This is a genomic window from Massilia luteola (assembly GCF_034420155.1).
GTDB lineage: Bacteria > Pseudomonadota > Gammaproteobacteria > Burkholderiales > Burkholderiaceae_D > Telluria > Telluria luteola.
This window is the reverse complement of sequence record NZ_JAXOFN010000036.1, coordinates 1-57,671: the sequence shown is the minus strand read 5'-3', so window position 1 is coordinate 57,671 and position 57,671 is coordinate 1. Positions and strand designations below refer to the sequence as shown.

Here is a 57,671-nt window from a genome sequence, read left to right as displayed (position 1 = left end):
TCCTCAGCGATAAACCGAAGTTCCACGAGATCGCCCACGAGCTGCGCGAATTCGTGCAGGGCGCCGAGATCATCATCCACAACGCGCCGTTCGACCTCGCGTTCCTGAACCACGAGTTCGAACGCATGGGCCTGCCGCCATTCGTCGAGCATTGCGCCAGCGTGATCGACACCTTGGTGCACGCCAAGGAACTGCATCCCGGCAAACGCAACTCGCTGGACGCACTGTGCGACCGCTACGGCATCTCGAACGCGCACCGCAAGCTGCACGGCGCATTGCTGGACTCGGAGCTGCTGGCCGACGTCTACCTGGCGATGACGCGCGGCCAGAACACCTTGTCGATGGATGTCGAGGTCGAAACGGGCAGCGACGGTCTCGTGCTGGAAGCCGGTCCGCTGGGCGACATCCTCGTGGTCCCGGCCAGCGCCGAGGATCTCGCCGAACACGACAACATCCTCGCCGCGCTCGACAAAGGCGTGAAAGGCGAATGTGTTTGGAGAAAATATTCTCCGCAGGGGTGACAAAACGCAAAACGCCCCCTATAATGCTCGTCATTGCAGCGATGCAATCGCAGCAAAGCAGTAGAAAGTAGGGCGGTTAGCTCAGGGGTAGAGCACAGCATTCACACTGCTGGGGTCGCAAGTTCGAAACTTGCACCGCCCACCAGAATATAAGGTTTCGATTTATAGGCCTCGATCCCGTTAGCGAGTTGGGAATTTGGGGAATCGGAACAAAAGAAAGCCAGCGACAAGCTGGCTTTTTTTTTTGGTTTCACGAATCAGATCGCATCGACGCTCGGCAACCTGGTATTCACCACGCCGCATCCGTCGACTGTGCCGTCAGGTACACGGCATGGCGCCGATCGTCGCCCCGAGGGTGCCTGCCGGGACGATCGTCTCGGCTGACGGCAGCTTCATGCCGGAGAGATCGAAGAATGGGAACACCATCTGGTACGGCAGGGTGTCGCAGTTGCCGTCGCCATCCATCGACGCGCACACCCGCGCACGCACGAAGCGGATACAGTTGTCGGCATTCGGGTCGGTCATGCAGTTCAACCGGTTGCCTGCAGGGCATGTCGGAAGAGTACTCATGTGATTCAAGTCCCAGGTCGCCTTCGAGACCGACAGATAGTCGATCTTGACGTTATCGGAAGTGACGGGCGCACCGAGCGCGAGCGGGCCGGATGAATTACGGAAGACGGCATCCGCCTGGACCTTCTGCAGCGCGGTCGTGTCCCTGTAGTCGACGTTTGCCGCCGCGGAGGCGGCGCGGCGCGTTACCTCTTCCAGTGTGTTCAGCAGGAACTCCATGCGTGCCAGCTCGAGTGTGCCGAACACGATCGTAAAAAAGATAATCGCGACCAGCGCGAATTCGACCGCCACGGAGCCTGCCTCTTGTGTTTGCCCTTTGAATTCTCTTCGTTTCATGTCAATTCCCCACGTAGCGCGCCGGCGCATAAGGTGAAATCAACAGACCGGTGTCGCTGCCCGTGAGCGGGTTGATATAAGTGAAACCGATCGACACGTCGAATTGATAAAGCGTGTGATTGACATCCTTGGTGTACGTGACCGTGCATGGTTTCGTCATCGGACTTCCCCCCACCAGGTAGATGCAGAAAATGGCCGGATCCACGGGGACGCCGTCCGGGACGATGCCGGCCATTTCTTTCTCGACGATCTTCCTTGCCAGGGTGAGGGCGGCGAAGTTGCCGTCCGGCCCCGATGTGATGACTTCGACCCTTGGCGCCGTCGACAGGTAGAGCGTCGCGTCGTGCACGGCTTTCTGCGCCGCCGAGTATTGACGAAAATAAAAGGCCAGGACGACCGATGGGAATGTCAGGAACAGCACCAGGAGAGGAAGCACGATCGCCATCTCGATGGCGACCGACCCGTGTTCGTACTGCCGCCCGGTTGACTCGCGTGTTCGTCTCATCGGTAGAGCCTCGCATTGCCGCCCAGTGCGGCCTCGGTGTTCATCCCGGCGAACTCCGCATACAGTGCGGTCGAACTTGCGGGGACCGTCATGAAGAACTTCGCGATCCCGACCACAGTTGCCGTCGAGCTGGTGCCTGCGGGAACAGGGCAGTGCAGCAGCGGAACGTTAAGCACCCGGGTATTGCGGTAGGGTTTGTAAGTTGCACTTCCGCCAGTCGATTGATAGGGCGTCGTGCCCGGATAGGATTGCGCCGCGGGCGATCCTGGGTTGTAGAGCACGCTCCAATCCGCCGTGCCGAAGGTGAGGTAGCCACCCGCCGGTTCGACGCCGCCATTCGCGACATAGGATGTGTACTTGGCCGCTTTTGCATAGGTCCACAGCGGCCCATAGGCGGTCTTCGTCGCGCCCGCGGGCTTTTCCGCGACCGTCAACAGCGGATCCGGGGCCGTCAATGGATTGGCGGAGAGGCCGTCCGGCTTGTATTTCATCCACGTCGCGCTGTTGAGATCGAAGATCCTGACGTTTGGATCGGCCGGTGCCGTCGATGACTGGCACGGCGTGACATAGGTACCGAACCGGGAATTCAGATGCACGTAGAGCGAGCCGATGGGGAAGCCTCGCTCGACCGCGATGTCGCCGCCTCCCAACGTGGGAATCGCCAACCTTCCCGTGCAGACGAACGGCGCGACGACGTCCATCCGGTTCATCATTGTCGTGCCAACCGTGCCGGGCGGTGCGATCGGATTCACCAGGAAGTTTTCGGGCGCGCTTCCGCCGGGGTTCAGGTTCATCAGGTCGTAGCTGACGCCGCGCCTGAAGCCGAATTCCACGAGTTCGCCCGATGGGAGAGAAGCCGCATTCGTATCCGAGTTGGCGCAGATCGCGAGCGGCACTACGTTCAATGAATCGCGGCCAGCCACCGCCACGGCCGCCACATGCGTCTTCGTAAGCACAGGTGACAGGACGGTGATCAGGAAATTGTCGACTTCCCCGTGCCTGGCGTCGAGGGCCGAGGTGTCGACCCGGGCAAAAAACGTCCTGGAGGCGCTGGCCTTTGCCGTTGCGCCGTCCACCCAGCCGCCCGTACTGCCATCGACGCCGGTGCCGAACGTAAGCGCGGCGCTGGACCACGAAACACTGTCGCTGCTGTACGAAAAGGTATAACCGACCACGGCTTGTCCGGCCGCCGCGATGGCCCTGTCGATACCGTCCGGCGTACCGTCCAGGGTCGAGGCCGCGGCCAGGGCGACGGCATCGGCGACACTTTGCAGTTCCGCTTTCCTGTTGTAACTACGGCTGAGGTCAAGAGCCATCCCGAACATCGCGATCATGAGGATGATGACAAAGGGCGTCATGATGGCGATGGCGCCATTCTCGGATCGCCGTCGGCGCAATCGGGTGTGTCGCCGTGCGGAAGGCGGCACCTGCCTTGGTGTTTCGATGGGCACGGATCGATCCTCCTGGTAGCCTGGACAGCTGCCGAAGCAGCTCGCCAGATAAGAATCGTAGAGGCTGGTAGCGCCGGTACGTTGAGGAGTCGCAACGCGGGGTCCGGCGCCAGGGCAATTGCTCGAGCTACACGGCGAATTGAGCGCGGCCAAACCATTCATGCCTGGAGGTTGCTGTCTAGATATAACTGCTTCAGAGTCGACGTCGCGCCGGACCAGGCGACCGACCAGCGAAGGAGGCGATATGTCGATCATCGAAGAGAACGTCAGGCGATTTGCCGCAAACAGCATTTTCCCGTCGTTCTTCCTTGCGGTACTTGGTCTGGTGCTCGCCCAGGCGGGCGCCGCGCAGATGCACGGATCCTGGGGCCTCCATATCTTCGTCGGCGTCCCGGGTGTCGCCCTGGCCGGGCTCGCATTATTTCGGGCGCGATTGCATTGGCCGGCCGCCGGCACGGACGTGCGGCTTGCGCCCGCGCGCGCCCTGGGCTCGTATATTCTGCTGCTTGCGGCAGGTGCCGTCATCGGCGCCGTGGCGTGTTCGGGCCCGGTACTGGCGCTCGGGATCGGAGCCGCCTTCACGTATCTGCTGCCCTGGACGAAGATCCCGGCGTGCCGCGTCCGGTTTGTCGTGTCGGCGGCGGCTGTTCTCGCCGGCGCCGGCGCCGTCGCATTTGTCGCCAACCAGGGAAGCCGTGCGCAATCGCTGTACTTCATGACCGCCGCGTGGCTACTGTATTTTCCCGCGATGGCCATGCATCTTGTCGTACTGCTGTCGCTCGATCGCGGCTACCGTCTCCGCGCGTCGCGCACCACGGCGATGTCGGACCTCGACATGCACGCGCCGCTCCCGCGGTGACAAAGACCGATGCGTCAACGACGTGCCGCCGGCGGCATAGTCATGTGATCGTTACCATAGGTTGGGTTACAATCGCGTTGCGGATCCGGGAAACGTGATCCTTCGCAGATATCGACAACATATGGAGACCCTATGCACACGCGCTTGACCCGCTTACTGATGACGGCACTGGGCGGATTGTCCGTGATGATGGCGGCGCGCGCGGCCGAGCCGGCGCGCGCCATCCAGGTCGTGCAACTCAAGGGCGATGCGGGGGGCAAGCGGTTCGAAGGATTCGGCGTCGTCGACGGCGGCGGCGGCACGTCCGTGCTGCTGAAGGACTATCCGGAGCCGCAACGCAGCCAGATCCTCGACCTGATCTACAAGCCGGACTTCGGCGCCTCCGTGAGCGCGCTGTACGTGGAAATACCCGGCGACGGCAACTCGACCCAGGGCTCGATGCCGAGCCACATGCACACGCGCGACGACTTGAACTACGACCGCGGCTACACCTGGTGGGTGATGACCGAGGCGCACAAGCGCAACCCGCTGCTGGCGCTGGACGGCACCATCTGGAGCGCCCCGGGCTGGATCGGCGACCGCGGCGGCCTGTTCGCCGGCGGCAGTGGCGATGCGCGCTTCTTCTCGCAGGACACGGCCGACTATTACGTGGCGTGGCTGCGCGGGCTGCGCGATGTCTACGGGCTCCGGATGGACGCGCTGGGCGTGCGCAACGAGAAGGGGGTCAGCTACGGGCTGGTCAAGGCGATGCGCAAGACCCTCGATGGCAGCGGTTTCGGCAAGGTCAGGCTGCACGCATTCGACAACTGGCCCGATGAATGGAAGTTCGACTTCGTCAAGGACCTCGACGCCGATCCCGAGCTGGCCGCGGCGATCGGCGCGATTGGCGCACACGTCAACACGGACACCTCGACCGTCCCGGCCGGCGTGCGCGCCACGGCGGCGCGGCTGGGCAAGCCGCTCTGGAACACGGAGGCGCATGTCTACAAGGCCGGCTACGATGGCCTGATCGGGAACGTCGAATCGTTCAACGAGAACTACATCCGCAGCGGCATGACGCGCTTCGTCAACTGGTACGGCATCGCGGGCCTGTACACGATGGAGCCTTATTCCGGCGCGAAGGAAGCGGCGCTGCGCGCCAACTGGCCGTGGAGCGGCCATTACGAACCGAACCCCAGCCTGTGGGGCTATGCGCATTATGGCCAGTTCACGCGGGTCGGCTGGACCTACCTGGATGGTGCCAGCGGCGACCTCGCCGCGGGCGGCACCTACGTCACGCTGAAATCGCCCGGCAAGGATTACAGCGTCATCATCGAGACCCACAAGGCCACGGCGCCGCAGCAGGTGCGCTTCGTGATCGGGCGCGGCCTGTCGCACGCCGGTCTCGCGGTCTGGCGCAGCAATGCGCATGACTATTTCACGCGCCAGGCGGACCTCGTGCCCGTGCGCGGGACGGTCGCGCTGACGCTCGAGCCGAATGCGGTGTATTCGCTCACGACGACGCGTGGCCAGCGCAAGGGCAGCTTCGCCGACGTGCCGCCGCTGCGGCCGTTCCCGTTCCCGTACCGTGAAACGTTCGACGGGTATGCGCACCCGCGCCAATGGGGCTACCTGCCGCGCTATTTCGCCGACATCGCCGGCGCGTTCGAACTGGGCGCATGTCCGGCACGGCCAGGAACCTGCCTGCACCAGGCCGTGCCCGTGCCGACGATTTCCTGGGCGCCGGACTGGAAGCCTTATACGATCATCGGCGACGATGCATGGACCGATTACGAGGCCGGCGCCGACGTGCACGTCGGCCCCGGCGAATCCGCGGCCGTGATGGGCCGGGTGAACCAGGTGGGCACCGGTTACGGCATCATCCCCAAGGGTTACTACCTGCAGCTGGAAGACGGCGGCCGCGTGAGCCTCGTCGTCGTGCGCGGCAAGGCCGACAAGAAGGCGCTCGTCGGCGACGGCGAGCAGCAGGCGCTGATCAAGGCACAGAACGAGGCCGGCGAGGGTGGCGAGAAGGTATTGGCCACGGGCGCGGTGGCCGGTGCCGACGGCTGGCACACGCTCAAGTTGCGCTTCGCGGGGTCGACCATCGGCGGCTTCGTCGACGGCAAACTGGTCGTGCAGGCCGACGATGCGCTGTACGGACACGGCATGGCCGGCCTGATGGCGGGACCGACGTCCCGGGGATTCAGCATGCCGTATTTCGACAACGTCGTCGTCAACCGGATCGACGGCCCGCCGCCGCCCGCCACCGAGGCGCTGCCCGGACAGGCGCCGCTTTATCCGGGCAAGGACTGAGCGCCGCCGGCCATCGCACGGGGCGTCCGGTTCAACCCGCGGCCGGCGCGACCGACGCGCCCTCGATGCCGTGGCGGACCAGGGCGTCGGCCACGAACCCGCTCGCCTTCATCTCTTCGACGAACTGCGCGAGGAACGCGGCCGCTTGCTCGCCGCGGCTCTTCGGCGTGCCCATCGCCTGCTGGATGACCATGAAGCGGCCGTCCAGCAGTCGCAGGCCGCTGGAGCGCCGCGCATCCGCTTCCAGCTGCTGTTTGACGCCGGCCGCCACGTCCGCGCCCGATTCCAGGAAGGTGTCGACGACGGTGGGCGACGTCGGCGCGCGCACGATCTGCGCTTGCCGCAGCGTGCGCGTCAGGTACAGGTCGTAGGCGCTGCCCTTGCCGACCACGACGCGGTTGTGCGCCCGGTCGACGTCCTCGTTGGCGCGGATGGGCGACGCGTCTTTCACGAGATAGCAGCCTTCGATCAGCACATAGGCCGCGCTGAACGCGATGTTCGCGCCGCGCACCGGGTCGATGGCGAAGAAGCCGATATCCGCGGCCCCGGATGCGACGACGTCCACCGATTTGCCGGCCGCGTCCACGACGACGCGTTCCAGGTCCACGCCCAGCAGGCGCGCGAATTCGCCGGCCAGGTCGACCGACACGCCGCGCGCGCCGCCGTCCGCGTCCCGGTAGGCGAGGATCGGATTGCCGAGATTGATGGAAGCGCGCAGCTTGCCGGTCGGGGTGAAGGCGGAGCGGATCGAAGGCGAAAGTAGCATGGTCGTTGTCGGATGGAGGTTCAGGGTTGCAGGATGTGTTCGATTTTCGCCAGCGACCGCAGCGTGTGTTCCAGGTGCTCGCGCATGAAGGCGGATGCTTCGTCATTGCGGTCGCGTTCGAGCAGGTCGAGGATGTGCAGGTGCTGGCGGCAGTGTTCGGGGTAGCGGTCGCGCTTCGTCATCGAGCGGTAGGACAGCAGGCGCCGCACGCGGTTGGCGCGCTTGATCGTATCGATGAAGAACGGGTTGCCGGACGCTTCGACGAGGCTTTCGTGGAAGCGCACGCCGCGGTCGTGCAGCTCGTCCGCGGTGGCCGTCTCGATGCCGCCGTCCAGCAGGCGCAGCTCCGTCTCGCGGCACTGCTGGAGGATCTTGCGGTCCAGCCTGTAGCCCGGTTCGAGCAGCGCGGCCGGCTCCAGCGCCAGGCGCAGGCGGTACGATTGCAGCAGGCTGTCCGGCGTCGTCAGCATCGTCGAGAAGGTCCAGCCGTAGCCGGGCTTGCGCTCGGCCCAGCCTTCCTTCGCGATCCGCCCCAGCACGGCGTTCAGCTGCGCGGCCGTCAGGCCGTAGCGGGTTCTTATGAGCTGCTCGGAGAATTCTTGCGGCAGCTCGTTCGTCAACAGGTCGTCGGCGATCCGGAAATACACGCTCGTGACGACGTCCGGCTCGTCCAGGCCCAGGCGCGCGACGATGTTCGCGACCGGCTCGTCGAGCGACGTGGCGACGAAATAGCCGCGGTTGCGTTCGCGCGTGACGATGCCCCTGTCGTGCAGCAGGGCGAGCGCGCTGTTGACCGGCTGGCGCGACACGCGCAGCCGGTCCGCCAGCATCTGGGCCGGCAGGTGGCTGCCTGCTTCCCAGGCTTCGGTCTTGATCAGTTCGATGATCTGTTTCGGGATCGTTGTTTCGGCGTTCATGGTATTCGTGGATGACGGCGCGCGGGCCTCGTCCGAATATTATGACGCACGCTGATCGGCGATGGTCTTTTGCAGGATGTACGGAATCACGCCGCCCTGGCGCAGCAGGTCGACTTCGAGCCGGGTCTCGACGGCCGCCGTGGCGGCGTACGATTCGACGCCGCCGTCCGCGCGCAGCACGCGCACCGTGATCGTTGCGCGCGGCCCGATCGCATCCGCCGGGGCATCGATCCCGATCCGGTCGCCGGGTGCGATGCGCAGGCGATCCGGCGCGCATTCGGGCGGTACGCGCAGCGGCAGGATGCCCATGCCGATCAGGTTCGACCGGTGGATGCGTTCGAAGCTTTGCGCCAGCACGGCGCGGATGCCGAGCAGGCGCTGGCCCTTCGCGGCCCAGTCGCGCGACGAGCCCGTGCCGTAGCGTTCGCCCGCCAGCAGCACGACCGCGGCGCCGTCGTCGCGGTAGCGCTGCGCCACGTCGAAGATCGGCGCCACGGTGCCGCTCGGGACGTGCAGCGTCTGCCCGACGGGCGACCCTGGCCACAGCAGGTTGCGCAGCGACTTGCTGTAGAACGCGGCGCGCATCATGACTTCCCAGTTGCCGCGGCGCGAGGCGAACACGTTCAGGTCGGCGCGCTCGTCGCCCCGTTCGACGAGGAAATCGGCGACGAAGCTGTCCTGCGGGATCGCGCTGGCCGGCGAGATGTGGTCGGTCGTGACATCGTCGCCCACGACCAGCAGCGGGTACGCCGTGTAGCGCCCCAGCTGGCTGCCTTCGGACAGCGACGCGAACGGCGGCCGGCGCAGCGCCGTCGATGCCGGATTCCACGGGAACAGCGGCGTGTCCGGCACCGCCAGGCCGTGCCAGGCCGGGTTCAGGCTCGCGCGCGCGAAGGCCGTCGGGAAGTCGTCGGGACGCAGCGCGCTCGCCAGCACGGCGTCGACTTCCTCCGCGGCGGGCCACAGGTCGCGCAGGTAGACGGGGTTGCCGTCGGCGCCCGTCTGCACGGGATCGCGGCCCAGGTCCAGCTCGGCGTTGCCGGCCAGCGCGAACGCGATGACGAGCGGCGGCGACATCAGGAAGCCGAGGTCGAGATCGGGATGGACGCGTCCCGGGAAGTTGCGGTTCCCCGACAGCACGGCGACCGGTTTGATGCGGCCGTGCGCCAGCGCGTCCTGCACGGGCGCCGGCAGCGCGCCGGAATTGCCGATGCAGGTCGTGCAGCCGTAGCCCACGATGTCGAAGCCGACGGCGGACAGGTCGTCGATCAGGCCGGCCCGTTCGAGATACGCGGCGGCGGCCGGCGAGCCGGGGCCCAGCGAGGTCTTGACCCATGCCGGCACCTTGAGGCCGCGTGCGCGCGCACGCCGCGCGACGAGGCCGGCCGCCACCAGCAGGCGCGGGTCGGACGTGTTCGTGCAGCTCGTGATGGCGGCAATGACGACGGGATGGCGCGGCATGCCGCCCGCACCGGGTGCCGGCTCGAAGGCCAGGCCGGCCAGCACGCGCGCCGTTTCCGTATAGGCCAGCAGGTCCTGCGGGCGCTTTGGGCCGGCCACGTGGATCGCGACCTGGTCGAGATCGATGTCGATCGTGCGGGTGTAGACGGGGCGCGCGTCCGGATCGAACCACAGGCCGTTGCGGCGCGCATACGCCTCGACCAGCGTCGCGCGCGCGGCCGGGCGGCCGGTCTGCGCGAGGTAGTCCAGGGTGTGCCGGTCGATGGGGAAAAAGCCGGTGGTGGCGCCGTACTCCGGCGCCATGTTGGCGACCACGGCGCGCTCGCCCGCGCTCAGCGTCGCGACGCCGGGGCCGAAGAACTCGACGAATTCACCCGCGACGCCGATCCGGCGCAGGCGCTGGGTGACCGTCAGCGCGAGGTCGGTGGCAACGGCGCCCGCCCGCAGGCGGCCCGTCAGGCGCACGCCGATCACGTCCGGCACGCGCAGCATCGTCGGCATCCCGAACATCACTGTCTGCGCTTCCAGCCCGCCCACGCCCCAGCCGAGGACGCCGATGCCGTTGATCATCGGCGTATGGCTGTCGGTGCCGATCATCATGTCCGGCACGACCCACGTCGCGCCGTCCCGTTCCTCCGTCGTGACGACGGTTGCCAGCTGTTCCAGGTTGATCGTGTGCATGATGCCTGTGCCGGGCGGATGGATGCGCACGCCCCGCATGACTTTCGACGCCCAGCGCAGGAAGGTGTAGCGCTCGGCGTTGCGGCGCATTTCCAGTTGCAGGTTGCGGTCGACGGCGTCGCGTTGCGCGAAGAATTCCACGGCCAGCGAGTGGTCGATCGAGATGTCGACGGGCAGGCCGGGATTCAGCACGGCAGGGTCCCGGCCCGCGTCGTGGAGCGCGTCGCGCATGCCCGCGATGTCGACCAGCGCTGGCGTGCTCGTCGTGTCGTGCATCAGCACGCGGCCCGGCTGGAAGGCGATCTCCGCCTCGCTCGTGCCGTGATCCAGCCAGCCGAGGACGGCGGCGATGCCGGCGTCGCGCTCGTCGCCCGCCGTGTTGCGCATGAGGTTTTCCAACAACAGGCGCAGGACCACGGGCAGGCGGACGAGATCGTCGCCGAAAGCGGCGGGCAGGTCGACCATGCGGTAGCGGTTGCCGGCGTGGTCGAGGTAGGCCGGCGATGGGGGGCAAAAATTTTTCATGAGCCATTGTTGCATATTCTCGATAAAAAATGCAATATACAAAAACAGAACATCAGAAATACACAGGAGACATCATGAAAACCCCCATCCCACCCGGGACGAGGACGCGGCGGCGCCGGGTCCTCCAGGCCATTCTCTCGAGCGCAGGACTCGGCATGGCCGGTGCGTCCCCGGCGCACGCAGTTCAATCCCATCCATCCCAAGGAGTCCCGATGTTTGCCTATGCAGGCTCACGCACGACGCGCGAACGCAACGCCCGTGGCGAAGGTATCAGCGTATTCAAGGTCGACCAGGACCGCGGCCGCCTCGAGCTCGTGCAGATCGTGCGCGACCTCGTCAATCCCTCGTTCCTGGCACTGGACAAGACCGGCACCCATCTGTATGCGGTGCACGGCGACATGAGCGACATCAGCGCCTTCCGTGTCGATCGCGCCACGGGCACGCTGGCATTCGTGAACCGCCAGGGCACGGGCGGCAAGAACCCGGTGCACCTGGCGATCGATCCGGACGGCCGTTACGTCGTCGTCTCGAACCACCTCGGCTCCAGCCTGGCCGTGCTGCCGATCCGGGCGGACGGCAGCCTGGGCGCGCTGGCGCAGTTGGTCACGCTGGAAGGGCCGCTCGGTCCGCACCGCGTGGAACAGAAGCTCTCCAAGCCGCATTTCAATCCGTTCGACCCCAGCGGCCGCTTCGTCATCGTGCAGGACAAGGGCCTGGACCGCATATTTTCGTTCCGCTTCGCCGATGGCAGGCTGGCGCCGGCGGACCCGCCGTTCGTCGCGGCGCGCGAGGGCGCCGGGCCGCGCCACATGGCGTTCGCGCCGCGCCGGGGCATGGCCTATGTGCTGAACGAACTGGATTCGACCGTCACGGCCTATGCCTATTCGGAGCGCAACGGCGCGCTGGCGCCGCGCCAGGTCCTGGGCACGCTGCCGGACACGTTCACGGGCAACAGCCGCGCCGCGGAGATCCAGGTCGACGCCGGCCAGAACTTCCTGTACGCGTCGAACCGTGGCCATGACAGCATCGCAGTGTTTCGCATCGACCCGGCCACGGGGCTGCTGACGTTCCTGGGCGCGGACCCGGCGCAGGGCAGGACGCCGCGCTTCTTCTCCTTGAGCCCTAACGGCCGCTTCCTGTTCGCGCTGAACGAGGACAGCGACAGCATCGTCGCGTTCGCCGTCGACGCGCGCGACGGGCGCCTGACGCCGACCGGCTTTGCGCTGCAGTCGGGCAGCCCGGTATGCATGATCTTCTCCGCACCGGCCCAACCGTCCAATCCCTGACCGAAGGAGACACAACACATGTCCGCCACCCCAATGCCGCAACCGATCGACGAGCGTGCGCTCGTCAGCAAGATCACGTGGAAGATCATTCCGTTCGTATTCATCCTGTACGTGATCTCCTATCTCGACCGGGCCAACATCGGCTATGCCGCCCTCCAGATGAACAAGGAGCTGGCGCTGTCCAGCGAAGCGTTCGGCCTCGTCTCGGGCATCTTCTTCATCGGCTACTTCCTGTTCGAGGTCCCGAGCAACGTGGCGCTGAACCGCTTCGGCGCCCGCATCTGGATCGCGCGCATCCTGCTGACCTGGGGCGTGATCTCGGTGGCGTGCGGCTTCGTGCAGAACGCCACCCAGCTGTACATCCTGCGCTTCCTGCTCGGCGTGGCCGAGGCGGGGTTCTTCCCGGGGATCATCGTGTACCTGACCTACTGGTTCCGCCAGAAGGAACTCGCCACGACGGTCGCGCTGTTCACGGCGGCGATCCCGGTCTCGTACATCATCGGCGCGCCGGTGAGCACGTGGATCATGGACAACGTGAACTGGCTCGGATGGAGCGGCTGGCGCTGGATGCTGGTGCTGGAAGGCGTGCCGGCGGTCGTTGGCGGCGTGTTGTGCTTCCTGTACCTGACCGACCGTCCGCACCAGGCCACGTGGCTCACGCAGGCCGAGAAGGACTGGCTGCAGGCCGAGCAGGACAAGGACCGCAAGAGCCGTCCCGCCGCCGTCCACCTGGACCTCGGCAGGACGATCGCCAACCCGCGCGTGCTGTACCTGTCGTTCATCTATTTCGTGTACCAGTGCGGCAGCCTCGGTACCGGCTACTGGATGCCGCAGATTATCAAGTCGTTCTCGGCCAGGCTGTCGCATACGCAGGTCGGCCTGATCGCGATGATCCCTTACCTGATCGCCACCATCGCGATGATCTGCTGGTCGCGCAGCTCGGACAAACGCAACGAGCGCCGCCTGCATTCGGCCATCCCGCTGGGCGTGGCCGCCGTCGCGATGCTGGCGACGGGCCTCGTGACCGATCCGGTCGCGTCGATCGCGATGATCAGCCTGACGCTGGCCGGCCTGTACGCGTTCAAGTCGCCGTTCTGGGCGCTGCCGACGCTGTTCCTGTCGCGCGAATCAGCGTCCGTCTCGATCGCGATCATCAATTCGATCGGCAACCTGGGCGGCTTCGTCGGCCCGTTCTTCATCGGCTACGTCAAGGGCAGCACGCATAGCGCAACGACGGGCCTGATGCTGCTGGCCGGCCTGGTCTGCGTGGCGTTCCTGATGACGGTCTTCATCCGCATCGACCAGCGCAAGAACGCCGCCGAGGGCGCGCGCGCCTCCGCTCACTGACCTGACCACACGGGCGTACGAGCCCGCCGCGCGCCCCCGCGCGCGGCGGATGGCGTCGTGCGTCCCGACGATCCATGCATCCAACCACAACGGAGACACCCATGAAACCATCGACCATCGCCTGCGCCGTCCTGACCCTGGCCTGCGCCGGCGCCCACGCACAAACCAACGTCACCGTCTACGGCGTCGTCGACGTCGGCATCAAGTACGACAACAGCAGCGCGAAATCGGGCACGTGGTCCGAATCGTCCGGCAACCGCCTGGGCAGCCGCCTGGGCTTCCGCGGCACCGAACAACTCGGTGACGGGTTGCGCGTCGCGTTCACGCTGGAAAGCGGGTTCAACCCGGACGACGGCAACTTGAACAACGGCGGCCGCCTGTGGGGCCGCCAGGCATGGGTCGGGCTGGAAGGCGGCTTCGGCGCGGCCTATCTCGGCCGACAATATAGCTCGACCTACCTGGCGCTGAAGGCCATCGACCCGTTCAAGAACCAGGAAGCGGGCAACGCCCAGCGTACCTATGGCTATGGCATCGGGCAGGTCGATCCGATCTCGCGGGCCGACAATACCGTCACGTACGAGACGCCCGCGGTGAACGGCTGGCACGTCCGCGGCGGCTACAAGTTCGGCGAATCCGCGAACGGCTTCCGCACCAACAGCAGCAGGTTCGTCGGCCTGGTGCACGATGCCGGGCCCTGGGTGATGCACGTCAGCTGGCAGGACAGCGACGGCGTCCCGCTCGGCGCCGCGACGACGCAGCTGGGCGGCATCGTCGCGGCCACCGGCCTCGGTGCATCGACCGTGCGCGTCAGGAATGCGCTCGCGGGCGTCGTCTACGACGTCGGCTTCATGAAGCTGCACGCTGGCTACGGCGACACGAAGCTGTCCGCGGCCGGCGCGACGGACATCCGCAACACGCTGCTGGGCGTGACCGTGCCGGTGCCGACGGGCACGGTGATCGCGTCGTGGAACCGCAGCGACCTGCGCGACCTGGCGCACGGCGTCGCGCAGCAGGCCGGCATCGGCTACAGCTACCCGCTGAGCAAGCGCACGACCCTGTACTCGTCCGCGAGCTGGACGCGCAACGAGAGCCAGGTCGCGCTGAACGCCTATGCCAAGGGGGCGAGCCAGCACGAGGCGCGCCTGGGTATCGTCCACACCTTCTGAACGGCGCCGCGCACGCCACGGTCCGATTCCGCTTGCGGACGGAATTGCTTTAGGCTTAAAGTATCTCCCGGTACGCATCGACCGTTCTTTTCTCCGGGGGCGCTTCATGACGGGCATGTCCGCTGCAGAGTTGAGTCCATCGGCCCACGTCGACACCTTCGCGCGGGACCATCTCCCGCCCGTCGACCTGTGGCCGGACCTCGTGTTCGACCTGCCCGGGCTCCAGTACCCGGCGCGCCTGAATTGCGTGGCGGAGCTGCTGGACCGCCACGTCGCGGCCGGACGCGGCGCGCGCAGCGCCGTGCTGGGCGACGCGCTGACGTGGACCTATGCCGAGCTGCAGGCGCAGGTGGACCGCGTCGCCCACGTGCTGCGGGCGGATATGGGACTGGTGCCCGGCAACCGCGTGCTGCTGCGCGGGTCGAACTGTCCGGCGATGGCGGCCGCGATCCTCGCCGTGTTCAAGGCGGGGCTCGTCGCGGTGCCGACGATGCCGCTGCTGCGTGCGCGCGAACTGGGCATCATTCTCGACAAGGCGAAGGTGAACGCGGCGCTGTGCGCGCGCAGCCTGGCGGCGGAATTCGAGCAGGTCGAAGGCCATCCGCCCGTCGTGTATTTCGCGGACCCCGGGAATCCGGATGGGCTGGAGGCCCGCATGGCGCGGCACGATGCGCCGTTCGCACCGGTGGCGACGGCCGCCGACGACGTCTGCCTGATCAGCTTCACGTCCGGCACGACCGGCGTCCCGAAGGGCACGATGCACTTCCACCGCGACATCCTGGCCATCTGCGACTGCTTTCCGCCGCATACGCTCGGCGCGCGCGCGGACGACGTCTTCATCGGCACGCCGCCGCTGGCTTTTACCTTCGGCCTGGGCGGGCTGCTGTTGTTCCCCATGCGCGTGGGCGCGGCCGGCGTGCTGCTCGACAGGCTCACGCCCGAGGGCCTGCTGGCCGCCGTCGAGCGCTTCCGTGCGACCGTCTGCTTCACGGCGCCGACGTTCTATCGGCAGATGACGCCGCACGTCGCGCGCTACGACCTGCGCTCGCTGGGCAAATGCGTCTCGGCCGGCGAGGCGCTGCCGCTGGCGACCCGCGAGGGCTGGAAAGCGGCCACCGGCATCGACATGATCGACGGGATCGGCGCGACCGAGATCCTCCACATCTTCATTTCCGCCGCCGGTGCCGACATCCGCCCGGGCGCGACCGGCAAGCCGGTCCCCGGCTACCGCGCCTGCGTGCTCGACGACGACGGCCATCCGGTGGGCCCGGGGGTGACCGGACGGCTGGCCGTCAAGGGCCCGACGGGATGCCGCTACCTGGCGGACGAGCGCCAGCGCGACTATGTGCTGGACGGCTGGAACCTGACGGGCGACAGCTACGAGATGGACGCCGACGGCTATTTCTATTACCGCTCCCGCACCGACGACATGATCATCTCGGCCGGCTACAACATCGCCGGCGCCGAGGTCGAAGAGGCGCTGCTGCGCCATCCGGCGGTGGCCGAGTGCGGCGTCGTGGGCCGGGCGGACGAGGAGCGCGGCCAGATCGTCGAGGCGCACGTCGTGCTCAAGCCCGGCCACGCGCCGACGCCCGCCACGGCGCGCATGCTGCAGGACTTCGTCAAGGCGCAGATCGCGCCGTACAAATACCCGCGCGCCGTGCGCTTCACCGACAAGCTGCCGCGCACGGAGACGGGCAAGCTGCAGCGCTTCAAACTACGACTATCATGAACATCATCTGCATCGGCGGCGGACCCGCCGGCCTGTATGCCGCCCTGCTGATGAAGAAGCGGGAACCGGCGCACCGCATCGTCGTCGTCGAGCGCAACCGGCCGTACGACACGTTCGGCTGGGGCGTCGTGTTCTCGGACCAGACGCTGGGCAACCTCGTCGCGGCCGACGAACCGACGGCGCGCAGCATCCTCCAGGCCTTCAACCACTGGGACGACATTGACGTGTTCTTCAAGGGCGAGCGGATCACGTCGGGCGGCCACGGCTTCTGCGGCATCGGCCGCAAGCGGCTCCTGAACATCCTGCAGCAGCGCTGCGAGGAACTCGGCGTGGAGCTCGTGTTCGAGACGGACGTGCAGGACGACCAGGCCGTCGCCGCGCGCTATTGCGCCGATCTGGTCATCGCCGCCGATGGGCTGAACAGCCGCATCCGGACGCGCTATGCGGCGACGTTCCGGCCCACCGTCGAGACGCGGCGCTGCCGCTTCGTGTGGCTGGGCACGAAAAAGAAGTTCGACGCCTTCACGTTCGTGTTCAAGGAGACGGAGTTCGGCTGGTTCCAGGCCCACGTCTACCAGTTCGACGGCGCTACGTCGACCTTCATCGTCGAGACGCCCGACGACGTGTGGCGCAAGGCGGGCCTGGCCGACATGCCGCAGGAAGCGGGCATCGCCTTCTGCGAGCGCCTGTTCGCGGAACACCTGGACGGGCATCCGTTGCTGTCGAATGCATCGCACCTGCGCGGCGCCGCGATCTGGATCGCGTTTCCGCGCATCGTCTGCGAACGGTGGGTGCACTGGAGCGACGGCGTGCCCGTCGTGCTGATGGGCGATGCGGCGCACACGGCGCACTTCTCGATCGGCTCCGGCACCAAGCTGGCGCTGGAAGACGCGATCGAACTGGCGCGCTGCATCGGCGGCCACGGCGGCGACACGCGGGCCGCGCTCGACGCCTACCAGGCCAGCCGCGCCGTGGAAGTGCTGAAGATCCAGTCGGCCGCGCGCAATTCGATGGAATGGTTCGAGAACGTGGCGCGGTACACGGCGCTGGACGCCGAGCAGTTCGCGTACTCGATGCTCACGCGCAGCCAGCGCATCTCGCACGAGAACCTGCGCCTGCGCGACCCCGGCTACGTCGCGCACTTCGAGGACTGGTTCGCCGCGCGGGCCTGCGCGCGCGCGGGCGTGGACCTGCCGGCGGACGTGCGTGTGCCGCCGATGTTCACGCCGCTGCGCGTGCGCGACGTGTTCCTCAAGAACCGCATCGTCGTCTCGCCGATGGCGCAGTATTCGGCCGTCGACGGCGTGCCGGGCGATTACCACCTCGTCCACCTTGGCGCGCGCGCCATGGGCGGCGCCGCGCTCGTGATGACGGAGATGACCTGCGTGTCGGGCGACGCGCGCATCACGCCGGCCTGTCCCGGCATGTACGCGCCGGAACACACGGCGGCGTGGCGGCGCATCGTCGACTTCGTGCATAGCCAAACGGATGCGCGCATCGGCATCCAGCTCGGCCACGCCGGACCGAAAGGCTCGACGCGGCCCATGTGGGACGGCATCGACCAGCCGCTGCCCGCCGACAACTGGCCGCTGATCGCCGCCTCGGCGCAGCAGTACCTGCCGGGCGTCTCGCAGATTGCGCGCGCCGCGACGGAAGCGGATCTCGCGCGGATCGAAGCCGATTTCGTGCGCGCCACGCGCGCGGCCGCCGAGGCGGGGTTCGACTGGCTCGAACTGCATTGCGCGCACGGCTATCTGCTGTCGTCGTTCATCTCGCCGCTGACCAACCGGCGCACCGACGACTACGGCGGCAGCCTGGAAAACCGCTGCCGCTATCCGCTGCGCGTGTTCCGCGCGATGCGGGCCGTGTGGCCGGCGGCTCGGCCGATGAGCGTGCGCATCTCGGCCCACGACTGGGTCGAAGGCGGCATCACCCCGGCCGACGCGGTGGCGATCGCGCGCCTGTTCAAGGCGGCCGGCGCGGACATGATCGACTGCTCGTCAGGCCAGGTGAGCAAACAGGAGCGACCGGTGTTCGGGCGCATGTACCAGACCCCGTTCGCGGACCGCGTCCGCAACGAGGCCGGGATTCCGACGATCGCGGTCGGGTCCATCTTCGAGGCCGACCACGCCAACAGCATCATCGCGGCCGGGCGCGCCGACCTGTGCGCCGTGGGTCGGCCGCACCTGGCGAATCCCGCATGGACCTTGGCGGAAGCCGCGCGGATCGGCTTCACGGCCATCGCCTGGCCCAGGCAGTATTTGGCGGGCAAGGCCCAGCTGGAACGCAACCTGGAACGCGAGCGCCAGCTGGCGGCGGCCGGCGCGGGCCTGACGCCGCAACAGGTCGCGGCGCGGCTGCTGGAGGGCTGATGGACGCCTTGACCGGAAAACACGCCGTGGTGACGGGCGCCAGCCGCGGTATCGGCCTCGCGATCGCGCGCGCCTTGCTGGCGCAGGGCGCGCGCGTGACCCTGATGGCGCGCGACGCGGCCGCGCTGGAAGCCGCGGCGGCCGGCCTTGCGGGCGGGACGGCGTGGCAAACGCTGGACGTGACCGATGCGGCCGGCGTCGCGCAAGCGTTCGCGCGGGCGGGTGCCGTGGACATCCTCGTCAACAATGCCGGCCAGGCCGCGTCCGCGCCGTTCGGCCGTACCGACGACGCGCTGTGGCAGCGCATGCTGGACGTGAACCTGACCGGCGCGTACCACTGCATCCAGGCCGCGCTGCCGGGCATGGTGGACGGGGGCTGGGGACGCATCGTCAACGTCGCCTCGACGGCAGGTCTCACCGGCTACCGCTACGTGGCGGCCTATTGCGCGGCCAAGCACGGCCTCGTCGGCCTCACGCGCGCGCTGGCGCTGGAGGTGGCGCAGCGCGGCGTCACCGTGAATGCGGTCTGTCCGGGCTATACCGAGACGGACATCGTGGCGGATGCGGTGGCCAACATCGTGCGCACGACCGGCCGCTCCGCGGAGCAGGCGCGCGCCGGGCTGGCGGCCGTGAATCCGCAGGGCCGGCTCGTGCAGCCGGACGACGTGGCGCACGCCGTCGCCTGGCTGTGCATGCCGGGCGCGGCGGCGATGAACGGCCAGGCCATCGCGGTGGCCGGCGGGGAGGTCATGTGAAGCCCGCGCACGATGCCCCGCCCGACCTGACGGCGCGCCTGACGGGCGAGCATCACCAGGCGCTCAAGCTGTGGCTGCGCATGCTGGCCTGCACGACGCGCGTCGAGGCGACGATCCGCGGCCGCCTGCGCGCCACGTTCGGCGTCACGCTGCCGCGCTTCGACCTGATGGCCCAGCTGGAGCGTCATCCGGACGGTTTGCGCATGGGCGAGCTGTCGAAGCGGCTGATGGTCACGGGCGGCAACGTCACGGGCATCGCGGACCAGCTGGAGCGCGAACGGCTGGTCGTGCGGGTGGCCGATCCGCAGGACGGCCGCGCATTCATGATCAAGCTCACGCCGCTGGGCCGCACGACGTTTGCCGCCATGGCGGCCGTGCACGAAGGCTGGGTGGCGGACCTGTTCCGCGACATCCCGGCCGCCGACAAGACGAAGATGATCGCGCTGCTGGACACGATGAAGCGGCATCTGAACGACAACCGAGACTAGGACCAGGAGCACACCATGCGTTACCTGCAGGGCGACCCGCATGCGCTGCCGCGCAACCGCACGACGCTGGCCGGCTACCGCGCCGAGCATTTCCTGTTCGACGCGGCGGACGGCGTGGCCACCATCACGCTGAACCGCCCCGAGCGCAAGAACCCGCTGACGTTCGACTCATACGCGGAGCTGCGCGACCTGTTCCGCGCGCTCGCGTACGCGGACGACGTGAAGGCCGTCGTCATCGCGGGCGCGGGCGGCAATTTCTGCTCCGGCGGCGACGTGCACGAGATCATCGGGCCGCTCACGCGGCTGGACATGCCCGGCCTGCTGGCCTTCACGCGCATGACGGGCGACACGGTGAAGGCGATGCTGGCGTGCCCGCAGCCGATCGTCGCCGCCGTCGATGGCGTGTGCGCGGGCGCCGGCGCAATCCTGGCGATGGCGTCCGACCTGCGCCTCGGCAGCACCCGCGCCCGCACCGCGTTCCTGTTCGCGAAGGTCGGCCTGGCCGGCTGCGACATGGGGGCGTGCGCCATCCTGCCGCGCCTGATCGGCCACGGGAGGGCCGCGGAACTCCTGTACACGGGCCGTTCGATGTCGGCGGAGGAGGGCGAGCGCTGGGGCTTCTTCAACCGCCTGTGCGCGCCGGACGACTTGCCTGCCGAGGCGCTGCAACTGGCGCGCAGCCTGGCCGCGGGGCCCACGTTCGCCCACGGCATGACGAAGAAGATGTTGCAGCAGGAATGGAACATGGGGGTCAACGAGGCGATCGACGCCGAGGCCCAGGCGCAGGCGATCTGCATGGCGACCAACGACTTCCACCGCGCCTACCACGCCTTCGTGGCGAAGTCGGCGCCGCGCTTCGAGGGGGACTGACATGGCGGACAAGCGTTATCTGGAGTGGCCGTTCTTCGAAGGCCGGCACGTCGAGCTCGAGGCGGCACTCGACGAATGGGCGGGCGACGCCGTGCGCGACCTGCACTGGACCGACGTCGATGCCGATTGCCGGCGCCTCGTGCGCCTGCTGAGCGAAGGCGGCTGGCTGCGGCATGCGATCGCGGGCGCGGGCACGGCGATCGACACCCGGGCCATCTGCCTGATCCGCGAGACGCTGGCGCGCCACAACGGCCTCGCGGACTTCGCCTTCGCCATGCAGGGCCTCGGCGCGGGCGCCATCAGCCTGTTCGGCACGGACGCGCAGCGCGAGCGCTACCTGCCGCGCGTCGCGCGCGGCGCGGCGATCGCGGCGTTCGCGCTGTCGGAGCCGGACGCCGGTTCGGACGTCGCGGCGATGCGCTGCGCGGCGCGGGCCGATGGCGATGCGTTCGTCCTCGACGGCGAGAAGACGTGGATCTCCAACGGCGGCATCGCGGATTTCTATGTCGTCTTCGCGCGCACGGGCGAGGCGCCGGGCGCGCGCGGCATCAGCGCCTTCATCGTCGACGCGGACACGCCCGGGTTCTCGATCGCGGAGCGCCTCGCCGTGATCGCGCCGCACCCGCTGGCACGGCTGCGTTTCGACGGTTGCCGGGTGCCGGCCGCGCAGCGCGTCGGCGCCGCGGGGCAGGGCTTCAAGGTGGCGATGGCGACGCTGGACGTGTTCCGCACGTCCGTCGCGGCGGCGGCGCTGGGCTTCGCGCGCCGTGCCTTCGACGAGGCGCTGGCGCACGCGCAGCAGCGCCGGATGTTCGGCCAGGCCCTGGCGGACTTCCAGCTGACGCAGGCGAAGCTGGCGCAGATGGCGACGTCCATCGATGCGAGCGCATTGCTGACCTATCGCGCGGCGTGGCAGCGCGACCGCGGCGGCAAGGTGACGAAGGAAGCGGCGATGGCGAAGATGACAGCGACGGAATCGGCGCAGCACGTCATCGACGCGGCGGTGCAGATGTTCGGCGGGCTGGGCGTCAGCAGCGGCCATCCGGCGGAGCGGCTCTATCGCGAGATCCGCGCCCTGCGCATCTACGAGGGCGCCACCGAAGTGCAGCAACTGATCATCGCGCGCGAACTGCTGCGCGAAGCGAAGGAAGGAGCGTGATGGACATCCTGCAACCAGCGGGCTGGCCGCGCCCGCGCGGCTACGCGAACGGCATCGCGGCGAGCGGCCGTTTCGTGTTCGTGAGCGGGATGATCGGCTGGAACGTCCACGGCGAGTTCGAGAGCGACGGGTTCGCGTCCCAGGCGCGCCAGGCGCTGCTCAACGTGGTCGCCGTGCTGCGCGAGGCCAAAGCGGGGCCCGAGCACATCGTGCGCATGACCTGGTACGTGGTCGACAAGCGCGAATATCTCGCCGCGTCGGCCGAGCTGGGCGCGGCATACCGCGAGATCATCGGCGCGCATTATCCGGCCATGACGGCCGTCGAGGTGCGGGCGCTGATCGAGGACCGCGCGCGCGTGGAAATCGAGGCGACGGCCGTCGTGCCCTAGCAGCCGCACGGCATCCCGGGCGCCATACCCGGCAGCAGAATAAATACCGGCAGGCCGATCGCCTGTCGACGGCGCCACGCCCGCCTGCGTGACCCGGACCCACCTCTACGGTTCCGCGCCTCCAGTTATCGATCACAAATATTTCGCGCGAAGACATTTTCTGGCGGCGTACGCATGCTAGACTTTGCGCGGGGTATCGATAACATAAACCTGACCGATGATCCCGCAAAAACAAAACCGTAGAGGAGACCCAAATGAATAAAACCGGTAACCGCGCCCCCCTGTTGCGGGCGGCGGCGCTCGCCGTGTCGCTCGCCATCGCCGCGATGGGCCCGGCCGCGCATGATGCCTTCGCAGCCGACACGATCCAGACCATCGTCACGACCTACCAGCCGACCATCAACGAGTCGATCGACGCGAGCGGCTTCAAGCACCCCGGCGTCGGCCTGACGAAGGACGTGCTGGAGACCATGCGCGCCGAGGTCCTGGCGCAGAAGGAACCCTGGAACACCTATTTCAACCGGATGCTGCTGTCGGGCGCCGCCTCGAAGACGATCTCGTCGAACAACCAGAGCGGTTCGGACCCGACCAAGCCGGGGACGGTCGCCTTCAACAGCCAGGGCGTGGAATCGAAGTTCATCGCGGACGCGCTCAAGGCCTACACCCAGGCCATCCTGTACTACGTGACGGGCGACGAGACGTACCGCGCGAACGCCATGCGCCTGATCCGCATCTGGGCGCAGATGGACCCGACCCAGTACGCCTATTACACTGACGCCCACATCCACACGGGCATTCCGATGAACCGGATGATGGCGGCGGCCGAGATCATGCGCTACACGAGCTGCCAGACCGCGGCGCTGGCCTGGACCGACCAGGACACCGCGAACCTGACGGCCAACCTGATCGTGCCCGTCACCGAGACGTTCAATCACAGTCCCGACCACTTCATGAATCAGCACCTGTATCCGCTGATCGGGTCCATGTCCGGCTATATCTTCACGGGCAACCGCGCGCGCTGGAACGAGGGCGTCGAGTGGTTCACGATCAACAAGACGGCCGTCGACCAGGGCCAGAACGGCTCGATCAAGCAGTTGTTCCGCCTCGTGACGAAGAACGACCTCACGGGCGAAGCCGTCACGCCGATGGTGGAGCACGTCGAGATGGGACGCGACCAGGCGCACGGCGCCGGCGACGTCACCAACATGAGCATCCTGGCGCGCCTCCTGATGTCGCAGGACACGAAGATCGACCCCGTCAACGGCACGGCGTCGACGGCGCCCGATGCCGTGGGGCCGTACGAATTCCTGAACGACCGCATCCTGGACGCGACCGAATACTTCGCCGGCTTCATGCTGGGCTACGACACGCCGTGGGTGCCGACGGCCGCGCACACGGACCCGAACGGCGTGCCCACCGTGATCTACAAGACGCTGCAGGGCGGCTACCGCGGCCGCCTCACGCAGAACACGTGGGAGCCGTATTACTATTACAAATACACGCGCGGCCTGGACATGAACCAGCGCGCCCCCAACTTCACCCGCATGTTCGCCGACCGCACGACCTACAACTGGGACGGCGTGGACGGCGGCGGCGATTTCTGGCTCTTCATTCCGCCCGCGGCGGAAAGCGAGGGCACGCAATTCCTCGTGAAGCCCATCGTCGACCCGCTGCGCGAGGTGGAAGACCGCTTCACGTCGCTGGACGGCTTCGGCACGGCCATGCAGGACGATGCGGCATCGTTCGTGCGCGTCGCGGCGACGGGGGCGGGCAGCAGGCTGGCCGTCTTCGGTTACGCCAACGGCACGCGCAGCGTCGCGTTCCGCGTGCGGACCAATGGCGAAGCGTCGATGGACGCGTTCGGCGACACGATCCTGCTGCCGGACACGCAGGGTCAATGGCGCTACGTGAGCTACGCCTTCAACCAGTACCAGGGCCTGGGCGACTATCTGCCCCTCACCATCAAGGGCGCCGGCACGACGGTCGACATCGACCACCTGAACGTCAACCCGGGCACCGCGATCACGCCGCCCGTGTTCACGAGCGGCGACGCGGAGCTGAGCCTGTACACGAACGCCGGGTCGACGGCCGCCGTCGCCTACAGCTTCGCGGCGACCGACGCCACGGCGACCGACGTCCTCACCTACAAGATCGACAACCTGCCGCCAGGCGCCCAGTTCGATACGGCGACCGGCGCGTTCTCGTGGGTGCCGACCCAGGCCGGCACCTATAATTTCATCGTCACGTCGACCGACGGCACGGTGATCACGTCGAAGGCCGCGCAGGTCGTCGTCAGCGCGGACCGCCAGTCCGCGATCGCCGCCGTCACGGCCGCGTACAAGCCGGGCACGCTGTACACCAGCGTCACGCTGGCCGTCTACAACGCGGCCTATGCGGATGCGACGAATTCGGTGGGGACGGCGACCGACGACCAGTTCTACCAGAAGCTGGGCGCGCTGCAGGCCGCCATGACGGGCCTCGCGGAACTGACGCCGCTGCTCGCCGACGGCAGCATGAATTTCGCGAACATGTTCGTCTCGTCCACGTTCGGCACGGCCGTCCCGAACCTGCTGGACGGGAGCTCCGATTCGTTCGTGTTCTACGGCCAGGCCCAGAACCTGACGCACACCATGGACTTCGGCCCCAGCTACAAGGTGAACGCCAGCGCGTTCCAGCTGCAGGTGCGGACCAGCTTCCCCGAGCGCATCGGCGGCGTCACCGTGTTCGGTTCGAACGACAACGAGAACTGGGTGCGCCTGACCCCGGGCATGACGGCGGTCACGGAAGACATGCAGACGCTGGACGTGAGCGACGACCTGAAGAACCAGCAGTTCCGCTTCCTGAAGCTGCAGATGATCGAGCCGTCGAGCAGCATGTTCGAAATGGCCGAATTCCGGATCTTCGGCACCCGGCACGAGACGGTCAACCAGCTGTCGTCGGTGTCGCTCGCCTCCGACCAGGCGCTGAAGAAGCGCATCGTCCCGGGCAATACGGTCAAGCTGAATTTCCAGGCGACGGCGCCGATCAGCGCGGTGGCGGCGACGATCCAGGGCCAGCCCGCGCAGGTGACCACGACCGACAACGTCAACTACACGGCGACGGCCGTCATGCCGGGCGACGTCAAGCCAGGCGCCGTCAAGTTCCTGCTGAACTACAAGACGGCGGCCGGCGTCGATGCCGAACCCGTGCTGTTCACGACGGACAGCACGTCGCTGTTCATCGCCGACCAGACGAACTACCTGAGCAATCTGCTGGCCATCACGAGCCTGCAGGATTCCAGCGGCCGCAACGCGACCGACCTGCTGGCGACGGTGAACACCCTGTTCGACAGCAACCTGGCCAGCGGTACCGATTTCCGCGTGAACGGCAGCGGTTACGGCGGCTGGGTGATGTTCGACTTCAAGGAGGGCGGCCAGGCGACCATCCAGCGCGCCGAAGTGATCGGGCGCCAGGACCAGTACTCGTCGCGCATCAACGGCACCGTGGTGCAGGGCTCGAACGACAACACGTCATGGACGACGATCTCGAACGCGGCCGGGAACACGGCGGACTGGCAGACGCTGACCGTCGGCAGTCCGCAGCCGTACCGCTACATCCGCATCACCAACGGCAATAACTGGTACGGGAACATGGAGGAGCTGCGCCTGTACGGCACCGCCGCATCGTCGAACAAGATCGCGACCGTGTCGATGAGCTCCGCGCAGGCGCTGCGTACGCGCATCGTCCCCGGCAGCGCGGTCAAGCTGACCTTCACGGCCAAGGAAGCGGTCAGCAACGTGGCCGTCGCGATCCAGGGTGTGGCGGCCGCGGTGACGACGACCGACAACATCAACTTCACGGCCACCGCGACGCTGAACCAGGGCGTCGCGGCGGGCGCCGTCAAGTTCGCGATCAGCTACAAGCAGGCCAACGGCGAGGACGGCTTCACGAGCACGAGCACGACGGACAACACGGGGCTGACGCTGGTCGACGAGGCGGACACGATCCGTAACGTGTCCACCGTGGCCACGTTGATCGACTCGAGCGTCAACCGTCCCGCGTCCACGACGCTGGGCAACGTGAACAACCTGTTCGACGCGAACCTCGGCTCGATCTCGGACTTCCGCACCGGCAGTAACAACTCCGGCGCCGGCAGCTTCATCACGTTCGACTTCAAGTCCGGCAACCAGGTCAACCTGACGGGCGTGGAACTGGCGGCGCGCCAGGACCAGTATTACACCCGCGCGAAGGGCACCGTGATCCAGGGCTCGAACGACAACACGACCTGGACGACACTCACCAGCCCCGCCGCGTCGACGCCGGAATGGCAGACCTTCCCCGTCGCCAGCGCCGCCCCGTACCGCTACATCCGCATCTACAACGGCGGCACGTGGTTCGGCAACCTGTCGGAAGTGCGCCTGCACGGTTCGCTGCACGGCGCCGACACCACGCCGCCCGTCACGACGGCCGCCACCGATCCCGCGTCCGCGGCGAACGGCACGTACGCGACGAACGTGACGGTGACCCTGTCCGCCAGCGACGTCGGCGGCACCGTCGCGGCGACGTATTACACGGTGGACGGCGGCGCGCGCCAGACCGGCACGGCGCTGGCGCTGGCCACGACGGGCAGCCATACGGTGGCCTACTGGAGCGTCGACGCCGCCGGCAACACCGAGGCGCAGCATACGCTCGCCGTGAACATCGCGCCGGCCGACGTGAGCGCGAGCGTCAAGATGACCCAGCAGGGCGCCACGCTGAATCGCGCGACGGGCAAGTACGTGGGCGGCGTGACCGTCACGAACACCAGCGCGACCGCGCTGGCCGGCCCGCTGTGGCTCACGCTGAACGGGCTCACGGCCGGCGTGACGCTCGACGGCGCCGCCGGCACGAACGGCGGCGCGCCCTACGTCGTCGTGGGCGGACCGCTGAATCCCGGCGCGACGCTGACCGTGCCGCTGACGTTCACGAATGCTGCCCGCACAGTCATCGGCTACACGCCGGCGCTCTTCCAACCCCATTTCTGAGGATATGAGATGAACATCCGAATCAAACAGACAGTCGCCGCCCTGTGCACCCGGGCGGCCCTCGCCGCGCTGCTGGCGGGCGGCGCCGGCATCGCGTCGGCCGGCACGATCCACGTCGCGATCGACACGTCGGCGTTCGGCGCCGCCGACGGCTACATCGACATGAACCTGAGCGCCGCCAGCGACAAGCCGCTGGCGACGGTCGTCGTCGACCACATGGTCGGCTTCGACAGCAGCGCGTACATCGATTCCTGGGGCCTGACGCCGGTGCCGGGCGGCTACGCGTTCCGCAACGACACGGCGAACGATCTGTTCCACGCCGTGGATTTCGGCGGCGTGCTGTCGTTCGACCTGACGTTCGCCGGCGAGTCCGACCCACTGGCGAATTATGTGTCGCATTTCGTCGTGTCGGCGTTCGACGGTGCGGTCGCGCCGCTCGGCCATTACGATCCGGTCACGGGTGCGCTGGCGGACTTCGCCTGGACGCCGGCGACGAGCGCGCAGGAGCAGGGGAGCGTCGCCGTCACGCTCACCGATCCAGCGGTGACGGCGGAGACCGCGGCGGCGGTGCCCGAACCGGCCACGTATCTGCTGGCGGGCATCGGGTTGACGGCGCTGGCGCTGGTGCGCCGCCGCCGGGTTTGACGCTGCGCTGAAGCAGCGGGCCGGCCGCGTCGCGCGACGCGGGCCGGCCTTGTCACATGGTCAGCTGGAGGCGATCAGCGCCGCGATGTCCGCCGCGCTGAGTGCCCCGCGATAGATGCGGAACTCGTCGATCTTGCCGTTGAAATAAGGGTCGCCCGAATACTGCGAGCGGCCGATCCAGTTCTGGCTCGTCCCGCCCAACTGCCACGGCGGCAGGAACTCGGCGTTGTTGGAACCCGCCACGGCGCCGTTCACGTACAGCGTTGCGGTCTGTCCCGACAGCGTGACGGCCACGTGCACCCATTGCGCCGTCGGCAGCGCGGCGGTACTCGACACCGCCTGCTCGCCGTGGCCGCCGTCGACGGTGATCGCGAAGCGCGCGCCGCCGCTGCCGGAGCGCGGCGTGAGGAACATATAGCGGCCGGTGCCCGAACCGAAGTCGAAGATCCGCTCCCAGGTGCGCGACGCGTTCCAGTACACCCAGCAGGCCACCGTGAAGTCCGTCAGGTCCGTCACGAGGTTGGCCGGCAGGCTCACATAGTCCGTGCTGCCGTTCAGGGCCAAGGCGCTGCCCGACTTGCCGGTACCCCACGCGGCGCTGCCGTTCAGCGTGCCGGCATGTCCCTGGCCGCTGGCGTCGGACACCGCCGTGCCGGTCCCCTCGTTGCACGCCAGGTAGGTGTGGAGCGTCTTGCCCACCTTGGCGGTGGCGCGGTTGGAATCGGCCGTTTCGCCGACTGGCGTCATGGCGGAGACGACGTAATACCAGGTGCCCGTGCCGGGATCGTCCGTGTAGGTCAGCAGGTCCGTGATGCCGCTCGCAATGGTGGTCCAGGGGCCGCTGGTCGACGTGGCGCGCTTGACGTTGTAGCTGGTGCCGTAGGCGCTGCCCCACCACGACAGCTCCACCTTGCCGGCCGGCGCGCGCGCCTTCAGGCCGCTGGGGGCGACGCCGGCGCCGATCGGGTCGCGCGTGCACGTGAGGGTGCCGTAGCCCAGCTGGTCGTAGCCGCCGCTGTTCGGGCCGTAGTTGCCGCCGCCGCCTTCCGGCTGGATCTGCAGCGCGAACATCTTCGAATACGGCGCCGCCAGGCCCTTGCGGTTGACGTAATGGTTGTAGACCAGCGCCCAGCACGGCCGGACGTTGCCCTGGCTGTTCGTCGAGAACACGGCCTGGTTGACGTTGTCCGCGTTGTTGTACTTGACGTAGGGCACCGTGTAATAGGTCGTCCCCGACTGGATCAGGTTCGCCTTCGCCACGTACTCCGCGCCCATCAGGAAGCGGTTGTTGTCGTAGCCGTACAGGTCCACGCCCTGGTTCCACGCCATTTCGCAGATGGCGCCCATCAGCGCGATGCCGAGCGTGTTGTGGCCCTGGTCGCGTCCCGATTCCTGCCATTGGCCCAGGAAGCCCGGGTGGATGTAGTACACGGCCTGCGCCACCGCCCCGTTGCCGGCGCCCGCCTGGAAATAGGTGACGGCTTCGTCGAACAGGGTGCGGTCGTCGCACAGCACGCCGATCGCCAGGATCGACGCCATCTGGCACAGGTCCCAGTTGGCCCAGTAGTGCGTGATGTCGGTGCCGTTGTGGCGGATCAGGAAGTCGTGGTTGATGGAATAGAACACATTCCGCATCATGTTCTGGAAGCTCGTGATGTCGGCCGCGGCCCACCCGGTGTAGGTGCGCATGATTTCGCCGGCGTTGGCGAATTCGTAGCCGTAGATGCCGGCGGCCAGGGCGGCGTCCGTCGTACCCTGGATCGACGTGAGCGTCGACGACCAGGCATTCATGATCTGCACGGCCTTGTTGGCGTAGTTGATGTCGCCCGAGATCTTCCACCGCACGGCACAGGCGTAGGCGGCCGCCACGTCGTTGAACAGGGTGCTGTAGTTCTCGGCGTGGGTACCGTCGTAGCCGCGGTACACGATGGTCTGCGGGTGCGGCGTGTACGTCAGGCTCGCGTGCGAGTTGTTGATCAGGATGTTCCAGCTGCCGGACCACGGCGAGGTCGTGTACTTGGCCGTCATGCGGTCGAAGTCGGCCTGGGTGTGCAGCAGGCCGGGATGGACGAACGGGCCGGTCGATGCACCGGTCCCGCTCATCGTCCCGGTTGCCGTTGCGCCTGTCGTCCCGCTGGAGAGCAGGCTGGCGGCGGGACCTTCGGCGCCGCCCGCGCCGCAGCCGGCGAGGGCGAGGGCACCGAGACTCATGAGGAAATTGCGGCGTCCCAGTTCGGCGCGCGACACGTCGTCGGGCGCGTCCGCGGGCGTGAGGGCGGGGCGGGTTTGGCTGGCTGATTCATTGCTGTCGTGCGGTTCGATTCTCTTCATGTGGCGTCTCCATGCCGTGCAGGCGTGTGTTGGACTGCGATCGAAGGTGCTGCCGTACTGCCGCGCCGATGCTAGCATGGTTCGCCCTTGTTTTGTTATCGTTAACTACCGTGCGGATCAAGCTGTCGCGGGATCGCATCTGCCATGTGCAAACGATATCCGTTTCGCTAAAAAACATATGGGTCGCGGCGGGCCGGCGCCGTTATGATCCGGATATGACCATGGCCGCGCTTCAATGAAAACACGGGCATGGTCTTGACAGTCGCATCGGATGTGATATAACTGTAATTGCGGCTGTTATCGATACCAAACATGGCGGGGCAGGCTTCGATGCCTCCCAACCAAACGATAAGCCCGGCGGCGGCGCGGTCCGCACGCACGGGTAATAAAGGAGACGATGTTGTTGTCCACGTTACGTGCGTTCGCACGCCTGTGCACCGTGCCGCTTGCCGTTCTCTGCGCCGGTCTGTTGTCCGGCATCGCACCGGCCCACGCCGGCGAGAACCGGCTGCAGGTGCACCCGTTCCCGAATCCCATCCGCTATTCCCACCACAACGACGATTACACGGTGCGCGTGCGCGTGCCCGGCGGGGCATGGCAGGACCTGTACGAATACAACGTCAAGGTGGACCTCGACAAGCCCCAGGATGCCTCGATGGTGTACTTCAATTTCGACGGCGCGGTGGAGGTGGCGGTCCAGAAGAACAACGGCATGTTCTCGAAGGTGACCATACGGCCGGATGCGAAGGGCGTCAAGCCGCTCGTGCGTGACGGCATCGTCTACTTCACCCTGCGCCGCCCGGACAACCTGAGCGTGGAATTCGACGACGACCACCTGCACAACCTGCACGTGTTCACGCACGCGATCCGCGCCGACATGCCGGCCGTGCCGGCGGACCTGTCCTCGTACGACGTCGGCACGGGCACGACGCCCGACATGACGCAGCCGACCGTGTTCTTCGGGCCGGGCATCCACAGCGGCGACTTCCGCGTGCGCTCCCACACCACGGTGTATATCCACGGCGCGGCCATCATGAAGAATCCCCTCGTCATCGACGGCGTGGAAGACGTGAAGGTAATCAGCGACGGCCTGTTCGACGGCGCCGACATGATGACGGTGCGGAATTCGCGTCACGTCGAGATCGACGGCCCCATCTTCATCAACCAGCCGCACGGCACGATGCGCTGCATCACGTCGCAGGACCTCGTCGAAAAGAACATCCGCACGATCGGCGCGGGCCAGTGGTCCGACGGGCTGGGACATTTCGCCTGCGAGCGCGTGACGATCGCGGACAGCTTCGTGCGCACGTCGGACGATTGCGTCACGTTCTACAACCACCGCTGGGACATCTGGGGCAACACCCGCGACGTGCAGGTGAAAGACTCGACCCTGTGGGCCGACATCGCGCACGCCGTCATGATCGGCATCCACGGCAACACGCCGACGCCCGCCCACCCGCAAAGCGAGGTGCTGGAGCGGCTGCGCTTTTCCAACATCGACATCCTCGAGCACGACGAGGACGAGCCGGAGTACGAGGGCGCGCTCGGCATCATGGCCGGCGACGACAACCTGGTGCGCGACGTCGTGTTCGACGACATCCGCGTCGACCGCATCGAGGAGGGCAAGCTGTTCAACCTCAAGATCGCGTACACGGCCAAGTACAACACGAGCCCCGGCCGCGGCATCGAGAACGTCACCCTGCGCAACATCCACTACACGGGCCGCGGCTCGCCGAGCGCGGCGCGCATCGCGGGCCGCGACGGTGCGCGCATGGTCAGGAACGTCACGATCGAGAACGTGACCGTCGGCGGCAAGCGCTTGACCGCGCCGGAGGCGGGACTGCTCGAGGTGAACGAATTCGTCGACGGCCTGCACTTCCGCTGAAGGACAGGCCATCATGCACGGACAACAAAAGCAAGGCAGGAACTTCATGGCATCAATGCACATCATCGCGACCGTCTTCCTCGCCACGGCGGCGCTGCCGGCGCTGGCGGCCCGGCCGCAGCCGGCCGAGTGGGAGCAGCCGGACGTGGTGGCCGTCAACCGCGAACCGATGAAGGCGACGTTCTTCAATTTCGAATCGCGCGACAAGGCGCTGGCCGGCGACAAGGCCGCGTCGCAGTACTATCTGTCGCTGGACGGCACGTGGTCGTTCAAGTATTCGCCGAACCCGGAAGCGCGCCCGAAGGAATTCTTCAAGACGTCGTACGACGTTGCGAAATGGGGGCACATCCAGGTGCCGGGCATGCTGCAGGCGCAGGGCTACGGCAAGCCGATCTTCACCAACATCAAGTACCCGTTCCCGCAGAACGAACCGTATATCGCGCATGAGCTGAACGAGGTGGGTTCGTATCGCCGCGAATTCGACGTGCCGGCCGGCTGGAACGGCCGCGACGTGTTCCTCCAGGTCGGTGCGGCGGGCGCCGCCTACTACGTCTGGGTCAACGGCAAGCGCGTCGGCTATTCGGAAGATTCCAAGCTGCCGGCCGAATTCAACCTGACCCGCTACGTGCACCCGGGCCGCAACATGATCGCGATCGAACTGTATCGCTGGGCGGACGGTTCGTACCTGGAAGACCAGGATTTCTGGCGCGTCAACGGCATCGAGCGCAGCGTGTACCTGTACGCGGAACCGAAGACGCGCCTGCGCGACTACCGCGTGACCGCGGCGCTGGACAAGCCGGCCTACCGCGACGGCCGCTTCGAGCTGGTGGCCGACATCGCGGGCGTTCCGGCCACGATGCGGGTCGACGCCCGCGTGCTGGACGGCGCGCGTGAAGTCCTGCATGCGCAGGGGACGTCCGGCGCGGACGGCAAGGCCGTGCTGGCCGGCGCCATCCCGTCCGTCAAGCCCTGGTCGGCCGAGACGCCGAACCTGTACACGCTCCTCGTCGAGGTGTCGGATGCGCAGGGTCGGCTGGTGTCGGCGACGGCGCGCCGCATCGGCTTCCGTACCGTCGAAGTGGCGGACGGCGAAGTGCGCGTGAACGGCAGGCGCGTGATGATCAAGGGCGTCAACCGGCACGAGCACGACCCCTACACGTGGCGTGTGATGTCGATGGAGACGATGCGCAAGGATATCGAATTGATGAAGCGCGCCAACGTCAATGCCGTGCGCGCGTCGCATTACCCGAACGATCCGCGCTGGTACGACCTGGCCGACGAATACGGCCTGTACATCATGGACGAGGCGGACCTGGAGTCGCACGGCTACATGCAGGCGGGCGACCAGGCGGCGACGCCGCAGGCGCGCGCGTCGATCCAGCTGGGCTACAAGCCGCACTGGCGCATCGCCCACCTGGACCGCGTGTCGCGCATGGTGGAGCGGGACAAGAACGCGCCGTCCGTCATCTTCTGGTCGCTGGGGAACGAGGCCGGCACGGGACCGAACTTCGAAAACGCCGCCGCGTGGATCCGCAAGAACGATCCGACGCGCCTGATCAGCTACCTGGGGCACGGGACCCTCGGCGAGGAACACCTGCCGAACGCCTACGTCGACATCTACGCGCCGATGTACGACGACATCGAAAAGATGGAGGACTACGCGCTCGATCCGGCCTACCGCCAGCCGATGATCCAGTGCGAGTACGCCCACGCGATGGGCAATTCGCTGGGCAACCTGGAAGACTACTGGAAGGTCATCCGCGCGCACCGCAAGCTGCAGGGCGGCTTCGTGTGGGACTGGGTCGACCAGAGCATCATCGCGCGCGACGACAAGGACCGCACGTACTGGGCGTCCGGCTTCGACCTGAATCCGGAACACGGCGACAACAGCGTGGTCGGCGACGGCGTCGTGCGGTCCGACCGCACGCCCGATCCGGAATACTACGAGCTGCAGAAAGTCTATTCGCCCGTCGTGTTCGAAGGCGATCCGGCAGCAGGCGGCATCGAGGTCGTGAACCGCTACGATTTCCGCGACCTGTCGCAGCTGGCGTTCGACTGGGAGCTGGCGCGCGACGGCGTCGTCGTCGCGCACGGCGCCTTGCCCGCTGCGGCCACGCCGGCCGGCGGCAGGCAGAAACTGGCCCTCGCGCTGCCCGACATCGGTGCCGGCGGCGAGCGGGTGCTGACCGTGCGGGCCCGCAGCCGCGCGGCGGCGCCCGGCGTGGAGCAGGGCACGGTCGTCGGCTGGTCGCAGTTCGTGCTGGCGTCGACGCCGGCCGCGCGCAAGGCGCCGGCAACCGTCGCCCCCGTGCGCTCGGACGGCGCGGTGGAGCTGCGCGCCGGCGACGCCGTGCTGCGCCTCGCGCCGGCCACGGGCCTCGTGACTTATACGGTGGCCGGCCGCACGGTGCTCAAGGGCGGCGCGCCGAATTTCTGGCGCGGCCTGACGGACAACGACGAAGGCGCCGGCGTGGACAAGAGCCACAAGGTCTGGCAGACGTTCACGGAACAGCGCAAGGTGCGCGACGTGGCCGTCGATGGCGACCGCGTGCGCGTGCTGTTCAGTTTCGGCGCCGGTGCCGCGCACTGGGAAAACGTGTACCGCATGCGTGCGGACGGCAGCGTCGAGGTGCAGGCCAGCTTCACGCCGCTGCGCGACGACCTGCCCGATCCGCTGCGCCTGGGCCTGCGCTTCGACAGCCTGCCCGCGCTCGATACGCTGTCCTGGTATGGCCGGGGCCCGTATGAATCGTACGCGGACCGCAAGACGGGTTCCGCGCTCGGCCTGTACGCGGGCAAGCTGGCCGACCAGTACCACAGCTATATCCGTCCGCAGGAGAGCGGCAACAAGACGGATGTGCGCTGGTTCCAGTTGAAGGGTGCCGACGGCGCCGGCATCCGGGTGGACGCCGACACGCCGTTCTCGTTCAACGCGCTCGCATTCCCGTACGAGGACCTGTACCTGCGGCCGCGCGGCACGTGGAAGAGTTCCGAGATCGCGCCGCACGGCGACGGCACGGTGCTGGTCGACATGGCGCAGGCCGGCGTCGGCGGCGACACCGGCTGGAGCCTCGACGGCCGGCCGCATGTGAAGTACCGCATCCCGCTGGCGCCCGCGAGTTACCGCTTCGTGCTGGCACCCGTGCGTGCCGGGCAGGTGGCGCAGAAGTGATCGATGACCGGGGCCTGTCCGGTCCCGGAGCATCGCGCCGGCGGCCTGTCAAGGCGCCGGCGTCGTGTAGATACCACATCAACAATGATATTTCGCAAAGGCATCAATACGAGGAAGGACCGCACGTATAATTCAACCTAGATTTGTTATCGATACCTAAAACGCCGGACATACGAATCCGGACTACCCATGCCAAATCGGACTACAGAGGAGAACCAAATGAATCAGAATCGCAATATCGGACCGAAAATGTCGGTCGTCGCCCTGGCGCTTGCCCAGGCTTTCGCGGGCAACGCGTTCGCGCAGCAGGCGGATGCCAACACCGTCATCGTGAAGGGCATCCGCGCCAGCGCGCAGTCATCGCTCGCCATCAAGCGCGACACGATGGAAGTCGTGGATTCGATCACGGCCGACGACATCGGCAAGCTGCCCGATCCGAACGTCACCGAGACCATGACCCGCATCCCGGGTGTGCAGGGCTACCGCTACGGCGGCGAGGGCGCATCGCCCGTGGGCACGGGTTCCGGCGTGACGATCCGCGGCCTGTCCGGCCAGACGGCATCCGAAGTCAACGGCCGCGCCTACTTCACGGCCGGCAGCCGCGAGTTCAACCTGGAAGGCGCCATTCCCGGCATGGTGGCCGGCATCGACGTGTACAAGAACCCGTCGGCGGAGCACATCGAAGGCGCCATCGGCGGCCTCGTCAACATCCGCACCCGCAATCCGAGCGACTTCAAGGGCCTGACCGGGGCCCTGAACATCGGCGGCCGCTACAACGATCTCGACAAGTCGTCCAAGCCCGAGCTGTTCGGCATGATCGCAAACCGCTGGAACCTGCGGGGTGGCGGCCGTATCGGCGTGATGGCGGCAGCGGTGTTCCAGCAGAGCACGGGCCGTTCGGACAACAACCCAGCCAACGGCGGCGCCAACTACAAGCGCGCGTTCGGCGCCGACAGCGCCGAATACGCGACGGCGGCCGCGGCCAATACGGCGAATGATCCGAAGCTGCCGATGTCGCAGTACGTCGGCCGCAGCGACATCTCGTACCTGACCAGTGTCCCGACGCTGGCGACGTCGTCGACCGTCGGCGCCTACACGCCGAACCTGGCGGGCCTGAGCGCGGCGCAGATCAGCAACGTGATGGCGGCACCCGCGGCCACCAACAACGTGTTCGAAGAAACGATCATGCGCACCCGCCGCGGCCTGAACCTGGCCGCCGACTGGCGCGTCGACAACACGCTGCGGTTCTACGTCGACGGCAACTACACCTACTACCTCTACCATCAGAATTACCGTGGCCTGAACTCGTCGGATAACGTCAGCGGCAACGTGCAAAACCTGCAGACGGCGCCGTTCAACATGACCGAGCAGCTGGCCAACGGCAACATCAACGGCGGCAGCAACGACGTCCTCGCGAACAAGCGCTTCCTGAGCGGCAGCTTCGTGAATTCGACGATGACCACGACCGGCGGCGACGAACACCGTCCGTACACGACGTGGATCGCCGCGACCGGTGCGGAATGGAGCCCGACGCCGGCCCTGCACCTGAAGGCCGACGTGAACTTCATCAAGGCCGACCAGACCCAGGACAACCGCTCGGTGAACCTGGTATCCAATCCGGGACTGTACTGGACGACCAACCGCGTCGTCGACGGTGCGCCGCACCAGTTGACGTTCACTGGACCGAGCCTGTCCGATCCGTCCAATTTCATGTACCAGAGCTATAGCAACGGCACGCACCAGAGCTATCACGACACCGGGGGCGCGGTGGCGCTGGACGGTACGTACTCGCTGGACGACGGCTGGTTCTTCAGCCGCCTCAAGTTCGGCACGCGCGCCGCACGCCAGTCGAGCAGCTACAACAACTTCGGATTCAACGGCCGTCCGCTGACGTCCGACGGCCTCGGGCTGGCCGCCAACGGCAGCAACGGCATCTCGGCGGCGACCGGCGGCCACACGGAGTCGGCGCCGACCAACTTCATGGATGGCCTCGCAGGCTATTCGGGCGGCTACGTCGTCTACGCGCCCGACCAGCTGCTGGGCAACCAGGTGAGCGCCGCCTTCCCGAAGGCCGGCATCCTGCCCGAGGACGCACTGACGGAACAACTCCTGTCCCGCCGCTATACGAACGAGAAGACCAAGGCGGTCTACCTCGTGGGTGATTTCGCACTGCTGGACGACCGTCTCAAGGGTAACGTCGGCGTGCGCGTCGTCCGCACCAATGGCGAATTCGTGGCGCAGGTGGCGGACCCGATCACCGGCGTCATCGGACCGTACCGTCGCACGACGGCCTACACGAACGCACTCCCGTCGTTTAACGTGACCTACGACCTGGCGAAAGACTTCCTGGCGCGCTTCGGTTACGGACGCGGCATGACCCGTCCGGGCCTCGACCAGCTCAATCCATCCCTCACCGTCAACACGACACAGGGCACGTTACAGGTCGGCAACCCGGATCTGCATCCGCTGACCGCGAACAGCTTCGACTTCTCGCTGGAGCGCTACTTCACCAAGACGAACTACGTCGCAGCTGCGGTGTTCGACAAGGAGATCAACGGCTTCTTCAACGACGTCCAGAACTGCGAGACCGTGTCGCTCGCAACGGGCTACACCGGGGCCGTCTCGAACGGTTGCCCGAGCGGCCAGCTGCTGGTATCGAAGACCCTGAACTCCGAGAAGGGTTATGCGCGTGGTGTCGAGATGTCCGGCCAGTACTTCTTCGACACCGCCCCTGGCATCCTGAAGAATTTCGGTGTGTCCGGTTCGTACACCTACGTGAAGACGGACAACCCGTTCAACGTCGGGACGAAGGCCAATCCGAACATCATTTCGACGCCGCAGCCGTTTGCTTCGAAGAACAGCTACAGCGTGAGCGCCCTGTACGAGGACAACAAGGTGTCCGCGCGCCTGGTCTACACCTGGCGTTCGCCGTCGGTGCTGTTCGGCTTCTCGCCGAATCCGGTCGATGGCCGCTATATCGACGCGTACGGCATCCTGGACGGCTCGTTCAACTACCAGTTGACCGACAACATGGCGCTGTCGCTGACCGCGTCGAACATCACGAACAAGACGCTCAATCGTAACGTCGGCGGCCTGGGCAACGAAACCAGCCTCGAACGCCAGCACTACGAGAACGGCCGCTTCTTCGGTTTCAGCCTGCGCTACAAGTTCGGCAATATGTAAGGGCTGCTCTCTCGTCGCGGGAATCGGTTCCCGCCTTCGACCCGCTGCCGGCACGCGCCGGCAGCGGGTTTTTTAATGGCGGCGGGAACAGGTCAGTACGGCCCGATACCGGGCGCAGTCACATTGAAATAATCGACCTCCAGGAACGACGGCTGCGCGCGCGGGCGCGACCCGACGCTGAACAGGCCGACCTGCGCGCCCACCCACGTGCCGCGCGTGACGGGAAACGGGTCGCCCGCGGGCTTGAATTCGCGGCCGTCGAGGCTGTACGAAAAGCCGGCGAACGCGTTCTCGTTCATTGCCATACGCAGGGTCAGCGAGTCCGGCGCGTCGGCCAGGACGACGGTCGATTCTTCGCGGCAGCGCGGTCCGAACGGGCCGCATACGGTGCGCACGAGGTCGGTCCGGCCGCCGCTGCGGCGCAGCCCCAGCCACGTGTACTGCATCGCATTGACGATCAAGCCCGCGCGGTCGCCATCCACCGCGCCGGCCAGATGCACGCGCGTGTCGACGATGAAGCGCGACGCGGGCGCCTTCTGCGTCAGGATCGATCCCGCCGCGCGCACATAGCCGTCCGCCTCCGGCACGACCTGCGTGGCCAGGCGCAGGTGGCCCGGATGGTCGGTCAGCGAATACCAGCCGGGTGCCGGGTTCGCGCCCCATTGCCATTGCGGGCCGAGGCTGGCGCCGTCGAACGCATCGCTCGTCATCGGCGCCGCCGGGCCGAAGCCCTGGACCGGCTTCGTGTACGTGATGACGGGTTCGCCCGTGCCGGGCGTGCGTCCCGGCGCGCCGATGACGGGCCAGCCGCCTTCCCAGCGCATCGGCTGCAGGTGCACCACGCGGCCGTAGGCGCCCTTGTCCTGGAAGTGGACGAACCAGTCCTTGCCGTCCGGCGCATCGACCCACGCGCCCTGGTGCGGGCCGTTGACGGGCGTGTCGCCCTGGTCCATCACGCGCCGGGCCTCGTACGGCCCGGCTATCGAGCGCGCGCGGAACACGGCCTGCCAGCCCATCTCGACGCCGCCCGCCGGCGCGAACACGTAGTAATAGCCGTTTGCCTTGTACAGCTTGGGGCCTTCGACCGTGTGGTAGCCGGGATAGCGGGCGCCGTCGATGACGACCTTGCCGCCGTCGTCCAGCATGCGCGTCGCCTGCGGGTCCATGCGGCGCAGGGTCAGCACGTTGTTGATGCCGGCGCGGCTCTTGGCCCACGCGTGCATCAGGTAGGCCTTGCCGTCGTCGTCCCACAAGGGCGCGGGGTCGATGATGCCGCGTCCGGCCAGCAGCAGGCGCGGCGCGCTCCACGGGCCGCTGAAATGCTCGGCCGTCATGACGTACACGCCATAGTCGGGGTCGGGGTAGAAGATCCAGAAGCGGCCGTCGTGCCAGCGCAGGCACGGCGCCCACACGCCCTTGCCGTACTGCGGGCGGGCGAAGACGGCGGCCGGTTCGAGGCGGGGCAGGGCGTGGCCGACGAGCGTCCAGTTCACGAGGTCGTGGGATTCCAGCAGCGGCAGGCCGGGCGCATTATTGAAGCTGGACGCCGTCATGTAGAACATGTCGCCGACGCGGATCACGTCGGGATCGGAATAGTCGGCGTGCAGGACGGGATTGCGGTAGCGGCCGTCGCCGAGGTCGGCGATCCAGGGCGCGGCCGCGAGGTCGCCGGCCATGGCGGGGGCGGGCGCGCGCGCGGGCTGCGCCACGCTGCGGCATCCGGCGCCGGCAGCGCAGGCGAGGAGTACGGCGATGGCGATCCGCGTGCGTGCGGGCGAGTGGACGGTGGGCGAGGCGGGCAAGCAAGTCTCCTTCTTTGGGTTGTTATCGATCTCATGGTAGCATTCGCGGATAGACGCTATCAAGGCTATCCGGACCGCATAACGACGGGCCGTGCGGCATGCGTCGGCCATGGCCGCTTGTCACAAGTGGCGTTTCCGCTGGCCCGGCGGTATCATGTGATAACACATATACGGCTTGAAATCGATAACATCGCCGGAACGACAGACTACAGGACAATAATTCAATGGGTAGTGAATCCAAGCACGGCGACCGCTCTTCCGGCGGCGCGACGGTATGGGACGTGGCGCAAAAGGCCGGCGTCTCCGCGATGACCGTCTCGCGCGTCATCAACGGCAATGCCAGCGTCAGCGACAAGACGCGTGAAAAGGTCAACCGCGCGATCCAGGAACTGAACTACCAGGTCAACGTGGCGGCCCGCGCGGCGCGCATCGGCACCTTGCGCGTCGGTCTGTTGTACAGCAACCCGAGCGCCGCCTTCCTCAGCGCGTTCCTCGTCGGCGCCCTCGGCGAGTGCAGCCAGACGGGCGCCCACCTGATCCTCGAGAACTGCGACAACCTGCGCAGCCAGCGCAAGGCGATCGACCGCCTGATCGCGGACGGCGCCGACGGCATCCTCGTGCCGCCGCCGCTGTGCGACTCCAAGGCCGCCCTCAAGCAGCTGGGTGAACTGGGCATTCCGTCGGTGGCGGTGGCGACCGCGAAACCGTCGCCGCAGATGTCGGCCGTGCGCATCGACGACTACGAAGGGGCGCTGACGATGACCAAGCACCTGCTGGCGCTCGGCCACACCGACATCGGCTTCGTCAAGGGCGACCCGGAACACACCCCGGCGCAGCTGCGCTACCAGGCGTTCATCGACGCCATGCGCGAAGCCGGCCACCACGTGCCCGCCGAGCGCGTGGCGCAAGGCATGTTCACCTACCGTTCCGGCCTGCTGGCGGCGCGCGAGCTGCTGGCCCATCCGACGCGGCCCACGGCGATCTTCGCCAGTAACGACGACATGGCGGCGGCCGTCATCGCCGTCGCTCACGGCATGCATCTGCAGGTCCCGGACGACATCGCCGTCTGCGGCTTCGACGACACGCCTGTCGCGACGACCGTGTGGCCGGAGCTGACGACGATCCACCAGCCGATCACGGAGATGGCGCGCAGCGCGGTGGCGCTGCTGGTGGAGCACATCCGCTCGCGCCGTGCCGGCCAGTCGTACATGCCGCAGCACCGGCTGATGCCGTACACGCTCGTCGAGCGGGAGTCGACCGAAGCGGTCGATTGACCGTCACCAGTAGGGCCGCCACGTGCGCGTGAGGCGCACGAGCGCCTCCAGGTAGAAATAATCGCCCCAGATGCAGGCCTCGTCCACGCCGACGCCGTTCGGCTTGTGGTACACGCCGTGCTTCAGCAGGCCGGCGCCGGGCGTGGCGCCCGTGTCGGCGTAATCGTTGGCCAGCGTGGCCACCATGCCGGCGGCGGCGCGCTCGTACGGGGCGCGCAGCGGATCGGCCAGCGGCAGGTGCTGCGCCAGCTCCAGCAGGCCGCAGGCGGCGATCGCGGCGCCCGAGCTGTCGCGCGGCTCCGGGCCCGACGTGAAGACGAGGTCCCAGTAGCAGATGCCGTCCTGCGGCAGGCGGTTCAGGTAGTAGTTGGCCAGTACCTTCGCCAGGTCGACGAGGCGGCTGTCGCCGTTGTGGCGGTAGACGAGCGGGAAGCCGGAGATGCCCCACGCCTGGCCGCGCGCCCAGCACGAATCGTCGGCGTGGCCCTGGTGCGTCTTGCCGTGCAGCGGCGCGCCGCTGGCCGGATCGAAGAAGAAGGTGTGGAACGTGGAGCCGTCGGCGCGCACGATGTGGCGGGCGGCCGCTTCGATGTGGCGGTCGGCCGCCGCGCGGAACGCCGGGTCGCCCGTGTGGTCGCTCGCCCAGTACAGCAGCGGCAGGTTCAGGTTGCAGTCGATGATCATGCGCCCGCGCTGGGCCGGGTCGCTCAATTCACCCCAGGCCTGGATGATGCCGGCGCCCGGCAGGTAGCGCTGCAGCAGCAGGCGCGCGGCGCCGAGGGCCGCCTCCGCAGCCTGCGGTTCGCCCGTCAACTGGTAGCCCGCCACGCACGAGAGGCTGTACAGGAAGCCCAGGTCGTGGTGGTCGACGTTGATGCGTTCGCGCTGGCGCGTGTGGAAGCTGGCGACGTGGCGCAGGGCCGTATCGCGGTAGCGCGCGGCGCCCGTCAGTTCGTACGCGAGCCACAGCATGCCGGTCCAGAAGCCGTTCGTCCATTCCGTATTGTCCATCGCGGCATAGACGCCGTTCTTCGATGACGGCATCGGGAAGGCGTCGCCGAAATGCGCGAGGTTGCGGTCGACGGCGTCCAGCGCGCGGACGATCGCGCGCTCGATGGCGGCCGTGTCGACGCCGGCGTTCCAGTGCGGCGGCAGGGCGCCGGTGTTCAGCGGCTCGATCGGGGCCGGGTTGAGGGGGGAAGACATGCGAACTCCTTGACGATTCATTTTGCCGGTTCCCCGAGCGGCGTCGCGGGGGACGCGGTCGTCTCCGGCGGCGTCGGCAGCAGGAACACGGCGGACAGGATGAGGAAGACGAGGCCCATGCCCGCCAGGGCGAGATAGGTCGCGGGGAAGCCGATCCGGTCGTAGCCGATGCCGGCCAGGGCAGACAGCGCGAAGATGCCGATCGAGTGACCGAAACTGACGCCGACCATGTAGACGGTCGACGCGAAGCGGTTGTCGAAGTGGCGCGCGATGTAGCGGAAGATCGAGACGGCGAGGATCGGCAGCTCCACCGAGTGCAGCAGCTTCATCGCCGAGATCGAGACTGGACCGACGGCGAGGCCGGAACCGGCGATCCGCATGAGCATGATTGACCCGGCCAGCAGCAGGCCGTTCTTGGCGCCGATGCGGCGCACGAGCAGCGGCGCGAGGAACAGACCGCCCGCTTCCAGGAAGATCTGCGCCGAATTCAGATAACCGAACATCGCCACGCCCGTCTTCGTGTCCGGGAACAGCGACGCGAAATAGCGGGAGAACTGCTGGTCGAACACGAGGTACAGGTTCGTCACGCCCAGCACGAATACCATGAACCGCCAAAAGCCAGGCATGCGCAGCAGCGCGAACGCCTCGGCGAGCCGCACGCCTTCGTTTGTGCGCGCCGTGGTGTCCGCCGGGCCGGCGCGCCAGACAACCAGCAGCGCGAGCATCACACCGCCCGCCAGCGACGCGAGCGCGAAATTGATGCCCGGGTCGACGTTGTAAATCCGGCCGCTGAACGCGGCGGCGCTGGCGAAGCCAAGCGACCCCCACAGCCTTACGCGGCTGTACTCGAAGCCGTCGCGCCGGCCGATGCGGTCGACGTACGATTCGATTGCGTAGCTGCCGGCGTTGAACGTGATGCCGAGGTACAGGCCGCCCACGGCGGCGCCCAGCAGGATGTTCGCCTTCAGCATCGGCGCGTACAGGAACGGGAAAAAGACGCCGGACAGCGCGACGAGTGCCGCGACCGTCCACAGGATGTTGCGACGCGTCCCCACGCGGTCCGACACGAAGCCGTAGATGGGTTGCGAGCACATGGCGGCGAAGGCGTTGGCCGCGAACACGATGCCCGCCTCCGTGCCCGACAGCTTGAGCGTCTGTCCCAGCCACACGGCGAGCAGCGAAATGCTCATCGCCTGGGCGAAGAAGTAGATGTAGACGAAGCCGCACAGGAAGCGGAAGTGCGATTGTCGGGTTGTCATGGTTGTCTCCTCGCTATCGTTATTGCGCCGGCCGCAGCCAGATCGCCTGGCCGCCGGACGCCGCCAGCGGCGCCTCCAGGACCGTCTTCGCGTCCACGCGCACCGTGCGCAGGCCGACCTTCGTACGGGTGGGCGCCGCCGGATCGTCGGCGTAGATCGTGGCGAGATACTGTTTGCCGGGCGCCAGGAAGTCAAGGGCGACCTTCAGCGTGCGGCTGTCCGTGTTCGTGATCGTGCCGACGAACCACTGGTCGCCGTGCCGGCGCGCCGTGGTGATGAACTGGCCTGGGCTGCCCTGCAGCACGCGGGTCTCGTCCCACGTCGTCGGCAGGCGGTCCCAGAATTCCAGTTCCGGCTCGTCGTGCGAATCGGCCGGGCGGTCGTACCAGTACAGCGTCTGCAGCGGGCTGTAATAGATCGCGGCCAGCGCCAGCTGGTGCGCATGCGTCGTCCTGATGCGCGGGCTGTAGTAGCAGAACGTGTAGTCGGCGGCGCCGGCGAGGAAGCGCGTGAACGGCAGCACCGTGTTGTGCGTCGCATCCGGCATCTCTTCGTTGCCGCGGATGCCTTCGGCCGTCAGCAGGTTCGGCCAGGTGCGCTGCTCGCCGGTCGGGCGCCAGTCGTCGTGGATGTTGACCATGATGTGCGCGTCCGCCGCCTGCCGGATCGCCTTTTCGATCCACGTCGTCCAGCGGTGCGAACCCACCTGCACGAAGCCGAACTTGACACCCTTCACGCCCCAGTCGCGGTAGGTCTGGAACAAGGTGTCGGACTGCGCGAGCAGCGCCTGCTGGTTCACGTACAGCCACACGCCGATGTCCTTGTCCCTGGCGTAGCGGATGATCTCGGGGAGGTCGAAGTCGGGGATCGCCACCTTCGTCGCATCGGCGTCGAACGAGAACGCGTTGCCGTACCACTTCCAGTCGAACAGGATGTATTGCAAACCGTGGCGGGCGGCGAAGTCGATGTTGGCCTTCGCGTCGGTCGTCGTCTGCGTCATCACGCGCATGATCTTGCCGGGCCGGATCCAGCGCGTGTCGGCGATGCGCGACGCGTCGTTCAGGTTGAGGATGAAGTCGTCGTGCTCGATCAGCGCGCCGGGCGTCTCCGCCACCATGATGCCGCGCCACGGCGTGGCGAACGGGGAGATCAGGTCGGCGCCGCCGTGCATCGACGTCACGAGCGTGTCCGGCCGCGTCGCGCTCAGGCGGAACTTGCTGCGCGCGTAATCGACCATGCCCGCTTCCAGCAGGGCCACGTGCAGGCCGCCCGGCAGCTGCAGGGTCAGCGGACGTTCCGATTCGTCCGGCCAGTCCGCCAGCGGCAGCAGCGTATACGGCGCCTGCGCCCAGCCGTGATACCACGCCCGGGTGCCGGGCGGCAGCGCGAATTCGGTGTTCTCCTGCGTGATGCGGTAGTAGGTGCCCTTCTCGTTTTCGGGGAAGACGTAGCGCAGCGCCACGCCCTCGTCATAGGCGCGGATCTCGACCGCCATCTTGTAGATCGGATTGTCGTCCTTGACCATGGCGATCGTCGCCGTGTTGTAGTGGTCGCGGATCGTCGAGCGCTCGCCGGTGACGGGGTGCCACGTGCTGTCGTGCGCCGCCTTCGTCACGCCGGTGATGGCCAGGTTCTCGAACCAGTGCGCGTGGCGGTCGACCGGCAGCGCCATGGCGCTCTCGGACAGGTGGTTGTCCAGCTCCAGGTCCAGGCGCGAATCGCGGATGACCGTCCGGTCCTTGTAGCGCACGCTGTAGTGCAGCTCGCGTTTGGCGCCGGCCAGGCGCGCCTGGTAAAAATCGAGGACGAGGCGGCCGTCGGGCGACGCGACGCTGACCCGGCTCGCGGGGACGATGTCCTGGGCGTGGGCCGCGTGCAGCGCGAGCGCGGCCAGCAACAATGCGAGGCGGCGGATCATGCGTGCACCTCTTCGCGCTGGACGGCGATGGCGTCGGCCAGCGCCAGCACGGCCTCCAGCGCCGGCGGCTGGGCCCCGGCCGCGCGGCAGGCGGCGGTGCCGGCGGCAACGGCGAAGCGCAGGTGGCTGCCGCCGGCGCGTTCCGGCCACGTCATGAGGCTGTAGAGCAGGGCGCCGATGCTGGCGTCGCCGGCGCCGACCGTGTCGACGACGTCCACGCGCGGCGCGGCCGCGCGCCACACGCCGTCCGGCCGGACCAGGTGGGCGCCCTCGCCGCCGCGCGTGTACAGGTAAGTCGCGGCCGGATTCCAGGCCCGCAGCGCGGCGAACGCGGCGCCCGCGTCGTCGTGCCGGAACAGACCGCGCAGGTCTTCGTCCGAAATCTTGACGACGTCCGCCAGGGCGACCATCTCGCGCAGCGTCGCGTCATAGCCTTCGTCCATCAGCGCGCGATGGTTCGGGTCGTAGCTGATCTTCGTGCCGCGCCGCCCGAGCTCCCGCGCGAGCGCGACGAGCGTGCCCGCGAGCGGCGCGCGCGCGAGGCTGATGCCGCCGAAGTGGACCCACGCGGCCTGATCCTGCCACCCGTCCGGCAGCCGGCGCGGATCGAAGTGCAGGTCGGCGCTGTCGGTGCCGATGAAGAAGTAGCGGGGCGGATGGCATTCATGCACGACGGCCAGCAGCGGCGGCCGGTCGACCTGTTGCAGGAAGCGTGGGTCCAGTCCCGCGGCCGCGTTGGCCGCGGCCAGTTCGGCGCCGAACACGTCGCGGCTGACTGCGCCCGCGAACGCGCTCGGGATGCCGAGGCGGGCGACGACGCGCGCCACGTTCCACGTCGATCCGCCCGTCTGGCTCGTCCACGTGCCGGGGCCCGTCGTGAGCAGGTCGGTCAGGGCTTCGCCCGCGGCGACGAAGCGGGGCAGGGCGCTCATCGCGCCAGCTCCATGGCGCGCAGCACGTCGTAGCAGGCGCCCATCGTGTGGTAATCGGTCTTGCCGGCCGGGCTCTTTTCGTCGGTGAGCTTGCGGTTGTCCGGGCCGAGGATGCGGTACCAGGCGCCGTGCTGGTGGTCGACGAAGTGCTGCCAGCCGTACGCCCAGATGCGCCCGTACCAGTCCCAGTACGCCGCGTTTCCGGTGCGTACGGCCAGCAGCGCGGCGGCCGCGAAGCTTTCGGCCTGCACCCAGAAATACTTGTCGCCGTCGCAGATGGTGTCGTCGGGCGCGAAGCCGTAGCAGATGCCGCCGTGGTCGCGGTCCCACGCGCGCGCCAGGGCGGCGTCGAACAGCGCGACGGCGCGCGGCGCGAGCCAGTCGGCGTCCCCTTGCAGGCGGGCGCGGTGGCGCTCGAGCAGCAGGAGCAGCTTGGCCCATTCCGTCAGGTGGCCCGGCTGGTAGCCCCAGGGACGGAAGATGTTGGTCTTGTCGGCGCGGTTGTAGTCCCAGTCGACCGACCAGTCGGCGCGGTAGTGTTCCCACACGAAGCCGCCGGCCAGTGCCGCCTGCCGCACCGTGATGTTGCGGGCCAGGAGTTCGGCGCGGTGCAGGTAGCGGACCTCGTTCGTCGCCTCGTACGCCGCCAGCATCGCTTCGCACGCATGCATGTTGGCGTTCTGGCCGCGGTAGGTGTCGAGCGTCGACCAGTCGGCGCTGGCCTGGTCGGCATACAGGCCGTGCCCGGGCAGCCAGAAGTGCGCCTCCATCAGCGTGAACGTCTCGGCGATGTGGTCGCGGGCTTCCGCCACGCCCGCCTGCAGCGCATGCGCGTACGCCAGCACGACGAACGCGAGGCCGTAGCAATGGTTGTCGCCGTCGAGGACCTCCTTGCCGCCCTGGTCCCAGGCGAGCTGCCAGGCGTAGCCGCCGGTGGCCGGGTCGCGGTGGGCGTCGCGCAGGAAGGCGACGCCGTGGCGCACGGCGGCGAGGTAGTCGGGGTTGCCGAACCGGCGGTACGCCATCGCGTAGTTGAAGACGAAGCGCGTGCTGCTGACGAGGTGGCGCGTCGTGCGGTCGTACACGGTGCCATCGTCGCGGAAGAAGTGATAAAAGCCGCCGCTCGGGTCGATCGAGCGCGGATGGTAGAACCGCATCGTGGCGGCGATGTGGTCGAGCAGGAAATCGGGGGAGCGGAAATCGGGTGCCATGTCGCGGTTCTCTATTCGGAGGTTGTCGGGGATGTCTGGGGCCAGGCGGCGATGCGGTAGCGGGTTTCCCACGGCGCCTCGGGCGATATCGCGATGCCCAGCCGGTCCGCCAGCGGATGGCCGGCCGGCGCGGTGGCGACGCGGCCCAGGTCGAAGATGCTGTTCACAGGTTCGGCGCCCAGCGCCAGGTGGTTGCTCATCCAGGGAAAGTGGATGCGTCCGCCGTTGCTGACCCAGAGCAGCAGGTCGGGCAGTTGCGCCGTGTCCCACCACAGGCCCACGCAGGCGTCGTAGTCGAGGTAGTGCAGGACGAGCGGCGCGCCGGTGCCGGTGCCGCCGACCGCGCGCACCTGCACCAGCTCCTCGGCCGGCGCGCCCAGGGGCAGGTGCGCGAGGTCGACGGGGCCGTCGACGCCGGCGAGCCGGTCGAGGGATGCCGAGCGGGTGTCGGACAGCAGCCGCGACACGGCGCCCGCCGGCTGGGCGGGATAGCTGTGGATGCCGTCGTGCGGGCCTAGCACGACCCGCACCCGCCCCGCCGCCGGCGGCAGGCGGAACGTCGGATGCAGGCCGGCGGGCACGCGGGCCGGCCGCCGCGCCCAGACGCGCAGCACGACGTCGACGGCGGGCGCGTGCGGGTCGGCCGTGATCTCGCGCTCCATGTGCTCGATCGGCGAGCCGGGCGGATAATCGATGGCGAGGTGGATGCGCTGCTCGGTCGCCGACACGCAACGCCAGTGATGGTTGGCCGCGTAGCCGTGGTTCCAGCTGTCGTCCGGCGCGTGCGTGCGCCAGGCGGCGGGCAGGCCGTGCGGCGGCTCGGTGCAGCCGAACGGCAGGCAAGGCCATTCGCCGCGCAGGCGGCGCATGATGCCGGGCAGGCTGCTGGAGCGTGTCATGCCGGCCCATGGCGCGACATGCATGATCTCCAGTTCGCGTTCGTCACCGATGCGCAGGCTGAGCGGCCCGAGCATCGCCCCCAGCGACTGCACTTCCGCGCTGCCGTGGTCCCACGCGAGGCGCCAGCTGCCGGTCACGCGTGCCTCCCGATATCAGCGTCGCGCATCCAGGCCTCCAGTGCGCGCGGCCCCGATCTCGTCGGCACGCGCGGGGTTGAAGTCGCTCGTGGCCGCGTGTTTCAGCGCGGCCGCCGCGAGCGCGAACCCGGCCACGTCGTCCGGCGTCATGCCGGACTGCAGTCCGTGCAGCACGCCGGCCGCGAACGCATCGCCCGTGCCGATACGGTCGACGATGCCGGACAACCGGTAGCTGCCGCCCGCCACGGTTTCCGTGCGCGTGTGCAGGCATGCCGACAATTCGTGTTCGTCCACGCTGTGCTGGACCCGGCAGGTCCAGGCGAGCAAGGTCAGGTTCGGGAATGCGGCGAACGCGGCGCGCGCCACTTCCGCGGCGCGCGCCGGGTCGGCCAGTTCCGGACGTCCCAGCACGAGGGCGATGTCGCGCGGGCCGGCGAACAGGACGTCCGCCTGGCGCATGGCCTCGAGGAGCACCGCGATGCCGTCCTGGCCGCGTTCCGCCCACAGCGACGCCCGATAGTCGCCGTCGAACGCGACGCGCACGCCGCGTGCGCGCGCGGCCCGCATCGCGGCCAGCACGGCGTGCGCGGGACCGTCGCCGACGGCCGGCGAGATGCCGGAGACGTGCAGCCACGCGGCGCCGTCCAGCAGCGCGGGCCAGTCGTACAGGTCGGGATCGGCCAGCGCATAGGCCGAGCCGGCGCGGTCGTAGATGATGTCGGCCAGGCGCACGGCGGCGCCGGGTTCGAGGAAGTACAGGCCCATGCGGCCCGGATGCAGGCGGATGCCGGACGTGTCGACACCGTGCGCGCGCAGGCCGTCGAGGGCGGCGCGGCCGAGCGGGTTGTCGGGCAGGACGCTGACCATCGCGGCGCGGTGGCCGAGCAGCGCGAGCGCCACGGCGACGTTGGCCTCGGCGCCGTCCGTGCCGGTGTCGAGGGCCGGTGTCTGCAGCTGCATGCGGCCGGGCGGCGCGGCGAGGCGCAGCAGGATCTCGCCGAAGCAGACGATGCGGCCCGCCATGTCGGGGGCGGCGCTCATCGGGCGAGCCAGCCGCCGTCGACGGGCAGCACGACGCCGTGGACGTAGTCGCTGGCGCGGCTGGCCAGGAACACGGCGGCGCCGGCCAGGTCCTGCGGCTGGCCCCAGCGGCCGGCGGGGATGCGGGCGAGGATCGCCGGCTCGCGCACGGGGTCGGCGCGCAGGGCGGCGGTGTTGTTGGTGTCGAAGTAGCCGGGCGCGATGGCGTTCACGTTGATGCCGTGCGCGGCCCATTCGTTGGCCAGCGCCCGCGTGAGTCCCGCCACGGCGCTTTTGCTCGCCGCATAGGCCGGCACGCGGACGCCGCCCTGGAACGACAGCAGCGACGCGATGTTGACGATCTTGCCGCCGCCGTGGGCCGCCATGTGGCGCGCGGCCGCCTGCGCCATGAAGAACACCGATTTCAGGTTGGTGTCGATGACGGCATCCCAGTCCGCTTCCTCGACGTCGAGGCTGTCGGCGCGGCGGATGATGCCGGCATTGTTGACGACGATGTCGAGCCGGCCGTTCAGGTTGACGGCGGCGTCGACGACGTCGCGTACGGGCGCGGTCGAGGACAGGTCGGCATGGATGTCGAGGAAGCGGCGTCCGAGCGCCGTGACGGCGGCGCCCGTGCCGGTGGCGGCGCTGCGGCCGACCGCCACGATGTCGGCGCCGGCTTGTGCCAGCGCGACGGCGATGCCCTGGCCGAGGCCCGTGTTGGCGCCGGTCACGAGCGCCGTGCGGCCGGCGAGGTTGAACAGGTCGAGCATGGTTGTCCTTATTTGAGCTGGCAGATGTCCAGGACCTTCATGTCCGTGTAATCGAGGTTCTCGCCGCCCATCGCCCAGATGAACGCGTAGTTCGCGGTGCCGGACCCCATGTGGATCGACCACGGCGGCGAGACGACCGCCTGTTCGTTGGCGACGACGATGTGGCGCGCGGCATCCGGTGCGCCCATGAAGTGGAACACGCGCTGGTCGTCCTGCAGGTCGAAGTAGAAATAGACTTCGGAGCGGCGCTCGTGCACGTGCGGCGGCATCGTGTTCCAGACGCTGCCCGTCTTGAGGATCGTGAGGCCCAGCAGCAGTTGCGCGGACTTGCAGACGCCCGGGACCACGTACTGGTAGATCGTCCGTTCGTTCGAGGTCGCGGCGCTGCCGCGCTCCAGCGGGACCGCCTGCGCATGCGTGATCTTGGCGAGTTCGCAGCGGACGTGGGCCGGCGTCGACGCGAGATAGAAGCGGGCCGGGTTGGCGGCGTCCAGCGATTCGAACACGACATCGGCGCTGCCCATCGGGACGTACAGGCCGTCGCGCGGCGCGAGCTCGAACGCCTGCCCGTCGACGGTGACGCGGCCCGTCCCGCCGGCCACGTTGATGATGCCCAGCTCGCGGCGGGCAAGGAACGGCTGGCCGGCGGCGGACGGCGGTTCGGTGTGGGCGGGCAGGGCGAGCGGACCGTCGACGGGCGCCGCGCCGCCGATGACGAAGCGCTCGTCGTGGCAGTAATTCAGCGTGACCGCGTCCGGGGCGAATATCCGGTCGAGCAGGTAGCGCTGGCGCAGCTGGTCGTTGCTGGCGCCCGCCATCATGTCGGGGTGGGTTGCGTAACAAGTCTTCGCGAACACTGGTGTTTCCTCGCTGTCCGTAATAGGTTGTGGGTTATCGATAACAATGATATCAGGGTATTTCGAAAAGTCAAATCTGCGGCGCCCGACGGCAGCCCCGCATGCGGCAAAGCCCGAACTGGCGGCCCGCGCAGGTCGGAATTCGCCGTCTGCGAAAAATGTTGTACACGTTCGTCAACTTTTGTTATCGTTAACGTGCGCTGTATCCGCGACGCCTGACGGATGCGAGCGATGGCATGCCGGCATCGAGGGCACCATCGTTCGCGGACGGACGCCGTCGCGGCGCCACCGGCCCGTGCCGGTGCAGCGATCTCCTTGCGGGTACGTTCCAGGCCCGTATTCAACCTGTCCCGGCAATCGGGGCAGGTTTTTTTTTACCTGGAAAGCACATCAGCTTATCGCTTGCGTCCTCCATTTCGAGACAGGCATGCGGGCGCCATTCGCCGACATTCGTGCGCGGATAAGATGCGGGGTGGTCCGGCATGCCATCGAGCCGTGCCCGCCGCCTGCGTGAGCTGTGTGAGAATAGGGGTTTTACGCAGGTGTGCGCAGTTCCATGAACCCCGCCAATCCAGCCGACGGCGTCATCGCATTGTTCAACGAAGGCCGCTTCGAACAGGCACTCGCCCGGGTCGCCGACGTGCCGCCCGACGCGGTCCTCGGCGTCGAGTTGCTGAATATCGCGGCGGCTTGCGCCTGCGCGCTGGCGCGGCCGGCACAGGCCGAACAGTATTGGCGGCTGGCGCTGCAACGCGATCCCGCGCACGCCCCGACCTGGAACAATCTCGGCATCCTGCTGCAGCAAGGCGGCCGCGGCGCGGAGGCGGAAGCGGCATATCACGAGGCCCTCGCCCTGCAGCCGGACTTCGCCGATGCGCACTACAATCTCGGCCTGCTGCTTCAGCAATCCGGCGCGCTCGATGCGGCCCACGTCTGCTACCAGCGCGCGCTGGCGCTCCGCCCCGGCCATGCCGACACCTACAACAATCTCGGCGCGCTGTACCGGATGCGCGAGCAATGGCCGGCGGCGCTGGCCTGTTTCCGGCAGGCGGCGGCGCTGCAGCCGGAGAATGCGCAGGCCCAGAACAACCTCGGCCTGGCGCTTGCGCAAGTGGGCCGGATGGATGAGGCGGAAGCGGCGCTGGGCCGGGCGCTGGCCTTGCAGCCTGGCTTTGCGGCCGCGCGCGCCAACCTCGACCTGGTGCGGCAAGCGCCCGGCCGCGGCGCGCAGGCGCGGCACCGGTCCGGCAATGCCGCCGCGGCCGATCCAGACGATGCGCTGGTCCTGCACCAGCGCGCCGACCTGCTGCAGACATCGGGGCACTGGGCGCAGGCCGAGGCCTGCTATCTCGACGCGCTCGAGCGCGCCCCGGAACGCGCCGGACTGCACAACAACCTCGCCGTCCTGCAGAGCCGGATGGGCCGGCTGGACGCCGCCGAAGCCAGCTACCGCCGGGCGCTGGCCCTGCGCCCGGACTATGCCGAGGCCCTGCATAACCTGGCCATGCTGTACATGCGGCAGCGCCGCCATGCGCAGGCGGAATGGGCGCTGCGCGACTTCCTCGCGCTGCGTCCCGACGATCCGGATGGCCTGAATTCGCTCGGCAACCTGCACCAGCAGACGCACCGCTACGCGGACGCCGAACAATGCTATCGCCGCGCATTGGCGCGCCGTCCGTCCGACCCGAAGTCCCTGAACAACCTGGCGGTGCTGCTGCAGCACGAGGGCCGCGCCGAGGAAGCCGAAGCGGCCTACCGGGCAACGATCGACGCCGATCCCGGCTATCCCGAGGCGCGCTGGAACCTCGGCTTCATGCTGCTGGCGCGCGGCCGCCTGGCGGAAGGCTGGCCATTGATGGAGGCGCGCTACGACCCCGCCCTCGCGCATCCGATCGCCGCCAGGCCGGTTCTCGGATTTCCGCAATGGCGGGACCAAAGTCTCGCGGGCCGCAGCATCGTCGTGTGGCCGGAACAGGGATTCGGCGACCAGATCCAGTTTGTGCGCTACCTGCCCATGTTGAAGGCGGCCGGCGCGTCCCGGGTCACGCTGGTGTGCCAGGACCCGCTCGTGCCGCTGCTGCGCGACGCCGCCGGCGCCGATGCCGTGCTGGCCCTGAGCGCGGCGGCGACGCGCCTGCCGCCGCATGACTACTGGGTCTTCATGCTGAGCCTGCCGATGCATTTCAGGACGACGCCGGCGACCATTCCGCCCGCCTTGCCCTACCTGGCGCCCGATCCCGCGCGCGTCCGGCGCTGGCGCCAACGGCTCGGCGCGGATGGCGTGCGCGTCGGCCTGGTATGGCGCGGCTTCGGCGGGCATGTCAACGACGCCAACCGCTCGCTGCCCGACCTGGCCTGCCTGGCGCCGCTGTGGCGGGCGCCGGGGGTGGCTTTCGTCAGCCTGCAGCGCGGCATGGACGGGGAGGGCGCCGGCGCCGCCACGCCGGACCTGCCCTTGCTGGACCTCGGCGCCGAGATCGCCGACTTCGCCGACACCGCCGCCATCGTGTCGCTGCTCGACCTGGTCGTCTGCGTCGATACCGCCGTGGCCCACGTGGCGGGTGCGCTCGGCAAGGCGTGCTGGGTGCTGCTGCCGGCCGTGCATCCGGACTGGCGCTGGATGGAAGCGCGCGCCGATTCGCCGTGGTATCCCGGCGTCCTCAAGCTGTACCGGCAAACCGCGCCGGGCGACTGGCGCACCGTCGTCGACGCCGTCGCCGCGGACCTGGCGGCCTGGACCTCGCGTCCCTGAGGCCCGTCCGCTGCCGGTCCCCCCGGGGCCGGGGCCGAGGACTGTTGTCATCTTCCGTTGTATCCGTGCAGCAAAATCGGTAAAAACGAATCAGATACAAAAAATATGTTGCCCGACAGTATGTTTCAAATGAGAATTTGCTGTCCGTCTGCAAGCCTTCTTCTTACCTGATTCACTGCCGCTCCTCGCCGCCGCCACCCCCACCCGCCCGCGCATCCGCTCGTGCCTGCCGCCACTTGCCGCATTTCGAACACATCATATGAATCATATCTACCGCCTGGTCTGGAACAAAAAACGAAACATGCTCATGGCCGTCGCCGAGTTTGCGAGCGCGCAGGGCAAGGATGCGGCAGGCGAGGCCGATGCGAACGGCCGGCCCGGCGCGGGCCGGCAAGCGGGTCCCGCCACGCCTGGCGCCCGCAGCCTGTTGGCCGCGGCAATCCTGGCAATCTTCCCGCTGGTCGCGTTTGCGCAGATCCAGCAGCACACGATCGCATACGGAAATGTCGAAACCTGGTCGGATACCGATGGCACGAACGCCGCGGCGGTCGGCTGGCAAGTGATCAACGACGGCGGGCTCGACATCTCCGCCACCGTGGCCGGATCGGCTGTCCAGAGCCTGGCCGGCTCCGGCAGCGTCCTGCTGGGTTCCCAGACCTTGAGCCTGCTCGCCGCGCAGGATACCTTCGGCGGCGTGCTGTCCGGATCGGGCGGCTTGCTGTTGCAGTCCGGCTTCGAGACCCTGGACGGCACCCATACGTACACCGGCGCGACCAGCATCAATCCGGCCGGGGCGCTGATGCTGGCCGGTTCGGGCAGCATCGCGCTGTCGAGCGGGGTCGTCAACAATGGCATTTTCGATATCTCGGCAACCGACAATGGCAGCCAGATCCAGACCCTCAATGGTTCCGGCTTCGTCGCCCTCGGTGGCCAGACCCTGACCCTGACCAATGCCGGCGGCACGGTGGTCCAGAGCACGGGCGGCCTGCCTGGCCTGCCGATCCTCGGATCGGGCGGCGTCATTCTCGGTGCCCCGAACCTGGTCCTGGGCAACGCCAGCACGGACTTTTCGGGCATGATCCTCGGTGCCGGCGGCCTGACGGTCAGCGGCGGCGTCGAGACCCTGACCGGCATCAACGGCTACACCGGCGCCACCACGATCGGCCAGGGCGCGACCGTGGCGCTGGCCGGCCTGGGCAGCATCGCGTCGTCGAGCGGCGTGGCCGACGACGGCGTGCTCGATGTCTCCGCCAGCGTCTTCGGCACGCAGATCCAGTCGCTGTCCGGTTCGGGCAGCGTCGCGCTGGGCGCGCAGACCTTGACGCTGTCGAATGCCAACGACGTGTTCGCGGGCAGCATCAACGGCTCCGGCGGCCTGGCGGTCGCGGGCGGCGTCGAGACCCTGACCGGTACCAACACCTACAGCGGCGCCACCAGCGTCAACATGGGTGGCACGCTGGCGCTGGCCGGTTCGGGCAGCATCGCCCTGTCGAGCGGCGTGAACGACAACGGCGTCTTCGATATCTCGGCGACCGACAATGGCGCCCAGATCCAGACGCTGTCCGGCTCCGGCAGCGTGCTGCTGGGCGGGCAGACCCTGACCCTGACGAATGCCGGCGGCACGGTGATCCAGAGCCCCATTGGCCTTCCCGGCCTGCCGTTGACCGGATCGGGCGGCGTCATCCTCCTTAGCCCGCCCCTGATCCTGGGCAATGTCACGAATGGCTATGCGGGCACGATCGCCGGGTCTGGCGGCCTGGCCGTGACCGGCGGGGTGGAGACCCTGGCCGGCATCAACAGCTACACCGGCGCCACCACGATCGCCACCGGCAGCACGCTGGCGCTGGCCGGCCTGGGCAGCATCGCCTCGTCGAGCGGCGTCGCGGACAATGGCGTATTGGACGTTTCCGCCAGCATCTTCGGCGCGCAGATCCAGTCGCTGTCCGGTTCGGGCAGCGTGGCGCTGGGCGCGCAGACCTTGACGTTGACCAACGCTGCCGACACCTTTGCGGGCAATATCGCCGGCCTCGGTGGACTGGCCGTCGCGGGCGGCAGCGAGACCCTGAGCGGCGCCAACACCTACGGCGGCGCGACCAGCGTCAACCTGGGCGCCACGCTGGCCCTGGCCGGTTCGGGCAGCATCGCCTTGTCGAGCGGCGTGGTCGACGACGGCGTCTTCGATATCTCGGCCACCAACAACGGTGCGCAAATCCAGTCGCTGTCCGGCTCGGGCACCGTGCTGCTGGGCGGCCAGACCCTCACCTTGACGAATGCCGGCGCGACCAGCACCCAGACCGGCGGCCTGATCGGCGTGATCGTCGGGCCGGGCGGCGTCCTGCTCCCCGGCCTGCCGGTCGTGACCAGCACCGGCGCCGATTTCTCCGGCACCATTGCCGGTTCCGGCGGCCTGACCGTGGCCGGCGGCACCGAACGACTCAGCGGCACCAACGCCTACACCGGCGCGACCAGCATCAACGCGGGCGCGACGCTGGGCCTGGCCGGTTCGGGCAGCATCGCGCTGTCCAGCAGCGTGGCCGACTACGGCGTGCTCGACATCTCGGCGACCGGCAATGGCGCGCAAGTCCAGTCGCTGTCCGGCGCCGGCAGCGTGGCACTGGGTGGCCAGACCCTCACCCTCACCAATGCCCACGACGTATTCGTGGGCAGCATCAACGGTTCCGGCGGCCTGGCGGTCAGCGGTGGCACCGAGATCCTGGCCGGCATCAACAGCTACACCGGCGCCACCACGATCGGCCAGGGCGCGACTCTGAACCTGCTTGCGCTGGGCAATATCTCGTCGTCGAGCGGCGTCGCGGACAACGGCGTGCTGGATGTCTCCGCCAGCATCTTCGGCACGCAGATCCAGTCGCTGTCCGGTTCGGGCAGCGTGGCGCTGGGCGCCCAGACCTTGACGCTGACCAACGCGTCCGACACCTTCGCGGGCAATATCGCCGGCCCCG

General features: G+C 68.0%; 37 protein-coding genes, 1 tRNA gene and 1 pseudogene (1 of these 39 running past the window's edge). 22 read left to right on the top strand and 17 right to left on the bottom strand.

Features of this window, described 5'->3' with window-relative positions; genetic code table 11:
- Together dnaQ and U9J41_RS25255 are read left to right on the top strand one after the other, a co-directional pair.
- A protein-coding gene (dnaQ, locus tag U9J41_RS25260) for a DNA polymerase III subunit epsilon (RefSeq protein WP_322404931.1) crosses the window boundary here: on the top strand, window positions 1-521 show its 3' portion. 187 nt of this gene lie to the left of the window's left edge; 521 of the gene's 708 nt are visible here — the last part of the coding sequence; its start codon lies beyond the left edge, outside the window; the stop codon is at window positions 519-521.
- Window positions 522-591: 70 nt separating this feature from the next.
- Window positions 592-666: transfer RNA gene (locus U9J41_RS25255), tRNA-Val, on the top strand.
- A 173-nt stretch (window positions 667-839) separates the two neighbouring features.
- On the opposite strand, the gene U9J41_RS25250 is transcribed toward U9J41_RS25255, so the two are convergent.
- The 3 genes from U9J41_RS25250 to U9J41_RS25240 are packed head-to-tail and all read right to left on the bottom strand — an operon-like array spanning window position 840 to window position 3,383.
- Window positions 840-1,427, bottom strand: a complete 588-nt coding sequence (locus U9J41_RS25250; protein WP_322404930.1) for a TadE/TadG family type IV pilus assembly protein — start codon at window positions 1,425-1,427, stop codon at window positions 840-842.
- A gap of 1 nt (window position 1,428) precedes the next feature.
- Window positions 1,429-1,932, bottom strand: coding sequence for a TadE family protein (locus U9J41_RS25245; protein WP_322404929.1), 504 nt, complete (start codon window positions 1,930-1,932; stop codon window positions 1,429-1,431).
- On the bottom strand, window positions 1,929-3,383 hold the full coding sequence (locus U9J41_RS25240; RefSeq protein ID WP_322404928.1) for a pilus assembly protein TadG-related protein: 1,455 nt from the start codon (window positions 3,381-3,383) through the stop codon (window positions 1,929-1,931). Before U9J41_RS25240 ends, U9J41_RS25245 begins: the two co-directional genes overlap by 4 nt.
- Before the next feature lie 244 nt (window positions 3,384-3,627).
- Between U9J41_RS25240 and U9J41_RS25235 the strand changes: the two genes are divergently transcribed.
- On the top strand, window positions 3,628-4,242 hold the full coding sequence (locus U9J41_RS25235; protein WP_322404927.1) for a hypothetical protein: 615 nt from the start codon (window positions 3,628-3,630) through the stop codon (window positions 4,240-4,242).
- Between the two features lie 132 nt (window positions 4,243-4,374).
- Entirely contained in the window at window positions 4,375-6,537 is a 2,163-nt protein-coding gene (locus U9J41_RS25230) for a galactocerebrosidase (protein WP_322404926.1), read from the top strand.
- Window positions 6,538-6,568: 31 nt separating this feature from the next.
- Here U9J41_RS25230 and U9J41_RS25225 read toward each other — a convergent pair whose 3' ends face one another.
- The 3 genes from U9J41_RS25225 to acnA are packed head-to-tail and all read right to left on the bottom strand — an operon-like array spanning window position 6,569 to window position 10,887.
- Window positions 6,569-7,303 (bottom strand): ABC transporter substrate-binding protein, encoded by a 735-nt coding sequence (locus U9J41_RS25225; RefSeq protein ID WP_322404925.1) that lies wholly within the window; start codon window positions 7,301-7,303, stop codon window positions 6,569-6,571.
- Between the two features lie 20 nt (window positions 7,304-7,323).
- Entirely contained in the window at window positions 7,324-8,220 is an 897-nt protein-coding gene (locus U9J41_RS25220) for a GntR family transcriptional regulator (RefSeq protein ID WP_322404924.1), read from the bottom strand.
- 39 nt (window positions 8,221-8,259) lie between these two features.
- On the bottom strand, window positions 8,260-10,887 hold the full coding sequence (gene acnA, locus U9J41_RS25215) for an aconitate hydratase AcnA (protein WP_322404923.1): 2,628 nt from the start codon (window positions 10,885-10,887) through the stop codon (window positions 8,260-8,262).
- Window positions 10,888-11,099: 212 nt separating this feature from the next.
- On the opposite strand from acnA, the gene U9J41_RS25210 reads away from it, so the two are divergent.
- From U9J41_RS25210 to U9J41_RS25155, 12 genes are all read left to right on the top strand, one after another.
- Complete coding sequence (locus tag U9J41_RS25210; protein ID WP_322404922.1) at window positions 11,100-12,173, top strand: lactonase family protein; 1,074 nt, start codon at window positions 11,100-11,102, stop codon at window positions 12,171-12,173.
- Between the two features lie 18 nt (window positions 12,174-12,191).
- Window positions 12,192-13,520 (top strand): MFS transporter, encoded by a 1,329-nt coding sequence (locus U9J41_RS25205; protein ID WP_322404921.1) that lies wholly within the window; start codon window positions 12,192-12,194, stop codon window positions 13,518-13,520.
- A gap of 101 nt (window positions 13,521-13,621) precedes the next feature.
- Window positions 13,622-14,686 carry a porin gene (locus tag U9J41_RS25200; protein WP_322404920.1) on the top strand — a complete coding sequence of 355 codons (1,065 nt, stop codon included), beginning with the start codon at window positions 13,622-13,624 and terminating at the stop codon, window positions 14,684-14,686.
- Between the two features lie 106 nt (window positions 14,687-14,792).
- On the top strand, window positions 14,793-16,418 hold the full coding sequence (locus tag U9J41_RS25195) for a benzoate-CoA ligase family protein (protein WP_322404919.1): 1,626 nt from the start codon (window positions 14,793-14,795) through the stop codon (window positions 16,416-16,418).
- On the top strand, window positions 16,415-18,790 hold the full coding sequence (locus U9J41_RS25190) for a bifunctional salicylyl-CoA 5-hydroxylase/oxidoreductase (protein WP_322404918.1): 2,376 nt from the start codon (window positions 16,415-16,417) through the stop codon (window positions 18,788-18,790). Before U9J41_RS25195 ends, U9J41_RS25190 begins: the two co-directional genes overlap by 4 nt.
- Complete coding sequence (locus U9J41_RS25185; RefSeq protein ID WP_322404917.1) at window positions 18,790-19,545, top strand: SDR family NAD(P)-dependent oxidoreductase; 756 nt, start codon at window positions 18,790-18,792, stop codon at window positions 19,543-19,545. The genes U9J41_RS25190 and U9J41_RS25185 overlap by 1 nt, the downstream gene beginning before the upstream one ends.
- Window positions 19,542-20,033, top strand: a complete 492-nt coding sequence (locus tag U9J41_RS25180) for a MarR family winged helix-turn-helix transcriptional regulator (RefSeq protein WP_322404916.1) — start codon at window positions 19,542-19,544, stop codon at window positions 20,031-20,033. The genes U9J41_RS25185 and U9J41_RS25180 overlap by 4 nt, the downstream gene beginning before the upstream one ends.
- A gap of 15 nt (window positions 20,034-20,048) precedes the next feature.
- The gene (locus U9J41_RS25175) at window positions 20,049-20,903 is read left to right on the top strand and encodes an enoyl-CoA hydratase family protein (protein WP_322404915.1); all 855 of its coding nucleotides are present in this window, start codon (window positions 20,049-20,051) and stop codon (window positions 20,901-20,903) included.
- 1 nt (window position 20,904) lies between these two features.
- Window positions 20,905-22,062, top strand: a complete 1,158-nt coding sequence (locus U9J41_RS25170; protein ID WP_322404914.1) for an acyl-CoA dehydrogenase family protein — start codon at window positions 20,905-20,907, stop codon at window positions 22,060-22,062.
- The gene (locus U9J41_RS25165) at window positions 22,062-22,451 is read left to right on the top strand and encodes a RidA family protein (protein ID WP_322404913.1); all 390 of its coding nucleotides are present in this window, start codon (window positions 22,062-22,064) and stop codon (window positions 22,449-22,451) included. Before U9J41_RS25170 ends, U9J41_RS25165 begins: the two co-directional genes overlap by 1 nt.
- Before the next feature lie 254 nt (window positions 22,452-22,705).
- Window positions 22,706-27,454, top strand: a complete 4,749-nt coding sequence (locus U9J41_RS25160; RefSeq protein WP_322404912.1) for a discoidin domain-containing protein — start codon at window positions 22,706-22,708, stop codon at window positions 27,452-27,454.
- A 9-nt stretch (window positions 27,455-27,463) separates the two neighbouring features.
- Window positions 27,464-28,099: an NF038129 family PEP-CTERM protein gene (locus tag U9J41_RS25155; protein WP_322404911.1), complete on the top strand. Its 636-nt coding sequence runs from the start codon at window positions 27,464-27,466 to the stop codon at window positions 28,097-28,099.
- A gap of 60 nt (window positions 28,100-28,159) precedes the next feature.
- On the opposite strand, the gene U9J41_RS25150 is transcribed toward U9J41_RS25155, so the two are convergent.
- Complete coding sequence (locus U9J41_RS25150; protein ID WP_322404938.1) at window positions 28,160-30,310, bottom strand: LamG-like jellyroll fold domain-containing protein; 2,151 nt, start codon at window positions 30,308-30,310, stop codon at window positions 28,160-28,162.
- A 523-nt stretch (window positions 30,311-30,833) separates the two neighbouring features.
- On the opposite strand from U9J41_RS25150, the gene U9J41_RS25145 reads away from it, so the two are divergent.
- From U9J41_RS25145 to U9J41_RS25135, 3 genes are all read left to right on the top strand, one after another.
- Window positions 30,834-32,315, top strand: a complete 1,482-nt coding sequence (locus U9J41_RS25145; RefSeq protein ID WP_322404910.1) for a glycoside hydrolase family protein — start codon at window positions 30,834-30,836, stop codon at window positions 32,313-32,315.
- Between the two features lie 46 nt (window positions 32,316-32,361).
- A complete protein-coding gene (locus U9J41_RS25140) occupies window positions 32,362-35,487 on the top strand; it encodes a glycoside hydrolase family 2 TIM barrel-domain containing protein (RefSeq protein ID WP_322404909.1) in 3,126 nt (1,041 codons plus the stop codon).
- 219 nt (window positions 35,488-35,706) lie between these two features.
- Window positions 35,707-38,670 (top strand): TonB-dependent receptor, encoded by a 2,964-nt coding sequence (locus U9J41_RS25135; RefSeq protein WP_322404908.1) that lies wholly within the window; start codon window positions 35,707-35,709, stop codon window positions 38,668-38,670.
- Between the two features lie 92 nt (window positions 38,671-38,762).
- Here U9J41_RS25135 and U9J41_RS25130 read toward each other — a convergent pair whose 3' ends face one another.
- On the bottom strand, window positions 38,763-40,472 hold the full coding sequence (locus tag U9J41_RS25130) for a glycoside hydrolase family 43 protein (protein ID WP_322404907.1): 1,710 nt from the start codon (window positions 40,470-40,472) through the stop codon (window positions 38,763-38,765).
- Between the two features lie 224 nt (window positions 40,473-40,696).
- Here U9J41_RS25130 and U9J41_RS25125 point away from each other — a divergent pair, with 224 nt between their 5' ends.
- Entirely contained in the window at window positions 40,697-41,746 is a 1,050-nt protein-coding gene (locus U9J41_RS25125) for a LacI family DNA-binding transcriptional regulator (protein ID WP_322404906.1), read from the top strand.
- Window positions 41,747-41,749: 3 nt separating this feature from the next.
- On the opposite strand, the gene U9J41_RS25120 is transcribed toward U9J41_RS25125, so the two are convergent.
- From U9J41_RS25120 to kduI, 9 genes are read right to left on the bottom strand one after another with little or no spacing between them, the layout of a single operon-like run.
- The gene (locus tag U9J41_RS25120; protein ID WP_322404905.1) at window positions 41,750-42,952 is read right to left on the bottom strand and encodes a glycoside hydrolase family 88 protein; all 1,203 of its coding nucleotides are present in this window, start codon (window positions 42,950-42,952) and stop codon (window positions 41,750-41,752) included.
- Window positions 42,953-42,969: 17 nt separating this feature from the next.
- Window positions 42,970-44,211, bottom strand: coding sequence for an oligosaccharide MFS transporter (locus U9J41_RS25115; protein ID WP_322404904.1), 1,242 nt, complete (start codon window positions 44,209-44,211; stop codon window positions 42,970-42,972).
- A 19-nt stretch (window positions 44,212-44,230) separates the two neighbouring features.
- Window positions 44,231-46,129 carry a glycoside hydrolase family 97 protein gene (locus tag U9J41_RS25110; RefSeq protein ID WP_322404903.1) on the bottom strand — a complete coding sequence of 633 codons (1,899 nt, stop codon included), beginning with the start codon at window positions 46,127-46,129 and terminating at the stop codon, window positions 44,231-44,233.
- Window positions 46,126-47,061: a carbohydrate kinase family protein gene (locus tag U9J41_RS25105; protein WP_322404902.1), complete on the bottom strand. Its 936-nt coding sequence runs from the start codon at window positions 47,059-47,061 to the stop codon at window positions 46,126-46,128. Before U9J41_RS25105 ends, U9J41_RS25110 begins: the two co-directional genes overlap by 4 nt.
- Window positions 47,058-48,272 (bottom strand): AGE family epimerase/isomerase, encoded by a 1,215-nt coding sequence (locus U9J41_RS25100; RefSeq protein WP_322404901.1) that lies wholly within the window; start codon window positions 48,270-48,272, stop codon window positions 47,058-47,060. The genes U9J41_RS25105 and U9J41_RS25100 overlap by 4 nt, the downstream gene beginning before the upstream one ends.
- An 11-nt stretch (window positions 48,273-48,283) precedes the next feature.
- Complete coding sequence (locus U9J41_RS25095) at window positions 48,284-49,309, bottom strand: aldose epimerase family protein (protein ID WP_322404900.1); 1,026 nt, start codon at window positions 49,307-49,309, stop codon at window positions 48,284-48,286.
- Window positions 49,310-49,324: 15 nt separating this feature from the next.
- Window positions 49,325-50,350, bottom strand: coding sequence for a sugar kinase (locus tag U9J41_RS25090; protein WP_322404899.1), 1,026 nt, complete (start codon window positions 50,348-50,350; stop codon window positions 49,325-49,327).
- Complete coding sequence (gene kduD / locus U9J41_RS25085) at window positions 50,347-51,102, bottom strand: 2-dehydro-3-deoxy-D-gluconate 5-dehydrogenase KduD (RefSeq protein ID WP_322404898.1); 756 nt, start codon at window positions 51,100-51,102, stop codon at window positions 50,347-50,349. Before kduD ends, U9J41_RS25090 begins: the two co-directional genes overlap by 4 nt.
- A gap of 8 nt (window positions 51,103-51,110) precedes the next feature.
- The gene (gene kduI, locus U9J41_RS25080; RefSeq protein ID WP_322404897.1) at window positions 51,111-51,959 is read right to left on the bottom strand and encodes a 5-dehydro-4-deoxy-D-glucuronate isomerase; all 849 of its coding nucleotides are present in this window, start codon (window positions 51,957-51,959) and stop codon (window positions 51,111-51,113) included.
- Window positions 51,960-52,515: 556 nt separating this feature from the next.
- On the opposite strand from kduI, the gene U9J41_RS25075 reads away from it, so the two are divergent.
- Together U9J41_RS25075 and U9J41_RS25070 are read left to right on the top strand one after the other, a co-directional pair.
- On the top strand, window positions 52,516-54,711 hold the full coding sequence (locus U9J41_RS25075) for a tetratricopeptide repeat protein (RefSeq protein ID WP_322404896.1): 2,196 nt from the start codon (window positions 52,516-52,518) through the stop codon (window positions 54,709-54,711).
- Between the two features lie 301 nt (window positions 54,712-55,012).
- Window positions 55,013-57,671, top strand: a pseudogene (locus tag U9J41_RS25070) (autotransporter-associated beta strand repeat-containing protein); the annotation flags it as partial.

Coding starts and splice junctions, on each gene's coding strand:
- U9J41_RS25250 (WP_322404930.1), bottom strand. CDS start 1,427: ATGAAACGAAGAGAATTCAAAGGGCAAACACAAGAGGCAGGCTCCGTG.
- U9J41_RS25245 (WP_322404929.1), bottom strand. CDS start 1,932: ATGAGACGAACACGCGAGTCAACCGGGCGGCAGTACGAACACGGGTCG.
- U9J41_RS25235 (WP_322404927.1), top strand. CDS start 3,628: ATGTCGATCATCGAAGAGAACGTCAGGCGATTTGCCGCAAACAGCATT.
- U9J41_RS25230 (WP_322404926.1), top strand. CDS start 4,375: ATGCACACGCGCTTGACCCGCTTACTGATGACGGCACTGGGCGGATTG.
- U9J41_RS25225 (WP_322404925.1), bottom strand. CDS start 7,303: ATGCTACTTTCGCCTTCGATCCGCTCCGCCTTCACCCCGACCGGCAAG.
- U9J41_RS25220 (WP_322404924.1), bottom strand. CDS start 8,220: ATGAACGCCGAAACAACGATCCCGAAACAGATCATCGAACTGATCAAG.
- acnA (WP_322404923.1), bottom strand. CDS start 10,887: ATGAAAAATTTTTGCCCCCCATCGCCGGCCTACCTCGACCACGCCGGC.
- U9J41_RS25210 (WP_322404922.1), top strand. CDS start 11,100: ATGTTTGCCTATGCAGGCTCACGCACGACGCGCGAACGCAACGCCCGT.
- U9J41_RS25205 (WP_322404921.1), top strand. CDS start 12,192: ATGTCCGCCACCCCAATGCCGCAACCGATCGACGAGCGTGCGCTCGTC.
- U9J41_RS25200 (WP_322404920.1), top strand. CDS start 13,622: ATGAAACCATCGACCATCGCCTGCGCCGTCCTGACCCTGGCCTGCGCC.
- U9J41_RS25195 (WP_322404919.1), top strand. CDS start 14,793: ATGACGGGCATGTCCGCTGCAGAGTTGAGTCCATCGGCCCACGTCGAC.
- U9J41_RS25190 (WP_322404918.1), top strand. CDS start 16,415: ATGAACATCATCTGCATCGGCGGCGGACCCGCCGGCCTGTATGCCGCC.
- U9J41_RS25185 (WP_322404917.1), top strand. CDS start 18,790: ATGGACGCCTTGACCGGAAAACACGCCGTGGTGACGGGCGCCAGCCGC.
- U9J41_RS25175 (WP_322404915.1), top strand. CDS start 20,049: ATGCGTTACCTGCAGGGCGACCCGCATGCGCTGCCGCGCAACCGCACG.
- U9J41_RS25170 (WP_322404914.1), top strand. CDS start 20,905: ATGGCGGACAAGCGTTATCTGGAGTGGCCGTTCTTCGAAGGCCGGCAC.
- U9J41_RS25165 (WP_322404913.1), top strand. CDS start 22,062: ATGGACATCCTGCAACCAGCGGGCTGGCCGCGCCCGCGCGGCTACGCG.
- U9J41_RS25160 (WP_322404912.1), top strand. CDS start 22,706: ATGAATAAAACCGGTAACCGCGCCCCCCTGTTGCGGGCGGCGGCGCTC.
- U9J41_RS25155 (WP_322404911.1), top strand. CDS start 27,464: ATGAACATCCGAATCAAACAGACAGTCGCCGCCCTGTGCACCCGGGCG.
- U9J41_RS25150 (WP_322404938.1), bottom strand. CDS start 30,310: ATGAGTCTCGGTGCCCTCGCCCTCGCCGGCTGCGGCGCGGGCGGCGCC.
- U9J41_RS25140 (WP_322404909.1), top strand. CDS start 32,362: ATGGCATCAATGCACATCATCGCGACCGTCTTCCTCGCCACGGCGGCG.
- U9J41_RS25135 (WP_322404908.1), top strand. CDS start 35,707: ATGAATCAGAATCGCAATATCGGACCGAAAATGTCGGTCGTCGCCCTG.
- U9J41_RS25125 (WP_322404906.1), top strand. CDS start 40,697: ATGGGTAGTGAATCCAAGCACGGCGACCGCTCTTCCGGCGGCGCGACG.
- U9J41_RS25120 (WP_322404905.1), bottom strand. CDS start 42,952: ATGTCTTCCCCCCTCAACCCGGCCCCGATCGAGCCGCTGAACACCGGC.
- U9J41_RS25115 (WP_322404904.1), bottom strand. CDS start 44,211: ATGACAACCCGACAATCGCACTTCCGCTTCCTGTGCGGCTTCGTCTAC.
- U9J41_RS25110 (WP_322404903.1), bottom strand. CDS start 46,129: ATGATCCGCCGCCTCGCATTGTTGCTGGCCGCGCTCGCGCTGCACGCG.
- U9J41_RS25105 (WP_322404902.1), bottom strand. CDS start 47,061: ATGAGCGCCCTGCCCCGCTTCGTCGCCGCGGGCGAAGCCCTGACCGAC.
- U9J41_RS25100 (WP_322404901.1), bottom strand. CDS start 48,272: ATGGCACCCGATTTCCGCTCCCCCGATTTCCTGCTCGACCACATCGCC.
- U9J41_RS25090 (WP_322404899.1), bottom strand. CDS start 50,350: ATGAGCGCCGCCCCCGACATGGCGGGCCGCATCGTCTGCTTCGGCGAG.
- kduD (WP_322404898.1), bottom strand. CDS start 51,102: ATGCTCGACCTGTTCAACCTCGCCGGCCGCACGGCGCTCGTGACCGGC.
- U9J41_RS25075 (WP_322404896.1), top strand. CDS start 52,516: ATGAACCCCGCCAATCCAGCCGACGGCGTCATCGCATTGTTCAACGAA.